The 57,671-nt window shown below is 49.6% G+C and carries 45 protein-coding genes, 1 pseudogene and 1 CRISPR repeat array (2 of these 47 running past the window's edge); of the genes and pseudogenes, 34 read left to right on the forward strand and 12 right to left on the reverse strand.

The features are described 5' to 3' along the window. The 5 genes from JSQ80_RS13625 to JSQ80_RS13645 form a co-directional block, all read left to right on the forward strand. Positions 1-266, forward strand: the 3' end of a protein-coding gene (locus tag JSQ80_RS13625; RefSeq protein ID WP_206095653.1) for an FAD-dependent oxidoreductase. It extends 1,093 nt beyond the left edge of the window; only the last 266 of its 1,359 coding nucleotides appear in the window; the start codon falls outside the window, past its left edge; the stop codon is at positions 264-266. A gap of 46 nt (positions 267-312) precedes the next feature. Then, on the forward strand, positions 313-1,605 hold the full coding sequence (locus JSQ80_RS13630) for a citrate transporter (RefSeq protein WP_336245736.1): 1,293 nt from the start codon (positions 313-315) through the stop codon (positions 1,603-1,605). A 61-nt stretch (positions 1,606-1,666) separates the two neighbouring features. Continuing rightward, positions 1,667-3,814, forward strand: a complete 2,148-nt coding sequence (locus tag JSQ80_RS13635; protein ID WP_206095654.1) for a hydantoinase/oxoprolinase family protein — start codon at positions 1,667-1,669, stop codon at positions 3,812-3,814. Positions 3,815-3,826: 12 nt separating this feature from the next. Beyond that, complete coding sequence (locus JSQ80_RS13640) at positions 3,827-4,516, forward strand: hypothetical protein (RefSeq protein ID WP_206095655.1); 690 nt, start codon at positions 3,827-3,829, stop codon at positions 4,514-4,516. A 94-nt stretch (positions 4,517-4,610) separates the two neighbouring features. Beyond that, a complete protein-coding gene (locus JSQ80_RS13645) occupies positions 4,611-5,471 on the forward strand; it encodes a MurR/RpiR family transcriptional regulator (RefSeq protein ID WP_006676852.1) in 861 nt (286 codons plus the stop codon). 337 nt (positions 5,472-5,808) lie between these two features. Here the strand turns inward: JSQ80_RS13645 and bluB are convergent, their stop codons facing one another. The 5 genes from bluB to JSQ80_RS13670 all read right to left on the reverse strand — a co-directional run bounded on the left by bluB (position 5,809) and on the right by JSQ80_RS13670 (position 10,791). Continuing rightward, the gene (gene bluB, locus JSQ80_RS13650; protein WP_087431828.1) at positions 5,809-6,450 is read right to left on the reverse strand and encodes a 5,6-dimethylbenzimidazole synthase; all 642 of its coding nucleotides are present in this window, start codon (positions 6,448-6,450) and stop codon (positions 5,809-5,811) included. A 689-nt stretch (positions 6,451-7,139) separates the two neighbouring features. Next, complete coding sequence (locus JSQ80_RS13655; RefSeq protein ID WP_206095656.1) at positions 7,140-7,988, reverse strand: barstar family protein; 849 nt, start codon at positions 7,986-7,988, stop codon at positions 7,140-7,142. Positions 7,989-8,015: 27 nt separating this feature from the next. After that, complete coding sequence (locus JSQ80_RS29740) at positions 8,016-8,765, reverse strand: helix-turn-helix domain-containing protein (protein ID WP_206095657.1); 750 nt, start codon at positions 8,763-8,765, stop codon at positions 8,016-8,018. A 341-nt stretch (positions 8,766-9,106) separates the two neighbouring features. Beyond that, entirely contained in the window at positions 9,107-10,189 is a 1,083-nt protein-coding gene (locus JSQ80_RS13665; protein WP_206095658.1) for a hypothetical protein, read from the reverse strand. A gap of 77 nt (positions 10,190-10,266) precedes the next feature. Continuing rightward, positions 10,267-10,791, reverse strand: a complete 525-nt coding sequence (locus JSQ80_RS13670; protein WP_206095659.1) for a hypothetical protein — start codon at positions 10,789-10,791, stop codon at positions 10,267-10,269. A gap of 362 nt (positions 10,792-11,153) precedes the next feature. Between JSQ80_RS13670 and JSQ80_RS13675 the strand changes: the two genes are divergently transcribed. From JSQ80_RS13675 to JSQ80_RS13705, 7 genes are all read left to right on the forward strand, one after another. Then, positions 11,154-12,380 carry an acyl-CoA dehydrogenase family protein gene (locus JSQ80_RS13675; RefSeq protein ID WP_206095660.1) on the forward strand — a complete coding sequence of 409 codons (1,227 nt, stop codon included), beginning with the start codon at positions 11,154-11,156 and terminating at the stop codon, positions 12,378-12,380. A gap of 44 nt (positions 12,381-12,424) precedes the next feature. Beyond that, complete coding sequence (locus JSQ80_RS13680; RefSeq protein WP_206095661.1) at positions 12,425-13,201, forward strand: SDR family oxidoreductase; 777 nt, start codon at positions 12,425-12,427, stop codon at positions 13,199-13,201. 78 nt (positions 13,202-13,279) lie between these two features. Continuing rightward, a complete protein-coding gene (locus tag JSQ80_RS13685; RefSeq protein WP_206095662.1) occupies positions 13,280-14,365 on the forward strand; it encodes a phosphotransferase family protein in 1,086 nt (361 codons plus the stop codon). A 122-nt stretch (positions 14,366-14,487) separates the two neighbouring features. Further along, positions 14,488-15,267, forward strand: a complete 780-nt coding sequence (locus tag JSQ80_RS13690) for an enoyl-CoA hydratase/isomerase family protein (protein WP_087431633.1) — start codon at positions 14,488-14,490, stop codon at positions 15,265-15,267. A 69-nt stretch (positions 15,268-15,336) separates the two neighbouring features. After that, positions 15,337-17,022: a long-chain-fatty-acid--CoA ligase gene (locus JSQ80_RS13695; protein WP_206097596.1), complete on the forward strand. Its 1,686-nt coding sequence runs from the start codon at positions 15,337-15,339 to the stop codon at positions 17,020-17,022. Positions 17,023-17,147: 125 nt separating this feature from the next. Beyond that, a complete protein-coding gene (locus tag JSQ80_RS13700) occupies positions 17,148-17,711 on the forward strand; it encodes a TetR/AcrR family transcriptional regulator (RefSeq protein WP_206097597.1) in 564 nt (187 codons plus the stop codon). A gap of 201 nt (positions 17,712-17,912) precedes the next feature. After that, positions 17,913-18,308 (forward strand): DUF3221 domain-containing protein, encoded by a 396-nt coding sequence (locus JSQ80_RS13705; RefSeq protein ID WP_206095663.1) that lies wholly within the window; start codon positions 17,913-17,915, stop codon positions 18,306-18,308. A gap of 806 nt (positions 18,309-19,114) precedes the next feature. Here the strand turns inward: JSQ80_RS13705 and JSQ80_RS13710 are convergent. From JSQ80_RS13710 to JSQ80_RS13735, 6 genes and pseudogenes are all read right to left on the reverse strand, one after another. Then, on the reverse strand, positions 19,115-19,423 hold the full coding sequence (locus JSQ80_RS13710; RefSeq protein ID WP_206095664.1) for a hypothetical protein: 309 nt from the start codon (positions 19,421-19,423) through the stop codon (positions 19,115-19,117). A gap of 1,200 nt (positions 19,424-20,623) precedes the next feature. Continuing rightward, a pseudogene (locus tag JSQ80_RS13715) lies at positions 20,624-21,985 on the reverse strand (IS1182 family transposase); the annotation flags it as partial. Between the two features lie 332 nt (positions 21,986-22,317). Then, the gene (locus tag JSQ80_RS13720) at positions 22,318-24,378 is read right to left on the reverse strand and encodes a methyl-accepting chemotaxis protein (RefSeq protein WP_206095665.1); all 2,061 of its coding nucleotides are present in this window, start codon (positions 24,376-24,378) and stop codon (positions 22,318-22,320) included. Between the two features lie 257 nt (positions 24,379-24,635). Then, positions 24,636-25,826, reverse strand: a complete 1,191-nt coding sequence (locus JSQ80_RS13725) for a hypothetical protein (RefSeq protein ID WP_240463657.1) — start codon at positions 25,824-25,826, stop codon at positions 24,636-24,638. A 27-nt stretch (positions 25,827-25,853) separates the two neighbouring features. Beyond that, positions 25,854-26,567, reverse strand: a complete 714-nt coding sequence (locus JSQ80_RS13730; RefSeq protein ID WP_240463658.1) for a YiiX/YebB-like N1pC/P60 family cysteine hydrolase — start codon at positions 26,565-26,567, stop codon at positions 25,854-25,856. A 130-nt stretch (positions 26,568-26,697) separates the two neighbouring features. Further along, positions 26,698-27,960 carry an esterase/lipase family protein gene (locus tag JSQ80_RS13735; protein ID WP_206095666.1) on the reverse strand — a complete coding sequence of 421 codons (1,263 nt, stop codon included), beginning with the start codon at positions 27,958-27,960 and terminating at the stop codon, positions 26,698-26,700. A 439-nt stretch (positions 27,961-28,399) separates the two neighbouring features. Beyond that, positions 28,400-28,896: direct repeats of the CRISPR family, unit length 30 nt; unit sequence GTTTTGAAAGTACCTATGAGGAATTGAAAC. 1,090 nt (positions 28,897-29,986) lie between these two features. Between JSQ80_RS13735 and hflX the strand changes: the two genes are divergently transcribed. The 22 genes from hflX (at position 29,987) to JSQ80_RS13840 (ending at position 56,341) form a co-directional block, all read left to right on the forward strand. Then, complete coding sequence (gene hflX / locus JSQ80_RS13740; protein WP_206095667.1) at positions 29,987-31,258, forward strand: GTPase HflX; 1,272 nt, start codon at positions 29,987-29,989, stop codon at positions 31,256-31,258. A 122-nt stretch (positions 31,259-31,380) separates the two neighbouring features. Next, positions 31,381-32,751 (forward strand): MATE family efflux transporter, encoded by a 1,371-nt coding sequence (locus JSQ80_RS13745; RefSeq protein ID WP_206095668.1) that lies wholly within the window; start codon positions 31,381-31,383, stop codon positions 32,749-32,751. 127 nt (positions 32,752-32,878) lie between these two features. Next, positions 32,879-34,207 carry a Spo0E family sporulation regulatory protein-aspartic acid phosphatase gene (locus JSQ80_RS13750; RefSeq protein WP_206095669.1) on the forward strand — a complete coding sequence of 443 codons (1,329 nt, stop codon included), beginning with the start codon at positions 32,879-32,881 and terminating at the stop codon, positions 34,205-34,207. Between the two features lie 81 nt (positions 34,208-34,288). Continuing rightward, on the forward strand, positions 34,289-36,034 hold the full coding sequence (locus JSQ80_RS13755) for a hypothetical protein (protein WP_206095670.1): 1,746 nt from the start codon (positions 34,289-34,291) through the stop codon (positions 36,032-36,034). Positions 36,035-36,077: 43 nt separating this feature from the next. Then, positions 36,078-39,812, forward strand: coding sequence for a wall-associated protein WapA (locus tag JSQ80_RS13760; RefSeq protein ID WP_240463659.1), 3,735 nt, complete (start codon positions 36,078-36,080; stop codon positions 39,810-39,812). A 10-nt stretch (positions 39,813-39,822) separates the two neighbouring features. Beyond that, positions 39,823-40,335, forward strand: a complete 513-nt coding sequence (locus JSQ80_RS29090; RefSeq protein WP_240463660.1) for an RHS repeat-associated core domain-containing protein — start codon at positions 39,823-39,825, stop codon at positions 40,333-40,335. Positions 40,336-41,608: 1,273 nt separating this feature from the next. Next, positions 41,609-43,828, forward strand: a complete 2,220-nt coding sequence (locus tag JSQ80_RS13765; RefSeq protein WP_206095671.1) for a hypothetical protein — start codon at positions 41,609-41,611, stop codon at positions 43,826-43,828. A gap of 51 nt (positions 43,829-43,879) precedes the next feature. Continuing rightward, positions 43,880-45,073 (forward strand): HEAT repeat domain-containing protein, encoded by a 1,194-nt coding sequence (locus JSQ80_RS13770; protein ID WP_087433243.1) that lies wholly within the window; start codon positions 43,880-43,882, stop codon positions 45,071-45,073. 31 nt (positions 45,074-45,104) lie between these two features. After that, the gene (locus JSQ80_RS13775; RefSeq protein ID WP_087433242.1) at positions 45,105-46,493 is read left to right on the forward strand and encodes a glycosyltransferase family 2 protein; all 1,389 of its coding nucleotides are present in this window, start codon (positions 45,105-45,107) and stop codon (positions 46,491-46,493) included. A gap of 58 nt (positions 46,494-46,551) precedes the next feature. Then, positions 46,552-47,355, forward strand: a complete 804-nt coding sequence (locus tag JSQ80_RS13780) for a response regulator (RefSeq protein ID WP_087433241.1) — start codon at positions 46,552-46,554, stop codon at positions 47,353-47,355. A 40-nt stretch (positions 47,356-47,395) separates the two neighbouring features. Next, on the forward strand, positions 47,396-48,754 hold the full coding sequence (locus JSQ80_RS13785; RefSeq protein ID WP_206095672.1) for a nucleotide sugar dehydrogenase: 1,359 nt from the start codon (positions 47,396-47,398) through the stop codon (positions 48,752-48,754). After that, positions 48,747-49,685 carry an SGNH/GDSL hydrolase family protein gene (locus JSQ80_RS13790; protein WP_206095673.1) on the forward strand — a complete coding sequence of 313 codons (939 nt, stop codon included), beginning with the start codon at positions 48,747-48,749 and terminating at the stop codon, positions 49,683-49,685. Before JSQ80_RS13785 ends, JSQ80_RS13790 begins: the two co-directional genes overlap by 8 nt. A gap of 111 nt (positions 49,686-49,796) precedes the next feature. Continuing rightward, positions 49,797-49,982 (forward strand): hypothetical protein, encoded by a 186-nt coding sequence (locus tag JSQ80_RS13795; protein ID WP_206095674.1) that lies wholly within the window; start codon positions 49,797-49,799, stop codon positions 49,980-49,982. A gap of 100 nt (positions 49,983-50,082) precedes the next feature. Further along, positions 50,083-50,406, forward strand: a complete 324-nt coding sequence (locus JSQ80_RS13800; protein ID WP_206095675.1) for a hypothetical protein — start codon at positions 50,083-50,085, stop codon at positions 50,404-50,406. 89 nt (positions 50,407-50,495) lie between these two features. Next, positions 50,496-51,203 carry a B3/B4 domain-containing protein gene (locus tag JSQ80_RS13805; RefSeq protein ID WP_206095676.1) on the forward strand — a complete coding sequence of 236 codons (708 nt, stop codon included), beginning with the start codon at positions 50,496-50,498 and terminating at the stop codon, positions 51,201-51,203. A gap of 97 nt (positions 51,204-51,300) precedes the next feature. Further along, on the forward strand, positions 51,301-52,302 hold the full coding sequence (gene uvsE / locus JSQ80_RS13810) for a UV DNA damage repair endonuclease UvsE (protein WP_206095677.1): 1,002 nt from the start codon (positions 51,301-51,303) through the stop codon (positions 52,300-52,302). A 122-nt stretch (positions 52,303-52,424) separates the two neighbouring features. Then, on the forward strand, positions 52,425-53,195 hold the full coding sequence (fabI, locus tag JSQ80_RS13815; RefSeq protein WP_206095678.1) for an enoyl-ACP reductase FabI: 771 nt from the start codon (positions 52,425-52,427) through the stop codon (positions 53,193-53,195). Between the two features lie 140 nt (positions 53,196-53,335). Further along, the gene (locus tag JSQ80_RS13820; protein WP_206095679.1) at positions 53,336-54,160 is read left to right on the forward strand and encodes a sulfite exporter TauE/SafE family protein; all 825 of its coding nucleotides are present in this window, start codon (positions 53,336-53,338) and stop codon (positions 54,158-54,160) included. A 105-nt stretch (positions 54,161-54,265) separates the two neighbouring features. Next, positions 54,266-55,123 (forward strand): inositol monophosphatase family protein, encoded by an 858-nt coding sequence (locus JSQ80_RS13825; RefSeq protein WP_206097599.1) that lies wholly within the window; start codon positions 54,266-54,268, stop codon positions 55,121-55,123. Positions 55,124-55,243: 120 nt separating this feature from the next. Next, entirely contained in the window at positions 55,244-55,498 is a 255-nt protein-coding gene (locus JSQ80_RS13830) for a hypothetical protein (protein ID WP_206095680.1), read from the forward strand. Between the two features lie 326 nt (positions 55,499-55,824). Beyond that, positions 55,825-55,992, forward strand: a complete 168-nt coding sequence (locus JSQ80_RS13835) for a hypothetical protein (protein WP_176392786.1) — start codon at positions 55,825-55,827, stop codon at positions 55,990-55,992. Between the two features lie 169 nt (positions 55,993-56,161). Next, positions 56,162-56,341 carry a hypothetical protein gene (locus JSQ80_RS13840; RefSeq protein ID WP_087433231.1) on the forward strand — a complete coding sequence of 60 codons (180 nt, stop codon included), beginning with the start codon at positions 56,162-56,164 and terminating at the stop codon, positions 56,339-56,341. Positions 56,342-56,404: 63 nt separating this feature from the next. Here the strand turns inward: JSQ80_RS13840 and JSQ80_RS13845 are convergent, their stop codons facing one another. Continuing rightward, positions 56,405-57,671, reverse strand: partial view of a C39 family peptidase gene (locus JSQ80_RS13845; protein WP_206095681.1) — the 3' portion only. It continues 107 nt past the right edge of the window; the window shows 1,267 of its 1,374 coding nt (coding positions 108-1,374); its start codon lies beyond the right edge, outside the window; the stop codon is at positions 56,405-56,407.

Below are 57,671 nucleotides of genomic sequence, written 5' to 3' on the forward strand. Positions count from 1 at the left end.
AGCTGGAATGGGGAGGCATGTACAGCATTCCTTACTCCTGCATGATCACGGATTCCGTGCAGAACCTGATCGTCATCGGCAGATGCATTTCGGCCACCTTCGAAGCGCAGGCAGCTATGCGGACGACGCCGACGACGGGGGCGATCGGTCATGCCGGCGGCGTAGCCGCTGCGGCAGCCGCCAAGAACGGCATCCGCGTGCAGGATGTGGACATCAAGGAAGTGCAATCCGTACTCAAAGCACAAGGCGCTTATTTAGAAATATAGATGAACCTAAGCATGATAAGAACTTGATTCGAGAGGGGAAATCATCGTGACATCGTTAATGTGGGTTCAAGCCGTCGGCATTTTACTTGTCTTTCTTGTGTTCGTCGGGTTAATGATGACCCGGAAGCTTCCGACCATTCTCGCCCTGCCCTTGATGGCGATTCTGTTCGCCGTCATCGCCGGCGTGCCGTGGATGTCGAACGATCCCGAGGCGACCACGATTGCCAAGACGATTCTGTCATCCGGCTCGATGCGCCTGTCCGGCGCCATCGCAGGCTTGATATTCGGGGCCTGGTTCGGGCAAATCTTGAATAAAGTCGGCATTACCAAGTCGATTATCCGGAAAGCGGCCGAGCTTGCAGGCGACAAGCCGGTGCTGATCTCGGTCTTGTTTTTCGCAACCGCGTCTATTATTTTCTCGGCGGCCGGAGGCCTGGGCATGGTCATCCTGGTCGGCACGATCGTTATTCCGATTATGCTGACGGCGGGCATTTCCCAGTTCGTCGCCTCTATCGTCGTCATTTCCGCCGTCGGCGTCGGCGCGCTGTTCAACGTCTCCAACTGGGCCGTCTATGTCGATGTGCTCGGCCTCTCGGTTCAGACGATTGCGGATTATACGCTGGTCGCCGCGCTGCCGCTCATTCTCGTATCGTTGGCGATGATTATTTTCTATATCCGGCGGGACGGCAAAGGCCGCAAAGCATGGGCGATGCCGACGGCTTCCGGTGGAGAAGGCAAAAAAGTGCCTGCCTTTGCGCTCATTAGCCCGCTTGTGCCGGTCATTCTCGTCTTTGCGTTCAAGCTCGACATCGTGCCGGCGGTGGTCATCGGCGCGTTAGTTACGATACTGCTGACTTGGCCGAAGCGGCCGATTCATGTCCTGTCCAGCGCGTTGGTGGAAGGGATTCAGGACGTCGCTGGCGCGATGGCGCTCATGATTGGCATCGGCATTCTGTTGAATTCCGTCATGGCGCCGCAGGTATCGGCGCTAATAAGCCCGCTGATTGAAACGGTGCTGCCGACCAGCCCGTTGATGTACATTCTGTTCTTCACGCTGCTGTCTCCGCTCGCCATCTACCGCGGGCCGCTGAACGTATGGGGACTGGGCAGCGGCATTGCCGCCCTGTTCGTCTCGGCGGGCATGACCCCGGTCGCGGCGATGCTGGCACTGCGCGTCGTCAGCAACGTGCAGGCCGTTTCCGACCCGACCAACTCGCATAATGTGTGGGTCGCGGATTTTACGAAGAGCGACATTAACGATATTTTGAAAAAGACGCTTCCTTGGATGATGGTCGCGGTGCTGATTTCGATGGTGTTCGGGTCATTCATGGTCTTTTAGATGAAGAGAGAATCAGGGCGGAGACTTGCGGGTGTCCGCCCGTTGCCGCAGGAGGAGAACGATGGAGAGAAGAAAAGTAAGGGTTGGGATTGATGTCGGAGGCACCTTCACGGATGCGGCCGTCATTGACAATGAGACGTATGAGGTTATCGGGAAGATGAAAATTCCGACGACACATCATGACGAAGACGGTGTGGCGAAAGGAATTGTGCAAATATTGAAGCGGATTTTGGAGAGCGAGGGCATTGCTCCGGACGATGTGACCTTTATCGCCCACGGGACGACGCAAGCGACGAACGCCTTGCTGGAAGGGGACGTGGCCAGAGTTGGCATTATCGGCATGGGTTCCGGCCTTGACGGCATGAGCACGCGATCGGAGTCGAATCCCGGGGACATTGAACTGGCGCCGGGCAAATATTTGAAGACGTACCATACGTACCTCGATTCCAAAAATTTGCGGGATGAGGATATCGAAGCGGCGATTGACAAGCTTGCGCGGCAGGGGGCGGAAGTGATCGTCGCTTCCGAGGCATACAGCGTTGACGATCCGGCTAATGAGCTCCGTGTCGTCGAGATAGCGAACCGCAAAGGCATGTACGCAACAGGCGGGCATGAAATTTCCCAGTTATATGGACTCAAGACACGGACAAGAACGGCGGTCGTAAATGCGTCCCTCATTCCGAAAATGATGGAAACGGCGAACATGACGGAGAAATCCGTCAAAAACGCGAATATTCAATCCCCGCTCATGATTATGCGCTGCGACGGCGGCGTCATGAGCATCGACGAGGTGCGCAAGCGTCCGATTTTGACGATGCTGTCGGGTCTAGCCGCCGGTGTTGCCGGCGTGCTGATGTATGAGAAGGTGTCGGACGGCATCTTTTTCGAGGTCGGCGGCACGAGCGTTGATATTTCCGTCATCAAGAACGGGAAGGTCATGATCAAGAATGCCCAGGTCGGCGGCCACCGGACCTATTTGCAGTCCTTGGATGTCCGGACGCTTGGCATTGCCGGCGGAAGCATGATTAAGGTGGCGAACGGGAAAATCATCGATGTCGGTCCGCGAAGCGCCCATATTGCGGGCAAGGAATACGAGGCGTTCGCCCCGACGGAGGAAATCGTCAATCCGAAGGTCAAGTTCGTCAGCCCGCGGGAAGGGGATCCGGCCGAATATATCATTTTCGAGAGCGAGACCGGCAAGGAATTCTCCTACACGCTGGCCGGTGCGGCCAACATTCTCGGCTATATTCCGGAAGGCGATTACGCGCGGGGGAACAAGGAAGCGGCCGTGCGGGCATGGGAAGCCCTTGCCGCTCATGTCGGCCTGAGCGTCGAGGAGGCCGCCAGACAGGTTATGAATATCGCGATCGACAAGACGATGAAGACCGTCAATGAGATGATCGAGGACTATGAACTGGATCGCTCGTTCGTGACGCTGATCGGCGGCGGAGGCAGCGGCGCCGTGCTCGTCCCGGCGATGGGGGAACGGGAGCGGTTCCGCTTCCAGATCGCGAATAACGCGCCTTACGTATCGACCATCGGCGTCGCCCTGGCGATGGTGAAGGAGCAGTTGGAGAGAACCGTCGTGAACCCGACGGAAGAGGACATCAAGCGCATTCGGTCCGACATCGTCGAGCGCATCGTCCAATCCGGCGCCAGTGAGGATACGGTCGAGGTGACGATCGAGATCGACAGCCAGAAAAACATTTTGCGGGCAGTCGCTACCGGCTCGACAGAGCTTCGCTCCAAAGATCTGGGCCAGCAAGCGCTGTCTGTCGAGGAGATGGCCGCCATCGCCGCCAGCTCGGTCGATCAGCCAGCGGACAGCATGAAGCTGGCATCCCAGTGCGGCCGCTGGAGCCTGTTTGTCTGCGAGGAGACGAAGAAAACGTTCTTCGGCCTGATCAAGAAGAAGACGAACTATGTGAGCGTGTTGGATCGGGAAGGCGTGGTCCGGTTCAAGAAGGGGAATGTTCATTTTGCGAAGGTGGCCAAAGCCGAGTTCGGAAACCGGCTGCAAGATTTTTTGGACGACAATACGATCTACTCCGACGCGAACGCGACGATACCGAAGGTATTCGTCTTTTATCGGGAGAAGATGCTCGATTTGACCGGGATGCAGACGAAGGAGCAGCTGATGTCGATTCTCGAGATCGAGACGGAAATGCTGAAAGAGGAAGAAGAATTGATCGTCATTGCCTATCAGTAAGGAGGGGAAGGTATGCCGGACGAGGTCATCCGTCGCTTGACGGAAGGGGAAGGGTCCGATGAATTGCTGGCGTGCGCGGAGCTGGAGCAGGACCCCCTTTTCCACAAAATACCGAAGGACCGAATTGCGTACTATGTGAGCATGTCGCTGGAGCGGGGCAGAGAGACGGCGGCTGCATACAAGGGCAAGGGCAAGTCCATTCGGGAGCTGTGCCAGATGGAAGGCTTGCAGTATGAAGTGACGAACCAGTCCGGCACATTCCACAACGTCAGCTTCCGCGCGCAGATTGATTTCGCCAAGAATCCGCCGGCGATTATCATCTATGCGTCGTCGCTCCGCGATATGCGGCAGGCTTACCGGTCGGTGATGGGGAATGGATGCGAGGAGCAAGGACAGGAGCTTGATCGGCTCATTGACATTCATTTGGCACATGAGTTTTTTCATTATACAGAGTACCGAGCGGGGCAATTCACGAATGAGACGCTGGAGCCGATTGAGGTTTTCAAGCTTGGAAGCTGGTATACGAAGAGATCAAGCATTGTGAAATGCAGTGAAATCGCGGCGCATGCGTTCTGCAAGACGATGCTGGACCTGCCCTGTTTGCCGAATGCGCTCGACTACGCGTTTCTTGTTCAGACGGGGGCGATGGATGCAGGCGAGCTCCGCCGGAGGGCGGAAAATTGGAAAATGATGCTGGCCTGATTTTCTCATTACCTCCCTTGATATGATATAATGGGGTGTGCTAGCGAGGTTACCGGATTCGCATTTTTCCCATTGGCAGTCAGGAGGAGGTACCATGTCTTCACAGGTTCCGGCGGTCATCGCAAAAATTGTATCGCAAACGCAAAAATTAACATACGGCGAAAATCAAATCGCCAATTTTGTTATACACAATCCGGAATTCATCACCCGTAACACCATTACGGCCATTGCGAATGAAATCGGCGTATCCGAGACAAGCATCAACCGTTTTTGCAAAAAGGTGGGCTTCAAAGGCTTCAACGATTTTAAAATCGCGTTCGCCCAGGATGCGTTTTACCGGGATATGCAGGCCAAAAAGAAAGAGAGACGCGAGATTAACGTCATTGATGCGCTGGCTCTCGACTATAACGAGCTGATCGTCAACACCTCGGCGCTCATTACGGAAGATCAGCTTCATCAAGTGGTCGAACTGCTGAAGGGAGCGCGCAGAATCGTCCTCATCGGCTTGTTCGATTCGTTCCTCGCGGCCATGGCCTTGAAGAACCGGCTCGCGATTATCGGCGTTCATGCCGATGCCATCAACGACAGCAGGGAAATGAAGATCGCCGCCTCCCAATGCGGTCCCGAGGATGTCGTCATCGCCTTCTCGCGTTCGGGTTCGACGCGGGAGATTATCGATGCCGTCTCCATCGCGCAGGTCAATCAGGCCAAGACCGTGGCGGTCACCTGCTACGACTCATCGCCGATTACCGAAAATGCGGTGGTCGATATTATTGCGCCGGATAAAATCTCGGTCAATAACAGCGCCTTTATGTCCAACCATATCACGTTTCTGTTTGTCGTTGATCTCATTATGAGCGTTTTCATTTCATCGGATAAGCAGTATTTGAAGAAAAAGCTGGACAGCGAAGGGATATTGGCCAGCGATCAGTCGATAACGAATTATTTTCTGTGATTGCAGGAACAGACGCTCCCGCGCGGCGGGGGCTATTCCTGTGATCATCTGGGGAGCATTATTGGGATTCAGGATCCGAAAGGCAAACTGACGGAGACGTACAGCTACGCGGTTTATAAGTAAGGATGCGTATGAGGGAGAAATCATTCGAGTACTACCTGCTCTCTTTAACGGACAGTAAAAAGTGTTCTTGTTTCATGTTGTTTTTCAATAAATTTAAGACCTTGAGAGCGGCAATCCTTTACCCCCACCCAGTGACGAATGAATCGAGCGGCCCAGACCAAAGCCGATGACAAGTAACAAGCCAAATAACTGTAGCTTGTTACAATCCATTCGCTTATTGTTCTCCCCATTTATTATGAAATATTAGATTTTCAAGAGATTTTCGTTTTTCCCACTTAACTTGTTCTAAAATGGGAGCAGAGGGGTAGTCGTCCGTATATCCAATGGAAATTAAAGCAACAGGGTCAATGTGCGGAGGTATTTGCAAAATATCTCGAACATCATTTTTTTTGTAAAAACTTACCCATCCCATGGCTAAACCTTCTACACACGCCGCTAACCACATATTTTGGATTGCACATGCTGTAGAAAGAATATCCGTCTCCGGAATCGAATTTCGTCCTAGTACATGCGAGCCCCCGCTTGTTGGATCACAGGTGACACAGATCGTTAAGGGCGCCTCTTTAATTCCTTCAATTTTTAAACTTAAAAATTGGGTAGCGCGCTCTTCTTCGTAATGAATCGCCAAAGCTCGTCTTTCTTTTTCTGTCGCCCAAGCTAATCTCTCTTTGACTTCCATAGAATCCACTATAATGAAATTCCATGGCTGCATAAATCCTACAGAGGGTGCATGGTGTGCCGCTTGTAAAATTCGGTCGATAATCTCTTTAGGTACAGGATTCGGAAGAAAATTCCGAATGTCTCTTCTTTTATGAATGACATTATAAACTGCTTCTTTTTCGATCTCATTAAACATGTGATGCGCCTCTTTCATTCTGTATCGTGCCTCCATCATCCATTGTAGCTATCCTTTGATAATGTGGATTTTTTCTTTCTCTACGTTGTTTTGAAATCGGAAACATCTCGAAATGTCTACTCCTCGATCCGTTCACCCTTTAAGGATATCATAGATTCCACATATTCGACAAATTAGATCAATTTTCTACTTATTTTTTATTTTGAGCCGAGCGACGATTCGCCGTTGTGTTCAACTATATCGCCCTTTTGTTGTCGTCCTTGCCGAGTTTGTAACGTGCCTATAGGAATTGAAACTCTGGAAACGCATGGGGAAACGAGCATGCCTATATATGGTTTACTGACTTTGACCCAACCGCAGTCTACTGGCATTATGAATGGTCTGGGGAATGGATTCGCGCCGAGCGAAGCCGATTACGCGAGCTGAGGTGGCCGTGGTGGCAGATCGGATATTGAAGCAGATAATGGGGAAATAAGAGCTTGGGCTGAGCCTGCTCCCTGTTACACGATAAGAGCCGTGGGATCATTCCTACGGTTCTTACATTGAAAAAGAGAAATTATTAGCGCGTGTATTCATATCTCTTGAAAAAGAAACCTTGAGAGGTTTGAAGCCAATCAAGGTTGAAAGAATAGATTCATTGTTAGTATCCTGCATGAAACTAGGAGCAAGCAAAAAGTCGATTTCACATATTATTTTTCAAATATAATATTAATCCCTTCATTTTTTAAGTTTTCAACAAGGGCTTGAAATAACGGCCTGTTCCCTCGTTCTTCAAAAAAAGGCTCATCTCCCGAATATTCATTGCTTCTATATTTGATTTCTTTTTCCCAAGCCTGAACATCCAAACAATGTTCTGCTACTTTGTAATTTGTCCATATTAGAGTAAATGGCGATACTGCCCCATAACCTCCATGTAAACAATCAATTAAGGAATTAAAATCAAAACCCAAATAGCCCCCTGGACCATTAATGGATTCTCCTAAAGCACAAAAAAATGAAGCATAGTCACTAATATGTGCACCATCTAAATAAAATGTCTCCTCTTTTGTTTCTTTGTTATCTATAAATACCTTATTTGGGTTATACTTGGTTACAACTTTTAACCAGGCTCTCCTCCCATTTTCATTAAGTTTTGCCCATTCGTTAATTTTAGATGGAGGGGAGTTTCGCCACAACTCCCAGATTTCAAGTTCTTCATTTGACACAATACTTTCTAATGAACCAATCAAACTAAGATCATATGGCGAGCTAGGAAAGCCCACCTTGTGATAGTATATATTGTCTTCGATTGCAAAAGAGCAATTTGCGAGAATATCCTTATTTTTATAAACCATGCATATATATACCAGTCTGCAAAAAGACTCTTTTCTTCGTACAATATAATCTTTAAACTCATTACAAAAAATAAATTGTTTTAATAAAATTCGATGCTTTGAACTCTCATTTATATAACCTGAACCATCTAGTCCTGCTATATCGTTACAATATCCAATTACTAGTTCACTGTCATCATCTAGAAGTGAGAACTTAAAATCCAATTTACACTCCTCCTCAGTATCTATTATTTAACTCCTCCATCTGGAAACCAAGGAGAGGGGAATACCTTTGGTACGGAAGAGCATCCATTCTGGGTACCCGGCCAAGGTTGGGTAGAGGCAAGGCTTTTGAAGGCAGGAGACCTGCTTCAGAATCCGGAAGGCAAACCGTATCCGATCGACCGGATCGAGATTAAGAACAATCTCATATTCCAACTTCTTCATGGGCAGCTTTTGGCGCTCTACTTCGGATAGCTCCTTTGATGCCTTCTTTCGTACTCGTCCATCTCGCAAAGCATCCTCGCCACCAGCTTCATACTTCTTTACCCACTGGTATACTTGCTGGTAAGAGACTTGATATTGGTTTGCTGTCTTCTGGTACTCGTGGTCATGGGCAAGACAATAAAGGACAATATCCACTCGTTCTTGCCAGGTTGTAGACCGCCCCTTAGCCATAGCTTTCGCTCCCCTTACATAGGTTTTTAAGCTGCTATGACTATTATACTTCTTAATCCAATTACGGAGTTGGGTTCGAGACTTACGGATAATTTGACTTTGTGATAATTCCCCGAATAGATAATTTTTGACCGCTTGAAGCTTGAGCTCTGCAGAATAACTTCTGTTGTGGGTCTGATGTTCCAACCCTTCATATCCGTATAGTTCATAACGATCTCGCCATTCAATCAATGTAGTTGTTCCGATACCGTGCTTTTTGGCGGCGGTCTCTAATCCCATTTCACCATTTTCAATTTCCTGTAACACCGCCAGTTTCTCTTGCACACTCCATTCTCTTGCACACTCCATTCTCTTCTCATGACAAAGCTCCCCTTATAGTAGAAGGTTTTTATTATTTCACCTGTCTACTTTAAGGGGAGCGAGCATATCATAGCCTAACTCTTTGTCTCTTTGTTTGTCATTCTCCATGTTTGCTTCTATTTCGCTCAAGACTTAAGACCCAAAACAAAACTTACAGCAATTATAACGTTCAAGCTGATGGAATAACTAACACGTAACAATGCATATGCTGCTCAACTAATCATTTCATCTGTCGAGAACTCTTTCTCGACAAGCTGAGGCCTTCACTTTTAAGTGAAGGCCTTAAGTGATATTTGGAATCTTAACTATTTGACTGATTTGTAGAATTGAATAATTAAACTAAATGTAGTTGGATAAGGTTGATTCAGTTCATTAATTCTATTCATATCAGCTATCATCTCTCGATTTCTGTTATTCGTAATTAAAACGTAAAACTCTTTGTCAGGCGCATTTATTTCCTCCAAGAGAGATTCTTCGAAATCAATTTCCGTTTTGTACCCTTTAATTACGTCTATATTTTCTATAACCCTTTCTATTTTTCCATCTTGATCGATAAATATTATATCGATTTTTGTGCTAAAAGAAATAGCATCAAGTATCATTCTTTGAGGGGGATTCGTTGCAATAAAGTTAGTACTTTTGTTCCTTATTGTCAGTTCGTTCCTTTTATTATCGTACAGTTTGGGAAAAGGAAAAACAGATATACTAGGGTCATTAAGAAGTTCCTGATTTATATCTAAATTATCATGGACTGCAGCAGCATTTATTTTATCAAATTCGTTGGAATTTAGGATTGCGTATCTTGAGACAGCTAAATAAGATCCGTCATAATGTTTTTCAGAATGAATAGGGATTACTGTTAGTTCTTCATTGCTTTGAATATCCCACATTATTTCTAATGGTATTATGGTTGCAGATTTTTCTTTGTAATTAATGGTTACTGTAGAATACCATTGACTATCTTCAGGTGACTTAATTAGAGCAGTTTTATTGCCTTGAAGGAATATTAACTTTATAGTTCCACCATTCAATTTCGTATCAACAATAAACTCGCCCTTAATGATATTGCTCTGATTAGAATTTATGTAATACGAATAAGAATCATCGCCAGGTAATTTGATTTTCCTTTCCAACTCTTTATCTATTTGGAATTTATGGGCATATGAATACATTGTTGAGTGACTAACCACCTTTTCTGATTTAGATAATAGCGGGTGTTGGTCTTTTAAAACTATTTTTTCTGATTCAGATACAATTTTCCCATTGAATTGTTTCGTGTTCAATGAAGTATCTTTACTCTGATATATAAAATATATAGTTAAAGAGAGTATTACTATCAAGCCTAGGCAGGCTATTTTTATTTTTCGATCTTTTCTAGAGAGTTTCATAATATGCTCCATGATGTAAATTTAATATGGATGGCAGTATGCCATCCATGATATTTATTAATCGGATTAGAGATTTATTAATAAGGTCCTCCACTATACTGAACACTTGCTAGGGTTTTCTCTTCAAATAGAACACCGTCATGTGTTGCAGTGTGGTAGGAGATAGTTTCGTATCTTCCGGGAGAAGCTTGGAACTTACTAACATGAGAAAAAGCTGTACCGTATGCCAAAGACCAGCCTTTCGAACCAGTGTCAACTAATTCAGGTTGTTGGAACACCATGATATACCAGAGAGATGCTGTTGCTGAAGTAACAGTTGTGATCACCCTTCCTTTTGTTGTTCCAGTACCAAGGACGGCACCAACACCGTTTTCAGCTGTACTTTTTCCAACAGCAAGATTTTGAAACTGAGAGTTCGCAGCCGAAGCAAATGAATTGATTGGTATTTCGTCAGTAGACTCAGGCAGTCCTTTTTCATACCGAATTACTGGAGTATAGTTTACAGTTAAATCTTTAGCTACCTGTGTTTCAGCTGGATTAGCCAATGCAGTTCCTGGTAAGGCTAGTGACAATAAGAGAAGTGCAGTAAGTGATTGTTTCAAGAATCTCATTTTCATTAATTTACCTACATTTGAATAATTTTGTTAACAACACTGCGAATGCTACAGGAATATATACCATTTATACAGTTATTAAATGGAAAATACATAAAATAGTAAAAAAGTACAAGACTCGTTAAATCTGTTCAGTTTATCGAAATAAATCCCCTCGTATACGTACGCATCGCATATTCCCAGCAGTTAACCCATGATACATTTCCAGACGGGAAGAGCGTCACGTGACAGAGAAACGGTGCGCGATTTGGAGAAAGGAATCTCTTGAATATTTTGGAAAACTAATCTATAGTGATTATAACGTCAACATACTATCCGGTCGGTATGTTGGTCGAAGGGAGGAAATTTCAATGAACTTTGATTACTCCAAGAAGGTGCAGTCCTTGCAGACATCGTTGCTGGAATTCATGAATGAAGTGGTATATCCGAATGAAAAGACGTACGAAGAGCAGTTGCATCAGGCCGGCAGCAGGTGGACGGTTCCGCCAATTATGGAGCAGATGAAGCAGCAGGCCAAGCAAGCCGGACTCTGGAACTTGTTCTTGCCGGACAGCGAATACGGTGCGGGCCTTACCAATCTAGAATACGCGCCGCTGTGCGAAATTATGGGTAGTTCGCTTATCGCGCCCGAAGTATTCAACTGTTCGGCACCGGATACGGGAAATATGGAGGTCCTCGTTCGGTACGGCACTCGGGAGCAGAAGGATAAATGGCTCGTTCCTTTGCTGGAAGGGGAAATCCGTTCATGCTTCTCCATGACGGAACCGGATGTCGCGTCATCGGATGCGACGAATATCGAAGCGACCATTGAGCGTAACGGCAATGAGTACGTCGTGACCGGACGCAAATGGTGGTCTTCGGGTGCGGGCGATCCACGCTGCAAGGTCGCGATCGTGATGGGGAAGACCGATCCGAGCGCGCCGCTCTACGAGCAGCAGTCGATGATTCTGGTGCCCATGGATGCGCCCGGTGTCCGGGTTGACCGCATGCTTCAAGTGTTCGGATATGATCATGCGCCGCACGGTCATGCGGAGATTGAGTATGACCAAGTGCATGTGCCTGCCGATTCGATCCTGTGGGAAGCAGGCAAGGGATTTGCCATTGCGCAAGGACGATTGGGACCGGGACGCATCCATCATTGCATGCGTCTCATAGGTGCGGCCGAGCGGGCGCTCGAGCAGCTGTGCAAGCGTGTTCGGCAGCGCATGGCATTCGGCAAGCCGCTTGCCAAGCAGGGCGTAATTCAAGATTGGATTGCCGCTTCGCGCATCGATATCGAGCAAGCGCGCCTGCTGACGCTGAAAGCGGCTTATATGATGGACACTGTGGGGAATAAGGCAGCGAAGGCGGAGATTGCCATGATTAAAGTGGTAGCGCCCAATATGGCGTTGCAGGTGCTGGATCGGGCCATTCAGGCGCTGGGCGCCGCCGGTGTCAGCGAAGACTTCCCGCTCGCTGCGCATTGGGCCAATGCGAGAACGCTGCGTCTGGCGGACGGCCCGGACGAAGTGCACAAAGCCGCTATCGCCAAGCTTGAGCTGAGAAAATACGAGGACTTGAAAGCGGTTACGGTCTAAATGAATCTGTATATCAGCGTCGTAGCTGAGAGGGGGGACGGAGGATGAACGCCACACAATTATTTGATTTGACGGGCAGAACCGCGATTGTTACTGGCGGCGGCCGCGGACTCGGGGCACAGATTGCCCAAGGGCTGGCCGAAGCAGGGGCCAATCTTGTCCTGTGCTCGCGGAATGTGGAGACTTGCGAGGAGACCGTAACGCGGATTCAACAGGACACGGGCGTGTCATGCGCGGCTATGGCTTGCGACGTCAGGAATCCTGAAGATGTGCGGAGAGTTGTGGAACAGACGGCAGCAACGTTCGGGCGCATCGACATTCTCGTTAATAATAGCGGCGCCTCATGGGGTGCGCCCGCGGTCGATATGCCGCTGGAAGCCTGGAACAAAGTCATGGACATTAACGTGACCGGCACGTTCTTAATGTCGCAGGCGGTTGGCCGGGTCATGATCGAACAGAACGGCGGCAAGATTATCAACATTGCTTCCATAGCTGGGCTGAGCGGAACCGATCCGAAGTGGCTGGACGCTGTCGGCTACAGCGCGAGCAAGGGAGCTGTCATCGCGTTTACGAGAGATTTGGCGGTCAAGTGGGGCAAGCATAATATTAACATCAATGCGATTGCGCCCGGTTTCTTCCCGACCAAGATGACCCGGGAGATCCTTCATCAGGGAGGCGAACAGATACTCAGCCTCACTCCGCTGGGGCGTCTCGGCTCTGACAGCGATCTTAAAGGCAGCGCCGTATTTCTGGCATCAGACGCTTCCAATTACATGACTGGCGCAGTGCTGACGGTTGATGGAGGCATGTCGGCAATGTAGCTTCGTATTAGAACAACGGCACCATTTCTTCGGCCATGGTTGATAAGCAATCATACGATAAGGGGGCTTGCATGAACGATGTCCAAGCAAGAAGCATTACCGAAGGACACGATTCCCGTTCGCAAGGGCGAAGAACTGAATTTCGCTGCGCTTGAGACGTATTTGCGGGAGCATCTGGACATTCCGCCTGGCGGTTCGATGGCAGTCGAACAGTTCGGGGCGGGTCATTCCAACCTAACCTATCAAATTTGCATGGGAGAGTGGCAGGCGGTTGTGCGTCGTCCTCCTTTCGGCCCAGTTGCGCCCAAAGCGCACGACATGGAGCGCGAATACACCATCCTCGACCGGCTGCATCCATTTTTTTCGCTCGCTCCCCGTCCGTATTTATACTGCGAGGACATCTCGGTTATCGGCAGTCCGTTCTTCGTTATGGAGAGGCGGCACGGAGTCATTTTGGATCAAAGCTTTCCGCCGCATGTGAAATATACGCCCGAGTTGGGGAGAAAAATTTCCGAGGCGATGGTGGCAACACTCGTGCAGCTGCACGAGGTGCCTTACCAAGAGACGAACCTGACAGCGATTAGCCAACCGGACGGTTTTATGCGGCGGCAAGTCCATGGCTGGGTGGAACGGTATGAGCGCGCCAAGACAGAGGAGATTCCGGAAGCGGAGCAGCTTAAAAAGTGGCTGATCGACTCGCTGCCGGCTTCGCAGTCTCCGACCGTCATTCACTATGATTACAAGCTGAACAATGTGATGTTTTCCGGCAGCAATATGAGCGAAATGACCGGCGTGTTCGACTGGGAGATGGCGACGGTTGGCGATCCGATGGCCGATGTCGGCGCTGCGCTCAGTTATTGGTTCGAGCAAGACGATCCGCCGGAGCTGCTGCGCGGATTGGGGCATCTTCCGTTGACGATTCAGCCGGGATTTATGTCGCGGGACGAATTTCTGGAAGCTTATGCGGCACGAAGCGGACGTGATGTGTCCGACGTTCATTACTATTTGACGTTTGCCTATTTCAAGCTGGCCGTTATCTGTCAGCAAATTTATTACCGTTGGAAAAAGGGGCAGACGAAGGATGGGCGGTTTGCCCGCTTCAATGAAACCGTGCAAGCGCTGGTTGCGCATGCTTTGCGGCAGACTGAACGGCGGGAACGGTAGGCAAACGCGTTGTCCAACATAGATGGGCAGGATGCAAACGATGAATGCATATTCCTAACGGCTCTTCTGAGATACGAGGTTTGCTTGCGAAAAAAATGAAAACGAAGGAGGTTTGAACGAATATGGGTAACGAACATTTGCTGGCACATAAGGATGGGCATGTCCTGTCACTGAAATTAAACCGTCCGGAGGCGCTGAATGCGTTCAGTCCGCCGATGATTCTGGGATTAATCGAGGCGTTGGAAGAGGCGAGAGCGGACGCGGACATTCGGGTCATCTGCATTTCGGGTGCGGGACGTTCCTTCAGTGCGGGCGGAGACGTGAAGACGATGGGCGATGCGACCCCCGAGACCGTATACGATCATATCGGAATGCTTAATAAGTTAATCCAATTCATCAAGGAAATTGAGAAGCCTGTCATTGCGGTTGTGCATGGATTTGCGGCTGGTGCGGGTTTTAACTTGGCATTGGCGTGCGATTTGATTTTGGCGGCGAATGGCAGCAAATTTACGATGAGCTTTGCTCAAGTGGGACTGATTTCCGATGGCGGAGGACTCTTCTTCTTGCCGCATTTGATCGGAATACACCGGGCCAAAGAGCTGTTATTCAGCGCAGAGCCGATTGAGGCGGAATATGCGCACCGCATCGGCATCGTCAATCGGCTGTATCCGCTTGAAGAATTGGAGGCAGGCGCCATGCAGTACGCCTCTCGCTTGGCAAAGGGGCCTAGCAAGGCATACGGAATGATCAAAAAAATTGCCGATCAGTCATTAACGTCCAGCTTGGCTCATATTCTTGAGCGGGAGCGGACTGCACAGGCGATGATGGTTACGACCGAAGACCACCGGGAAGGGGTGCAGGCGTTTACAGAAAAGCGGCAACCGTCATTTAAAGGCCGCTAGCAGAACGGCTCTATCTGTTGGCAGTTCCAGAGATTTCGAGATTCGTATGAATGAGGAGGCGAATTTTTGGTGATACGTTCCTATTTTGCGTATTGGCCTGCGCGCATGCCTGCTACACTTTCGGTTCCGGACACGACGCTGAGCGACAATTTGGAAGTTACCGCCCGACGCTACCCAGATAAGACAGCCATCATTTATTATGATAATTTTTTCTCCTATCGAACTTTACTGGAAGAGGTAAACCGCATGGCCGCTTATTTGCTCCATCTGGGTGTTCAAAAAGGCGATCGTGTGCTGTTGTATATGCAGAATAGCCCTCAATTCATTATCTCCTATTACGCGATTTTGCGGTCTGGCGGCATCGTCGTGCCGATCAATCCGATGAATCTGGCGGAAGAGCTCTCCTTTTTTATCGAAGACGGCAGCGTGAGAGTCGGCCTGGTCAGTCAGGAGCTGTATCCGCGTATCGAATCGCTGCTTGCGTCCAGCTGTCTGGAACGCATTATTCTCGCCACTTATTCCGATTACTGCAAGAACGTTGGCGCAGAAGTGCCGGACATCGTCAAGGCCCCGCAGCTTGAAGCGGTATCCTCGCAAGTCATCCCATGGACAGAAGCTATGGAGGCCGCAATCGAACCGCGGCCTTTCCCGGATACGGAGGCGCGTGATCTGGCGGTTCTGCCTTACACTTCCGGCACGACAGGCAAACCGAAGGGCTGCATGCATACGCACAAGTCGGTGCAGGCCAATGTGATATCAACCGCATTCTGGGGCGCGCTGACGCCTGAATCGAAGGGGTTGGCGACGCTTCCATTATTCCATGTCAGCGGAATGATTCACAGCATGCATGTGCCTATTTATATCGGTGCCACCATGGTAATTATGACGCGGTGGGAACGCAATACGGCAGCGCTGCTGATTGAACGCTATGGTTGTACGCATTGGACTGGAATCAGCACGATGATCATTGATTTTCTTGCCAATCCACGCTTGCATCAGTACGACATCAGCTCGCTTACGGTCATTAACGGAGGTGGAGCGGGGCTGCCGGAAGCCGTCGGCGAGAAGCTGCACCAAGCAACCGGCATTCGGTTTGTGGAAGGATACGGCCTGTCGGAAACAATGGCGCAAACGCACTGCAATCCGATCGACAGGCCGAAGCTGCAATGTCTCGGCATCCCTGCTTTTGACGTGGACTCCCGCATCATTGATCCTGTGACGCTTGAGGAGAAAGGACCTCATGAAGTAGGGGAAATTATTATCAACGGCCCGCAATTATTTCAAGGGTATTGGAATAATCCGGAGGACACGAAGAGCGCTTTCATTGAAGTGGACGGCAAACCGTTTATCCGTACCGGGGATATCGGGCGGTATGACGAAGAAGGATATTTCTTCATCGTCGATCGCGTAAAGCGCATGATTAACGCTTCCGGCTTCAAGGTATGGCCAACGGAGGTGGAATCGATTCTTTACAAGCACCCGGCCATTCAAGAGGCTTGTGTCATCGGCGTGCCGGATGAGCGAAAGGGAGAGGAAATCAAAGCCTTCGTCGTCCTGTATGAAGACAAGCGCGGTACGGTGGAAGCGGGCGATATTATAAGCTGGGCGCAGCAGCATATGGCAGCCTACAAATATCCCCGCATCGTTGAGTTCGTTGCTTCGCTTCCGATAACCGGCAGCGGCAAAATTTTATGGCGCAAATTGCAGGATGAAGCGTGGGATAAAGCGAAAAAAGAAGGCGCTAATTCCATGTAAAGAGGACGTTGCTGGCAAGTGAGGCTTCTCAGTTCCATTTGTTACCTTTACATGTCTCCATTCTTCAAGATAACATAGAAACAGTTCATTCGACATGAGGAGGAGAATCACGCTTGGAGCCGTCCATGAAAGATAGAATCATCAAGCACAGCATCGCGCTTTTTGAAAAGAAAGGATTCAGTGAAACGTCGATTCAAGACATTGTCGATACGCTGGGCGTGACAAAAGGAACCTTCTACTATTACTTCACCAGCAAAGAACAACTGCTGACGCAAATTCATCTGCAGTACATTGACCATATCCTTGAGCAGCAGCGCCGCATTATCGAGCAGCCGGACAAATCATGGAGAGAGAAGCTGTCTGATGTCATCTGCATGTTGATTCAACAAATTGGAGTCCGGGGAGGAAGCGCACGAATCTTTTTCCGTGAGCTGCTTCATATTACAGGCGGCGACCTGAGCGAAATGAAGGGAAAGCGGGACCAGTTCCGGTTCAACTTTCAATTGATTATCGAGCAGGGAATGGAGAGCGGAGAGTTCCGCAATGATTTGCCGGCAGATATGATGACGTTCGGTGTTCTTGGCGCTTGCAATTGGTGTTATACATGGTTCAAACCGGATGGCCCAGTGAGCGATACCGAGATTGCGTCCATCTATACCGAGATGTTTCTCAATGGGTTGAATAAATAGCCAGTCCCTTTCCTTTTGGGAAGGGGTTATCCTTTTCGGCGTTGACACCCATCTGTTTAAGAGTGCTTAGGAGCTTATTCCTAAGTGCTCTTTTTATTATTTTGTGACAAATTTATGAAGTATATGGAAAAATAAAGGACTTATTGCTTGTAGAATAGAAATAAGGAAATGTAACCAAAAATTACAAGGAGGTTCATCACTATGATCACAAAAAAGAAAGTAGTAGCTGCAGCAACCATTCTTACTTTAGGTTTAGGATTTACAGTAGGATTCACACCGGCTTATGCGCATGCAGACGAATCTTCATCGAAGAGCACTTCTATCTCATCTGTTGAGAAACAGGAACAATCACCCTTCACAGGTTATATCATGTTAATCGGCGACAAGTATATGACTGTTGCAGATACTCCCACAAAAGAAGAAGCAGTGCAAGGAGATTGGAGAGAGCTGGTCGATCAAGGCAAAATATTAGTTGTCCCTATTCCAGAAAATGGAACATATGGAGTGGGAGAAAGATTGAATGTCTATTTCAAAGCGATGACTAAGTCACTTCCACCAATTGCGATTTCACCTACTATTGAAAAAATTGTAGAGTAATCTAGGTTTTAATTAAGTTATTTCAATGAAAAGAAGATGGAGAGACCACAGAGGCGTAAGCCGCCAATGTGGTCTCTTTTTGGGGTCAGTCAAGAACTTTGTTTAAACACTCCCAGTGAAAACTTGTGGATTAAGTAGGGCAAATGGGGACGTATTTCCTTCTTGCTTGAAAAATATACGATGAGATTGAAAATTGGAGGCAGTTCACTTCCAAACCCATATGGTTCTGCATGGTATCTTACTCACGGCAGGCCATTAACGCTAATCAAGCTCAGGACTATCTTGCTCCATATCGGCACCATTTCCTACGCAGTACCATTGATTTGTTCCGCTCCCTTTCATCATTGGCAAGGGATAATTAGGTTCAAAGGCAAAACGTGAACGGCCCCCTGCTACGATCGTGAAGGAGGCCGTTTTGTTCTTTTGATTATTTTATTGGTTGGGACCATTCAACAAACTTATTGGCATCTTCAAAGCTTCCATCGTATGGTCCATAACTATCACCAGAAGGCCATCCTGTACCTTCTGCTTCCATGTACCTCTATTAACAAACGGAGTAATCCAATAAATTATTGAAACATAACCAGATCCTATTTTTGGACCTTCATAAACTGTATCAATAGTTCGAGTAATATCACTTGTTAAAGAGCTTTCTACGGCAGCAGAGAGGCCTTTTGCAGATGCAGAACCAGAAACTTTAAAGTTTGAGCTGAGTTTAAAAGTATCAGTGACTTTTTTAGTTGAACCTGCTGCAACGGAGGTGATTTGTCTAGCTTGTAAAGGAGTTTCTCTTTGGGTGACATTTTTTACAACATTCCATTCCAGTCGACTGAAACATCATACCAAGCAGATGGGGTGAAAGTTTCTCTTTTTTCAGTAGGAGCATGGTAAACATTTTCAATTCTAATTTCCTCAGATGTAGCTTGCTTCGCAATTGCTTGAAGTTCTTTTTGAGTGAGTTTCCCGTCTGCTTTATGGGATATTGTAAATTTCTTTCCATAAGCATTTAAAACGTTAGATTGAGATATAGTAGACTGAGCTAGTGCCAAAGAAGCGGATGAAACAGTAAGTAAGACGGCGAAGCATAGAGATGTTATTATTCTTCTTTTCTTCATGATTATACCTCTTATTTATAATATTGTATTTCCTTGTCAATATATCAAACAAAAGTAGATTTTATAAGAAAAATATCCCTTTAATTGATTTTATATGAAAACGGGCTTAAGATAATGATAGGATTGCCAGTATAGGAAGTACTTAATATAATAACCATATTGAAGAAAGAAAAAGGGCATTTCTAGTGAACGAATCGTTAGTATTAAACTCACTGGAAGCCCCTTTTTAGAATTAACCCATGTTGTATTAGATCCCATCGAAAAACGGCTTGCGGTATGCTTGCCGGAAGTCGGGAGGTGATTTTAGGTGATTCTTAGGCTAGGTATTATTTCATTTGCTTTTAGCGGTTTTTTCTACACTTGGGAGAGGGTTTCGGCGTTTTTTTCAACTTATATGATGTGGATTGGATATGAGGGGGGGAGGGATTTAACTGTTTCATACCCAGCTTTCTTCGACAATTTTTTTGTTCCCTTCTTTTTTTTATTAGGAATTGTTTTATGCATTTGTGAGGTAGTTTTTTCAATCAAGAAAAAGAAAAAGTGACATTCCTTAACGAGCAAAAGCAGAGGGATGCAGGTTTCCTGAGATTCTGCGTAAGGAGAACTAGGGTGATAATGTGTCTAGTGGAATATTTCTTTGTGAATAAGAAAAACGAGTTAGAGTTGTGCTCAATTCCGAAAATAAATGGAAATAGACCGCCTATCCAGTAAGGGAGCGGTCTATCTCGGCTCGACTTTGCAGCCGACCGTTTTTATCGCGGTTATTATGCGGAGCCGTGCTAGCAGCACGGTCCCTTGTTCATTTTTGTAGAATTAGAGCTGCCAAGTACTTCTCTCTACTCTCCCTCTCGTTCAGAAAGGGCATTCCTCCCTCAACTCGTTCAATTCAGTCGACCTTAAGAACGTGCAACTGATTCGAAACCGTGCTTTTTGATTTGGACAAGGGTGGAATGGACCATAGCAACTGCATTTGTGCAGTTGTTTTTGCGAAATGCCGCCCTTTATGGCGTTTGAAATGCAAATGTGCAGTTCAAAATGAGGCGGCTACCCGTATTCGTGCGATTTCGCGAAAATGAACTGCGCTTTTCAGACTGTTGAAAAATCGGTTTAAGCGGCAGAATTTAGAGCTAAAGGTTTCGATAAGTTCCTTAATTTGGTTAAAACAACAGGTGGAGTCTTTTGCTTCTGCCCACCTCCGACCTTTTGGGCCAGGTACCTGGCAATCTTTTTTACATTCTGGGCTATTGCGGTCATGAAAGCTTGTTCCTGCGTTTTAGCTCTCCCGCGGAACTTGCAGCGACGATATCCATGAAGCTCTTTTGCATCTGCAAAGCTTCGTTCTATCGTTTGAGGACGCAACTTATAGGCCGCCTCTCCGGAATGGGTTTTCCGGTACTGAGCGACCTTCTCTTTACTCTCTTCCCATATATGTCGTTCGATCTTACGTTGGTGGTTGGCCGATTTCGTACACTGATTGAGCAGGGGGCAGTTTGCACACTCCTGGGCATTTGACGTGTATTCCCGATACCCTTGTCGATTGGTAGTCGTATACATTAGCATTTTTCCTGCAGGACACAGGTAGCCATTTTCTTCCGCATGGTAGATAAACTGTTTCTTCGGAAAAATGTCAGGGGGCGTTGGAGCATTGCGTTCCGCGATAGCCGCAGCGATCTCTAGCTTTAGCGTCTGATCGCATATGTAAGGCGTCATGTACCCCGAATCCAGCGCGACGGCTTCCAGCGTCGATTGAAATGCAAAGGTTTGGATTTGTCGCTTGAGGCGTTCCACGTAGACGGCAGCGTCATTAACATGGCCAGGTGTCACATGGACATCGGTGATAATGTTATATTTATGGTCGACGGTGCGATGGTCGAGATAACAGAATGCCTCCGGTTTACCGCTTCGTTTCATCAGTCCGCACTCGGGATCGGTTTGACTTACTTTACGTGGTTTTTCCTCCCCGGAAGGCTTCCGGGGAGGAAGGGGCTTTTTTCCGTGGCTCTCTCGATCCTCGTTGATGGCCTTCTCTAATTCTTTTAGATAGTCATGAGGGGTCTCTTCGAGAACCTGCATCGTGTAGCGATTATTGTTAGCGTTGGCTCGAATATGAGTCGAATCGGTCACCAAGAGACGACCATCCACCATCTTATGGTTGATCGCCAGATGTACCATTTCATCAAAAATCTCTTGAAAGAGATTCGTATCTTTAAACCGATTATTCCGGTTCCAACTGATCGTCGAGTGATCGGGGACGCGATCGGAGAAACGCAGGCCAAGGAACCAGCGATAAGCAGCATTCGGAATGATTTCTTGCTCCAATTGACGTTCAGAGCGTATGCCGTACAAATATCCGATGAGCATCATTTTAAATAATACAACGGGGTCTAAGGCCGGTCGTCCCTTGGTTTCGCTATAGTAAGGCCGAACTTTTTCCCTGATAAAAGAGAAATCCACATATTTATCGATAAGGCGTAGCAGATGATCTTGAGGTACCAATAAATCCATGCAAATAAGTTCCATTTCATTATGAGCTTTGTTTTCGGACTGCTTGCTATTCAACAAGATCACCACACGCCTCTCATCCAAATTAATTACTGATATTGTATCATACTAATGCGTTAGTGCACCGAAAAACACGGCTTTTTTCAACAGTCTGGCTTTTTCAGTCCAGCGTGACGAAAGACGCAAAAAGGGAATTTTCAAATGTATATTTGCAGTTGAAGACGCTCCCCTTCGCTATTTCATCAACCGTTCGACCATACCATAGAGCGCATCTGGACAATGCTGGCATCGTGGTTACTGACCGAAGGGGAGAGTGATTGGAAACTAAAAATTATACCTTGGTGTAGCGGATGCTCTATAATTCACGAATCCTATCAAGGAGTATCCCGTTATCATTCGGTTTTGAATTTCGAAGCTGCTTCGCTCAGCTCTTTGGTCAGATTGTCAATTTTCTCGATCATGTCAGAAAGCTGCTGGACCATGGCCGATTGCACCTGAATGGTCGCTGTCACTTCCTGCACGGAAGCCGACACCTCTTCGCCCGAAGCCGATAAGCTCTGAGCGAACTCCATGACATCGTTCTTATCCTGCTCCATATCGGCCATTTCTTGCGCCAAGCCGTTGATTTGCTCCGTGATATCCATGACGTTCTCCAAAATAACTTGGAAGGATTGCTGCGTCTGGCCGACATAATCATCCTGCTTGGCGGAGACTTCTTGCAGCTCCTGCACACTATGGTTGGTTTCATCGACCAGATGCAAGTTCTGCTCGATGATGGCATTAATGTCGTTGGATTGCTTAGCGCTCAGTTCCGCCAGCTTGCGAATTTCTGTAGCGACCACGGCGAACCCCTTGCCGTGCTCTCCGGCGCGCGCGGCTTCGATCGAAGCGTTCAACGCCAGCAAATTCGTTTGGCTCGCAATCTTCGCGATGGCTTCCGTAATCATGCCGATCTGTTTGGAGCTTGCTTCGAGCTTCTGCGTCATGGCAGAGATTTTGCCCACCTCTGCTTCATTTTTGTCGTTGATCTGGATAAGGTTCTCGACCACTTGATTCCCGGCATGGAACACTTCGATAATCTGTTCGGATCTTTCCTTCACAGACATGGACGTCCCGTTTATGTAAACGATCTTCTCGCCAAGCCCGTTGAACTTGTTGACGATATGCTCCGTATCTTGGGCTTGCGATTCCATCGCTTTTGCAATTTCCATCGTTGTGAGGGACGTCTCGTGGATGGATTGCGTGGTTTGCTTGGAAGCGGAATCCAGTTCGTTCGTGCTGGTATTCAAGTGCCGTATCGAGTTGTTCATGTTGGCAATAAGGTGTTTGTTCTGTTCGACCATCACCGTAAAGCTGTCCGCCAGGTCTTTGAATTCACTCTCATATTTTCCGGCGGCCACAACCGTCAGGTCACCTGCAGCCAATCTCTTGAACAGCCCGGTCAATCTGATAATCGGATTGGTAATCGAGCGGGAGATCAACAGACCTGCTCCCAAGAAAAGCAGCAATGCCACCACGGTAATAATGCTAATGTTCAGCAGCAATTTATTGAGCGGACGCTTGATGTTTTCGTAGCTGTCTTGCACGACTACAACCCAATCGGCACCGGGAATCTTCGTGTAGCGAATATAGTTGTCTGGATCGTCGATATCGCCGCGCAATATTTCCTCTGTTGGCGCGCTGCCCAGCACTCCGGCAAATTTGGCGGCTTCTACTTTTTGCCCCTCCATTTTCTTATCTGCATAATGGTAAATGACCGTTCCGTTCCGGCTCGTAATAAAGATCCTTCCTTGGTCGGCTTCGCCTGCCTGTTGCAACTGGTTCACAAAAAATGAGGTGCTGACGGTGGCAATATAGACGCCCTTCACACCGCCATCCTCTGCTTGAATGGGTTGAGCGAATACAACGACCTGATTGCCCGTGCTCTTGGAAATAATCGCATCGCTTATGAATGCTTTCCCGCCCATGGCCGCTGTGAAATATTCGCGGTCTGTACGGCTTTGCTGAATGGCGTCTTTATTCGAGCTTGCAATGACGAGGCCGTTGGCATCGATAATTTGAAACGCCTCGACTCCATGGCTGCCCTGGCTGCTTTTTGCCAACAGCTCATTGGCTTTTACAAAGAGAGGATTGTTATTCGAGAAAAAATCAGCCTCAGGCAACTCATTCTTCGCGCGCAGCTGCAGCAAATCGACAAACGTGCGATGAATCGAGCCCAGATAAATCGATTGCTCTTCGAGCCGCACTGCTGACCATAGGCCTTCTCCAATGCGATCGGCATTGAGCTGCATGCTGTTCTTGCTTTCCTTCAAGAGCAAATCGGAACTGAACCAAAATAATAGAGAGCTGGTTCCAACTAACATAATTACGGCTAAAGCGCCGATGAGCATCGGCAGCTTGATTTGCAGCGACATGTTGGCAAAGCGAATGTTCCATCCTTTTCGTGTTGGCATGTTTGTCAACTCCTGCTGTGATTAGTATGCATCCTAGGTGTACCCCTTAGCGTATGTTTCGGGTGATCTCCTCCTTTATTTTCTCGGTTGGGTATTGCAGGTGAAAGGCTGACGAATGGCACAATTACGGGGGCGTATGTCTATTAAACATAAATTAGTGCCTGTTGATCTATCGGTAAATTAAGCTAATATCATGAAGCTGCGGCTCCGCAAAAAAAGCTGCCCCAAGGTCTTAGACCCCGAGGCAGCCTTTCCGCTTACAGATCACCCAACATTTGAAAATCGTACAGGTAAACTTCAGGCGAGATGACATCCTTCACCTTCGGAATGAGCAGTTCCGAGACAAGCGTACCGTCTGCTAGGCGATATTTTTCCACTTGGTGCGCACGATTGCCTTCGTCGAAACGGTACAGGTAGAAATACGGTCCCCGCACATAGCCCATCTCATCGTTCAAGTAGGTTTTCCGCTCGAAGCGGTATAGGGAATACGGGGTTCCCGCCGTGTTGGTCGGAAGCGAGAAAGGGAAGATCGTCCCGTACCCGTCCACGTAATACAACGTATTCTGTTGGATGCCGATGCTGTTCGCGCTGAGCGAGAAGAAGGTATTGTCAGGCTCGTTGCCGTACGTATGCAGCGGGTATGTGTTCGTTTTGCGGGTATGTTTGTCGATTTCCATGACTTGAAGCTCGATGCGGTTATCATCGGCACGGGTGGAGTAGACGACGTACAGCTTATCTTGGTAAGAGATCATGTCGCTCTGCACAATCAGCGAGCCGGTGTACATGTCCCGCACGGGATATTTGGATTGAATCAGCCGGCCGTTCTCCGGCTTCAACACGACCAAGTTCAAGCCTTGAAGAGTTTCGTGGTTGGAAGTCAAGGTGTACACGGCATGCTCGTCGCTGCCCTGCGCTTCGACGAATTCCCCGATATCCTCGCAGTGATGAAGGTTTTCGTCCCCCCAGCGGAAGGTGGAGACGTAGGCGGAATCCGGACCGATCCCTTTGTTGAACAGGGCATAATATTGCTTGCCTCCGGCCAGATAGCCCGCGGTCTGCCGATATCCGGCGCTGACGGTGCAGGGAGAAGCATGAGTTGCTGCTTGAAGCGAGTTATTCTGAACGTGCACTTCGTTCTTCCGCTGCACGACAAGGCTGTTGGCGGCGGGAAGCTTGACGGGAGCGCTCCACTCCAGGCCTTCCCCCTTAACACTGCGAACGGTTCCCGCCTTGCCGATATATAGCAGGTACGAGCTTCCCTTGTTGTAATACTCCTTCGATAAGGAAGTGGAATAATAGACAAGGGCCACGGCCTCATCGAGCCGGATGTCGGATGGGTCTTGGTTGGTGGGAGAAGTGGCGCTGCATGAGAGCAGAAGGTGCATGATGCCGAGCTTGAGGAGGAGTAGACATGACCTTTTTACGGCATACGGCAACGATGTTCGCATTTTGAATTTCATCCTGAGACGGCAGGATTAGTAGCTTTTTAAAGTAATGAACATAGAGGAATCCCGGATATCGAGCGGATAGACGCCAAGCCCGCCGTCCATATCAATGTCGATGTTGGCCTTTTCTTTGTAGGCGCACCAGACGAGCTTGGAGCAGTTCTTGTCTCCCGAGCACGAAGTCAACCGGTTCGCGGCGAAATTATACGAATAGCTGTCGCCCAGGCGGCTGTTCGCCCAATCGGCGGCTTGCGATCTGGCAGTCGTGCTGGCGTATTCTTTCTTGAGCGTAATGATTTTGGAGCCTGGATCGACGCGTTTGTCGATCAGCTTGACTTTGCGGACACCGGTGCTGGGTACGGACTCAACGATGTAGTCGGGGGTATAGTAGATGCCGACGTGGCCGTGTGGAATGCCGATGGTGGCGGCAGTTTCGAAGAAGACGTCGCCTTTGCTGCTGGAAGCGAGCGGATATATGCCCGAACCTTTGTCGGCGGAGCGGACAGACATTTGCGGCTCCGGCATCTTCAAGCGCAGCTCTTCGTACATTTGACGGGCGATGGCATCGCTGGATTGCTTTGTGACGTTGGAAGCGTATTCAATATCGGATGCAAGCTGCTCTTTCGTGACATTCGGATACAATTCCAGGATCCGGTCCAGGATGTCGTCTTGGCCGAGGGCGCTGATTGGGGAAGGCAACACCAGCACGAACAGGATAAGGGCAAACACAAACTTTTTCATCATTATTCCTCCTTAGACATTAAAATAGGCTTACACGGCCATTATACAGCCGGCGCGGAAAAATATTCAATAAATTTACACATTTTTAACACATATTGCTGTTTCTGAAGAAAGAAGCGCCGAGAGTAAGAGATCAAGGCTCTTGGAGCCATTGCCCGATCAGATTGGCTGAAGCCGCTGTCCAACCGAGCTCCATATGATTGTGCCGCACCGTTGCATTCCCAGCCACATTGCCGATGCCTTGAACGGAGGCTGCGCTTTGGAGGAAGACGACGCCATCGCTTGGACCCGTGTGCTCATGATGAATGACGGAAATGGCGTTTTCATTGCCCGACAGCAGATACGTCTCGATTGTCGCCGGAATGCCCGCAGCCAAGATCGTATTGACGAGCGACCCTTGACGTATCGCCGCATCGATGCCGTCTCCGCCCGTAACAAATCCTTGGCCGCCATAGTAGGTTGTATACCAATCCTGCTCGTCAAGGGGAAGCGGGTATACATCCGCCCATTTCGCCAGCATTTGCCTCTGTCCCGGGAAAAAGTCGCCATGCTCCGTGGCGTAGATGGATAGCTCGGGGTAATGCCGCCACAATCCGTAGCACATCATCTGCGTATGCGGGGAGGGGGCATTCGTCTTTCCGCCGCATGCGGGAAAAATGCCGAAGTTGAAGGTCCAGCCGTGGCGGAAAATGAAATCCATGCCTTTGTTCGGATTGGCGATCAGGATTAGCTTGCGAATATTGTCGGCATATAAGGTGCCGCCGGCTTTGGTGACGGAGGACGCGTACATTCGGGAGGCGAACGCGCCTTTGCTCCAGCCGATGACGTCGACCTTGCTTGCGCCTGTGACGTCCTTGATGACGCTGATCGCATCGTGGATCAGTTCGGCGGCATAATAGTTGTCCCCGTGCTTATGGCCGAAATTGATCGCAAATACTTTGTAGCCTTTCCCAGCTAAAAATTGCATCAGCCCGGTGTTCGGGCACACAGCGGCGCCGCAGGCGTGGGAACCGGCCTCGTTCGGATTGGCCCAGGCCCGATCGGCGTTGTCATTGGCACCATGGACAAGAAGAACTGGCGTCGGCACCGGATTCGTATCGAACTGTGGAGCGTAGTAGAGCAAGAAACGGCTGGAATGCGGCTGCTTCACTCCGCCGAAAAACGTCAGCCGCTGGCCGTTCTGATCGCCCCGGCCGTCTGCGGGGTAGTCTTCGGCGGCGAAGAGCGTGCTGTTGTCCTTCCAGCGCTCCACCTTGCTCCAGCCATTGCTGACGTTCGCAAACGTCTGCTCCAGTACGAGCTTTGCCCCGCTTCCCTGAACGGAAGAGAGCGGAGCCAGCAGCGCGCAGACGAACAGCACAGCGGCTGCAATGGCAGGCAAACATCGTGCATGCATCAACATCCTCCTTTGCTTGGCGGCTGTCTGCACCTCCCGGTCGGCGTACAGCCGCTTTGTTGTAAGAAGCGCCGCATGTCGGCACCAATCCGATTATACAAGTAAGCGGTTGCAAATGAGTTGCACGTGAAGAAGGCGATGTGGAAGTATTGGAGTGTTTCAATGACTACGGACATTAAAACCTACTCAAAGAGAGCATTTGAGCGGAAGTAACGTATCAAACATGTGCACAAGATTATTGATCTAAAATCTGTCGTCGACCCCCAATAGCGTAAAAAGTGCCGGGGATCGACGACACTTTGTTTTTCAAAGGAAATTGGAGTATCACCGAGTTACAACGAGATTTAGGGGAGAAGTTGAGACATCTTCTTTTCTGTGAAAACATGGGGAGGAGAATAAGTTTGATTTGTCGAAAGCTTTAGGGACAAGGTTTTTTGGGGTTTTGAAAGTACCTATGAGGAATTGAAACGCTGAACAAAAATTATCTCGAAAAGGTTCTGGCTGATGTTTTGAAAGTACCTATGAGGAATTGAAACTTTGTGAAAGTCTTTTCGATGCCTTCTACGAGACTTGTCGTTTTGAAAGTACCTATGAGGAATTGAAACTATTATTCCTCTTCTATTTCAAAAAGATCTTCGACGTTTTGAAAGTACCTATGAGGAATTGAAACACAACCGAACACTATACGGCAATACACTGGCTTGCAGTTTTGAAAGTACCTATGAGGAATTGAAACTCGTACGGGGAATTTGATTTCCCCAGCGGGGAGAAGGTTTTGAAAGTACCTATGAGGAATTGAAACTCTTCCTCGGCGGATTAATCCGCTCCTTATGCTCGTTGGTTTTGAAAGTACCTATGAGGAATTGAAACATATGTTCGTCTGTCGCCCCGACGCTCGGGTGGATAGTTTTGAAAGTACCTATGAGGAATTGAAACCTGCTTGCTCTTTTTGACTTTTTAAAGGCGACAGGTGAGCTTTTATCCACTTAGCATTTCTGCTAAATAAGCTATATTGCTTCTTCTGTGCTGATAGTCCAGTCTTCGTTGGATTCTGTCCAATGAAATAGCAAGGTTATAGCTTGGCAGAGAGGTTCCATTGGAATTCGTCCAGTGGATTTGGACTAATTAAGGGGAAATCACGACAGAACTGTGAAATCCGCTGTAAGAAATACAGTCAAAGTGCGGTTTGGACGTGAAGTCTGTACATTTCACTGTACGATTTCCAGTGGAATATGCATGTTACTTTACAAGAGTGCTGCAACATGCGAGCGGCGTTCCCTATTTATCCGGCATTCCCACAGTTAAAATGGCTACTTGCTCTGGCGGTTCCGCTGTGCTAAGATAATGGTAACTTTTACAGAACGGAGGGGTTCCCCATGATTGATAAGGCAGCCTTCTTCCTTTTCGGAAGAATCCGATTGAACCTTTTTGACACTAACTGAATAGTGCTCAATGACTCTGCCTGTGTGCAGAGTAATCGGGATTGGTCTGCCTATTTTTAGGGAACCCTATAACCTGCATCACAGAAGAGGGAGGACGAATTCGCCCTCTTTTTGTGTGCCCTTAAAACATAGTACCTGCCAAGGATGAAGCGCGTACCGTCAGTATCTTGATCGAACGCTCCGCCTGCTGCCTGTTTCCTCAACGTCTTGTTATCCATACGCGAGGACTGCGGCAGAGCGGATGTTCATGGATCTATCGACGGCAACCAAGCTGCTGTTTGGGTGATTGCCACTTCGCCGCTCGTTGTGCCCTTTTTGCAAAGGGACTGACGCCAGCGGGCGCAGTGTGTGTTGTCACCTGAGTTGCGTAATTGATCTGCGCGTATTAGCGACTTTTTTCCCGTTTGCTCGAAGCACAGGCGATACGTCTGTGTTTTTTTTGCGTTTATTCGCATGTGACGGTCAAGATCGATCAGAAGGTTTGAAAACACATTTCTGGAACAACCTCTTTATGCGCGCAAACTCGCGAACAGAAGGGGCATACTGGAACATTATCTACAAGTAAAGTAACGGAGGAATCACATATGGAACAACTTACCGTACAACCGCAAAAGGCGATCATCGCCGGCGTTAATTTGAATCACCAGCCGGATTTCGAATATTCCATGGAGGAGCTTGCGAACCTGGCTGCTGCTTGTGATGTAGAGGTCGCAGGCATCGTGACGCAGAATCTGAGCAGGGTCAACACGTCGCATTACATCGGCACCGGCAAGCTTCAAGATGTAAGAGCATTGATGGAGCTGCATCAGGCAAATATGGTCATCTTCAACGATGAGCTGTCTCCTTCCCAGATCCGCAATCTGGAGAGCGAGCTCGATTGCAAGGTTATCGACCGGACGATACTCATTTTGGATATTTTCGGCGAGCGGGCGCGCACGAGAGAGGCGCAACTGCAGGTCGAGGTGGCGGAGCTGCAGTACATGCTGCCGCGCTTGGTCGGCTTGCGTGAATCGCTCGGCCGTCAGAGCGGCGGCGTCGGCACGAAGAACAGAGGGGCGGGGGAGAAGAAGCTGGAGCTCGACCGCCGCAGAATCGAGGAGAAAATCAACGCCTTGAACAAGGAACTGGAGGTGCTCGTCGCCCACCGTCAGACACAGCGCAAGAAGCGCAAGAAGACCGAGGTTCCGGTTGTATCGCTCGTCGGTTATACGAATGCGGGCAAATCTACCGTCATGAACGCGTTGGTGGAGCTGTACACAGAGACGAAGGACAAATTCGTCTTCGAGAAAGATATGCTGTTCGCCACGCTGGAGACGTCCGTGCGCAATATCGAGCTGGAGGACAACAAGACGTTCCTGTTGACGGATACGGTCGGCTTCGTCAGCAAGCTGCCGCATCATCTCGTGAAGGCGTTCCGTTCGACGCTGGAAGAGGTGAAGGATTCGGAGCTGCTCGTCCATGTCGTTGACTTCTCCAATCCGGAATACGAGCAGCACATCCGCATTACGAACGAGACGCTGAAAGCAATTGGCGTGGAGGACATTCCGATGATCTACGCCTACAACAAAATCGATCGGAAGGAAGGCGATATCCCGCAGTCGCAGGACGACATCGTATATACGGCGGCCAAGCAGAAGCAGGGCATCGATGAGCTTATCGGGGCGATTCGGGAGCGGATTTTCAAAGATTATGTAACATGCGAGATGCTCATTCCTTACGATCAAGGCCAGCTTGTCTCTTACTTAAACGAGCATGCGACGATTCTCGCGACCGAGTATGAGGAGCATGGAACGAAGCTGACGCTCGAATGCAGACAGAGCGACTACTCCAAATACGAGCAGTACGTCTGCAATTAAACAGTTAACAACTTAGAACAGCCTAATTTTACGGTGAAAAATATTGGTAGCTAGTCCATGAAATATTTGGTACGATATATTCCGCTTACAAGAATTGATGCTGCAGACAGGTGGAACTTCAAGTGAAGAATTGGAAAAGTATTTTGCTGTTGGCGATCCCGTCCTTGCTGTCCTTTGCCACGCAGACGGTAATCGGGACGATCAATCTGATTATGGTGGGGCATTTGGGCGCTATCATCATTGCGATTGTGGGCGTCGTTAACATTATCATTTATAATACGTTCGCCTTATTTTCCGGCATCGGACATACCGTTAACTATATGGTTGCCCAGAACTATGGCGCGAATGAGATGAAAAGAGGGATTCGGCGCACCTACATCGCTCTTTATATTAGCATGGCGGTCGGAGGATTGCTGTTCTTGACAGGTTTGTTTTTCTCCGGCAACATTCTGTATTTGACCAGCGGGTCGAAGGAAATTGCCGAGATGGGGACTTATTACCTGCAATTGCGGATCTTTGCGCAGTCGTTCGGCATTGTCTCGTTCTCGCTGCATGGCTTTTTGCGGGGAATCGGCGATACGAGAACCTCGATGATTCTGTCGATTGTCAGCAACGTTACGATTGTGGCGTTGGTGTACGTGCTGACGTTCGGCCATTTTGGATTCCCGGAGCTGGGACTGAACGGAGCGGGCTATGCGATATTAATCGGCGAGATCGTCGGCTTTATTTTGGCGCTGTATGTGTTTTTTGTAAGGAAGCATAAGCAGTACAACACGCGGGCCAGAGTGAAGGTGCGGCTGACCGAATTGAAGGAGCTCGTAAGCGAAAGCTTCAAGCTCGGGATGCAGGAATTTTCGATGAGCGTGTCCATGTTTATTTTCACAATGTTCGTCGCACGGCTTGGGACGACGGCACTGGCTGCCAACGAAATAGCCCTTAACGTGATGGCATTCGGGTTCATGCCGGCGTTTGCTTTCGGATCGACCGCGACGATTATGGTCGGGCAGGAGATAGGACGCGGCGAGCCGCTGCGAGGCAGGCGGGTAGGGACGGATGTTGCCGTCATGGGCTCCATATTCATTCTGCTGCTTGGCGCGGCGGAGTTCATCTTTGCAGAACCGATTGCGAAGCTCTACAACAATACCGACCCGGAAGTATTCCATCTGGCGGCGGTGCTGATTATGACTTCGGCATTCCTGCAGCTGTTCGATGCGCTATATAACTTTTATGCGGGCGCTTTGAGGGGCATTGGGGATACGACCTTCCTTATGCGCGCTTCGCTCGTCACCAGTTGGCTCATTTTCGTGCCGCTTGCGTACGTGTTTATTTATGTATTCGACTGGGGCAGCATCGGAGCATGGATGTCGCTATACCTATATTTGATGGTGCTTGGCATTTCGTTGATGGTGCGTTTTTATCGTACGGATTGGGGCAACATCATCATCAAGCAGACGGTGGAGGGACGGAAGCAGGAGAACTCCTTGAGTGTATAAAGGACGAAAACAACGCGTTGATTTTTATGCGCGTTGTTTTTTTATGTGCGGCATAAACGATTTACAGAACAAACATGAAATGGTAAAGTGTAGGTGGTTTGTGATTCCATTTTAAGGATGTGATGGTGTGGGTTCCGTCAGTACTGTGATTTCAACATTGGGGGAACTGATTCAACGCTATCGGAATGAGCGCTCAATGACGCAGACACAATTGGCCGATTTCTCAAGGATTAGTAGAGGAAGCATTTCCAAAATCGAGAACGGTAACATGAAACGGCTTAATTACAAAACGATACAACCCATCATTTTTGTGTTGCAAATCCCCCTGCATGAAGTGCTCGATCATTTTATGTTAACTGATCCCCGTTCAGAGACATTGTTCGAATTGCTGCTGGATTCCATTGCCTATCAGGATAGTTCATTGACGGCAAAAATAGCGTCACTGTTTTTGACTTCTCGAGATGAAGAGAGCGGCGTTTTACTGAAAAAGTTATTTCACATGACCCAACAACTATCTGGTACAGACGAACTTCAACTCACATTATTTAATACTGTCATTACCTATGCCAGAATCCACGGCAAGCAATCATACGTTGCACAAGGCATGCTTCATAAGTATTTAGTGCAACGAAATGATTTTAGCAAGCTGGAAGAAACATATGAATCCGGTAAATTTGTCTTGCAATATGTCGAGTTTTTATCTAGCGAAGAGCGAGTCACTTTATATTACAAGCTTGGTGTGCATGCGTATCATTTGAGAAGGTTCAACGAGTGTATAGAACTGCTGCAAAAATATCTCAAAGAAGATAATACCGACAGCAGTTTAAAGGCTTACTCCACTTTGGCGATATGTTCCTCCTATTTTCATCAAAAGCAGTATGACCTAGCTGAGAAGTATTTGAAAGCATTCAGCTTGTTCAACTTTCCTTTTGTCAAAGAGAATGTGGACTTCATGACAGCCAAACTTAATGAAAGAAAGGGGAAGATCGAATTAGCGATTGAGCAATTGAAACAATGTTTGGATTCATCTACCCACAAGATTAACATCGTGAACTCACTCCTTACTTATTATCTCTCAAACAATGATCTGCATGCTGCGCATCAATTATTTCAACGTGAACAAGAGTTTATGGAAGTAGATTTATCCAATCCTATTATTAAAAATGGAAATGCGCATTACTATATCAAGAAAGGGAAATATTTCAACAAAATAGGAAAACAAAATGAGGCGGTTGATTCCTTCATAAAGAGTGTGACTATGTTCGAGGAACTTAGCGAGGCGGATGAAACATTAATCAGAAAAATCGAGAATACTAGACTGTTAATGATAAAAGCAGTCCAGGAAGGAAAGAATTTCACAGATGATGATGTGGTCCAAATAAGCCAACAACTTGATACTTATTTAGTTGAAATCCAGAAGAAAGGGCTTATTAAAAGAGTGATGTGGACAAGTTAGCTAGGGGCTTAAAGGGCAGAAATAAAAATGAAAGCGTTGTCTACTATGCTGGAGATTTATTTCTTTTATAAGGAGGAAACTATGAGATCCATATTCAAGCGTTGGTTGAAGGTGGCCCTCATTGCCTGCTTCATCCTAGGCACGAACCATTCCATTTATGCGGCAGAGGTGCGCTACGATTACAATCAGAACGGCCAGTTGTACAGAACGGAAAGTGGCGAGGAGATGTACAATCTGAATTACGATTCCAACGGGAACATGGTAGGGAAAAGAAAAGGGGACACCCAGCTTCAAGACTCGACCATTACCAATGTGCAAAATGCTGTGTTTGCGCATGGAGATCAGCAGCTAGGCACGCACTGGCTGAAAGTAACGGAAGGAACGGCTAACGCGCATTATGCAAGAATGCAGGCAGGCTCGCACTACTTTCAACAAATAACGGCTTCGAACATGAGCCGCGATGCGATCGCGGGTGTAAAACAAGAGATTCCAATCTCCGTTCTCCCCCATCAAGGCTTGCAAATGAAGGCCGCCGTGGAGGCAAAAAACTTGACTAACGCAACAATCCAACTGCTGGCCTCCTATCGTACGGATAAAGGCTACACGAAGCCCGAAATCGTGCAGTCTTATTCATCTAACACGAATGGATTCATAACCTTGTCGGGCAGGGGGCCGATAGTTCCGGAACATGCAACGCAAGCAATGATCTATATCGTGATTCGTGCCGGGGGGGATCAGGCCGCCGGGGAATTGAACATAAGAGGCGTCTACGCTATGGTCGGCCATAACGACAATGATCTGATAAACGGCGATTTTCAAACTGTTGGCACGGGGGAAGAGCCGGTATTGTGGGAGCGCGCCATGGACCGGGTCCGGCAGGCGCACATTCAGTTGCAGCGCGACAACCGCAATCAATATGTGAAAGTGTCGGGTTCGGGCATCGGTAAAGACGGGTTTCTTGGAGTGACCCAAAAATTCGAGACCAGAAGCGTCTCCTACCATGTCAGCGCCGCCGTGAAGATCGAACAGCTCAACGGTGCGGCAGCTGAAATTGCCGTCGACTTTTACAAGAAAGACGGGACATGGATCGAAAGACAGGTGGTGCGGCAGCATCCTCATCTGACGGCAGGCAAATTCATTACCGTATCCGATACGATAAGCGCGCCCTTGAAAGCGGATTATGCCGCGCTAATGGTTGGAATCAAAGCGCTGAGTAATGAAGCCGCGGGAACCATTTATGTGGACAATGTGCAATTTCGGTTAGGCACATACCAGGGGATATTATCCAACTTTAAGTTTGATTACAGAAGTGAGGATGATCCAACGGTAAACGGTTGGGAGATCATCGCGCCTGATTCGAAGAAAGTTCAAGCGGATCTGAAATATATGGATGGCAAAACGCTTCATCTCATCACTGCAAAAGACCTGAGCGGATGGGAGGCGGCTGGAATTAGCCAAGAACTATCTGTAAATAACATCACGAAATATTATTTAAGGGTTGGCGCAAGTGTGCGTCAGCTTAAAGGAGCAATATTCATGGTCACAGTCAAATTTTATGACCGCAATGGCGCGCCAATTCAATTTATAAGCTTCAAGGATCCGACATATTATTCCGTCACCGGGAATGAATTCGTAACGAAAAGCACAACTAGTTATGCGGTGCCTAAGGATGCGGCAACGGCCCGTGTGAACGCGGTCATACGTTCTGAATCCCAGATCGGGGAAGGCAAAGTGTTAATCAACTTCATTCACTTCATGCCATCAGGTCCGCCTCCGGACGGTCCGATTAGCGTGCCAACACCGCCTAAGCCGCCCGCAACCAGCTAAATCAAATAAACGACTCAAGAACACGTTTTTAGGAGGATAGAGCATGAAAAAATGGATAGCTGTTATTCTTGTATTCCTATTGACGATAACTGGAATGCCTGTTGCATCTGCACAACAGTTGTTCTCTTCTGCAGGGCCTCCCTTGCATTCGCCTTCCGTCACTTCTAATGTATATGGGGCTCGAGCAACCTTCGCAGATTTTAATCCAGAAGAGCTGATTACCGTCACGTCCCTTACCGACACATTCGGCGTGACCCGGGATTGGGTGCAGGAGGAGCTGCTCGCCGGTTATCAGCTTCATCAAATCTATCAAGGCCTGCAAGCTCAGCGGCAGGACAAGGACTATGAAGAGTTCATGAACCACACTTATCCGAAGCCGTCTCCCGATCCGCTGGTGGCTCACAAGGAACGAATGAAAAGCGTGGCCGAGGCCGTATATCAAACCAGCGTAACGGAGCAAGTATACGGAAAGAGGGAACGGACGGTTACAGATCAGGTGTACGGATTGCAGATGCGCTCCAGCAGCCAGCCCTATGATGAAATCGCGCTGCGCAACCGGCCGATTCGGATGGATCAAGCTCCGTATTCCGTCGGTTCTGTGAACGATCATATTTCAACCGTAGATGGATCGCTGCGCGTGGAAGAAACGGATCTGGTCATGCCGGGCCCGAATGGCTTGGACTTTGCGCTGCGGAGAATTTATGACAGCTCTTTGGGGAAAGACGATATTTATTTCATCCCGTCCCGGAACAGCAATAGCACCCGGGAAACAAAAGAAGAGCAAATATTCCATCTCGGCAAGGGCTGGATCTGGGATATTTCGTATATCAAGCGGGTGAACGGTTACGGCTATATCTATATTTCCGGTCTTGGCACCTACAGCCTCTCGGAAAATGACCGTCTGCTCGGGTATCCCTTCCGTGATTTGGACTTTGGCGCAACCGACAAAACCACACAGGCCGGGAGCAGGGCCTCCTATGAACTTATTAATAACAAGACGGGAATCCGGCAATATTTCAGCCATACCGGCAAACTGATGCAAATCGAAGACAAGGACGGCAACTGGATTCAATTTTTATATAAATACGAACCGGATGTTGGAGAAGTGCTGTCTGTTATCGCCAGCTCGACCAAAGATCGCCGCCACACGAACGCTATGTTTATTTCTTATAACAGCGACAATACGATTTCCATCGAAACCGGGGATCGAAAGGTCATCTATAAGAAAAAGAGAGTCAGCGAAATAAAGGGGGATCGAATCCGCGAGCAGGACATCTTGACGGAAGTGATCGACCCGCTGGGCCGCTCGACCAAATATGATTATGGCGTTTGGAAATGGCTGAAGTTTAATTTGCACGAGGGGTATAGCCCATTTCCGGAGCATTCCAATGAGCGCAACATCTTCTGGGGACATAACGATGCTGTCGTGCTGGGGATGATTGAGCACCCAACCAAAACCATTACGGAATTTGGTTTCGACAATGTGATTTACCGCAAGATCGGAGAGTATGCGGAAGAGCAGAACGTGCGGTATAAATCGCGGCGCAACTATTATAGTTCAACCAACCATACCCGGATGAATGAATTAAGTCTCAATTATAACAATGGGGATGTCGGGCAGCATTTTGACCGGGACTTCACGTTCTCTGTGGATGTGAACGACGGATTAAAGACCACTACGTATACCTACTGGAAACAGTATATCGATTACTTCTCCCCTTCGGTGTTATATAACACGAAAACGGTCATTCAGGATCGAAAGACCAACAACAGTCAGGTATTCCGCTACAGTCATGATACCGCCCGAAAAAATCCAAATCCGACCCGTATCGAGGAGACGCATTATCAAGGGAGTTACTCGTCCACTCCTCGCATTACGGAGCGAACGTATGACCGTAATGACTGGGGGCTTATCGCTTCGGAGACGAATCCGCTTGGAGCCACAAGCCGTTATGAGTACACCATCGTGTCGCCGAAAAAGCGATTCGGCATGATTAGCAGTGTCGTGCCGGCGGATCGGGATAGGAACGTGCATTCCGAGTATGACTACGATGAGAATCGTGGAGGGCTGAAGCAAGTTATCTCCAAGAGTGACAAGGGCGCAATCGTGCAGCAGCTCCATTATGAGTACGACAGTGCGGGCAACCCCATTCAGATTCGTATAAAGGGCGATGCAGGCGACACGGTTGTGCACCAAGAGTTTCCGTCTCTGTTTTTGAGCAAGCAAACAGTCCATGTGACGAACGTGGAAGGTCAGGCTGAATCGGTTGCCACCCAGATGGATTATATCCCCGCGATGGGTCTCCCGTCGAAATATACGGACGGCAATGGACACAGCACTTCCTATACGTATGACAAGCTCGGGAGAATAACCGCCGAAATCAATCCGGATGGGACCCAAACGACGATCGTCTATGACGATCATGCAAATAAAATGTTCATCACCGATCCGAACGGGCTGCAAATCGAGAAGCACTTCGATCCGTTGGGTAATCTGATAGCAGAAACCAACGGGCGCGGAATTGCTGCGCATGCGTATGATGAGCATGGCCGGATGATTCGAAAAGGGGCGTTTAACGGTACTTGGATCGAATATGAGTATGATGCTTGGGACCGCGTCATCCAGGAAAACTTCATTCACGGCGTGAATCGCATCGTCTATGACGATGCCGCCCATACGAAGACGACGATCGACGGGGCGAACACCGGCATTCGTGAAACGTATGACGTCATGGACCGGTTGATTAAGAAGGAAGAAATCAAGCCATCCGGTCAGGCGGTGGTATTGGCCCGTTACGAATACGATTATGCGGGGAACGTCAAGGTTGCGTATGACGGGAACAACAACGCAACGAAGTATGAGTATGATGTGTTGGGGCATCTTATCGCCGCAACGGATGCCGGAGGGAAAACGACGCGTTATCAGTATAATCTGGCAGGCGATATGGTCGAAGTAAAATATGCGGACGGCAATACGGTTCAGAAACGGTATGACGACATTGGCCGTTTGCTGGAGCAAACGGACCCGATGAAGCAAAGCAAGCGTTTCTATTATGACGGCAACGGCAACGTGGTGAAAAGCATTGATCGGAAAGGTCAAGCTCAACAATTCGGCTATAATAACCGGAATCTGTTGGTCAGCAGCCTTGCTGCGGGTGAAACCATTTCGTATACGTATGATGCGGCAGGCAAACGAACGGCGATGACCGATCAGACGGGGACGACGAGCTACGTGTACCATTCGTCGGGCGAATTGGCAACTATCACGTACCCGGATAGGACCGTTTTGTCATTCGATTATGATGCACGCGGGATACGAAAGGAACAATCCATTGCTGCAGGACCGTACCGCTTAACGGCCCAGACGGAACTGAATGCAATCCTGTCTATTCCGAGGGATATCAAAGTGCTGGATGGAGCAGGGGGACAGCTCGGCCAATTTACTTACACGTACGATGGCTCGTATAACCGCGTATCCCAATTGCAGTCCTCGATAGGCCTGAATGAATCGTTTGCGTACGACGGATTGAACTTGACTGGCATTCAGCAGAAGCAAGGTGAGGCCCCATTCGCCCAGTATGCGTATACCTATGACAACAACCGCAACATAACGGGCAAGACGGATAACGGCCCTTCGTTCCAGTTCACGTACGACCCGTTGAACCGGATCAAGACGTCGAACCAGTTCAATGAAAGGTACACGTATGATGTCAGAGATAACCTAAGCACGTTGTCGAGCGATAAGATGCCGGATATCCAAGGCGCAAGTTATACCTAGCCGGAACCGCTTGACGCAAGTCACGACAGAAAAAGGAAAAACGGTCTCCTACCGCTACAACGGGGACGGGCTTATGGTCGAACGCAGCGAGAATGGCGTCACCACCCGCTACTATTACGATGACCGGGCGCTCATCGTGGCGGAAGGCACCGTGAACCCGGACGGAACCGTTACCATAGCGGCTGCTTACGTGCACGACGCGAGTGGCAAGCTGCTGGCCCGTCAAGTGCCGGGACAGAGCGGGCTCCAATATTACTTCACGAACGGCCACGGGGACGTCACGGAAATCCGCGACGCTCAGGGGAATTTGCTCAATCGCTACACGTACGACATCTGGGGCAATCCGCTGACGGAAGAAGAGCAGGTGCCGAATATGTTCCGCTACTCGGGCGAGTATTGGGACAAGACGACGAACCTGCAATACCTGCGGGCCAGATGGTATGATCCGAGTATCGGGCGGTTTATAACGGAGGATCCGTTTGAAGGGGAACTGACGAATCCGCACAGTCTGAACCCATATTGAAACGATAGAAGTAGGGGACACTTGTTGCTCCATACCCATAGCGCTACGCGCCTGAACAGAGGTCTATCAAGCTTTTATAATGGGACAGGACTACGGTAATGCAATCGTTCGACCATACTATCGCTTTAGGCGTCATCATGTGTGGAAGTTACCGATCGGGTACTGCCGGACTTGAGAGGAGTGGTTTGGTCCTACAGTACAAAAAGCGGGGGAACAATTGCCCGTCCTACATCAATTTTCCCATCTGCACCACGTCATCCCGGCTCAAAGCAAGTAACCAGTGCTGGACGTTGCAGCTGGAACCAAAACGGGAAAACATCCCGAGAGCACTACGGCTCCAACTGCAATAGTACATTTGTTTTGCCCATCAATTCCCCATTTATGGTGCCGGACTGCAAAAGTACAACTCATTTTCGTGGAATCACACAAGAAATGGTAATACAATCGCTTCGAACTGCACAATTGCATTTCAACAGCCGAAAAAGCCGGATTTTCGCCCAAATAACTGCATAAATGCAGTTCGCCCCCTCCTTTTTTACCTGCCCCTACCACTTAGGGGAAAGAGAAAATACCTCCTCCTCTACTAGGGAAAGTGGGCCCAAATGAGTCCAATGGACACACCTGTTCCGCAAAAGGCACGGGGAACTCAGCAGACTTTAGCATCAGCCATAACGCCTGCATACGTCTATCAGTCACACACAGATTTTAAGATGGGGCCGATTCCCTGATTGTAAGCGCAACCAAAATAGAGCAAGAATAAACGCATAACTATAAGGCGAAACGCTGCTGCCCGGACATAAATCGACACCTAAAAATCTTGTGAACAAAAATAGTAAAAATATCCTATTCTGAAATTTACTAATGTATTTATATGTCGAATGCACAATCATGACCAAAGACCTGATATTCTAGGTATTTTTGGTAAATTGGTTACAATACCGCAACTTTTTTGCGACTTCATGCGTCTAACTACAACAAGTAAGCGAATAGAGAAAAATCCTCTGCAGTCCTCCTCTTATCAAGCTGGTTTGCCGAAAGTGAGCCGCTTGATTGCGGGCAAACACTCACGCCCACATACAATTTCATCGACGGGAACGGGGTCCCAAATTCAAATCACGACTATATAACCATGTTATTCCATCCAATTTAGTGGTTATTATTGGTGTGTATGGTGGTGGCAATTATTCTAGGAGGTGTACTCACTAGCGCCTTTAACTATTTAGCGCAATAACTTATAGATTTCACAGAGAAAGGGTGGAATGGGAAAACATACATGAGCCGCAAGAGGAAATGGAACATTGTCGCTGTATCGTTTGTGCTCTTAATCGCCGTCATTGCGGGAGGACTTTATCTACTGCAGGATTTTCTCTATCCGAAGCCTATCGCTCTTGCTGACGAGAGCGGCGTAAAGGTTAAATTCAAGACCGAGGGCGATCGATTCATGGCGTACGAGAAGGACGGGTTCAAGCCAATCTTCGTGAAAGGCGTCAATCTGGGAGCTACCGTTCCGGGGTATTTTCCTGGCGAATTCCCGATTCAAGAGGACGACTATTTGCGATGGTTCGAGCAGATTCACGATATGGGCGCCAACGTCATTCGCGTCTATACCGTGCATAAGCCTGTCTTTTACGAGGCGCTTGTTAAGTTTAACCGGGACAAGGGAGACCGTCCGCTCTATTTCATCCAGGGGATCTGGTCCCCGGAAGAGCAGCTTATAGAATCCCAGGACGCTTATGTGCCCGAGATCCAGCAGCAGTTCAAGCAGGAGATCGAGAAGGCGGTTCGCGCCGTCTATGGCGATCTGCAGCTGCCGGAATCGACGGGTGTGGCAAGCGGGACCTATAAAGCCAATGCCGGAGACTACTTGATGGCGTGGCATCTTGGCACGGAGTGGGACCCGGTGATGGTGGACAACACGAACAAGAAGCATCAGTCGCTCAAGCCGTATGCAGGCACTTATTTCAACGCCACGGCGCAGGCATCTCCATTCGAGAGCTGGCTGGCCGATATGATTGACCATGCCGCCTCCGTCGAGAGCCGTTACGGATGGCAGCATCCGATGACGTTCACGAATTGGGTGACGACCGACATTCTGGAGCATCCGGGCGAACCTTTGTACCAGGAAGACTTGGCGAGCGTGGATGCAAGGCACATTGAACCTGTGAAGTGGAATGCCGGTTACTTTGCCGCCTATCATGTGTATCCGTATTACCCGGACTTTTTCCACTTGGACAAGTCACTGCGGACGCTGAAGGATGAGCAAGGCGAATTCAACACCTACAAAGCCTATTTGCGCCAGCTTAAAGCCCAGTTCAAGGATATGCCTGTCATGATTACGGAATATGGCGTCCCATCCTCGATAGGAGTATCGCATTTGGGAACGGGCGGCCGCAATCAAGGGGGACATGACGAACGGGAGCAAGGGCGCATCGATGCTTCGCTGACGCAGGACATTTACGACGAGCAGTTCGCCGGGGCCATCTTGTTCATGTGGCAGGACGAATGGTTCAAGAAGACATGGAACACGATGGATTATGAAATTCCGGACGATCGCCGCCCGTATTGGTTGAACGTATTGACCAATGAAAAGATGTTCGGCCTGCTCGGGATGTATCCGAGCAAGGAGGAGACCCTCGTTATAGACGGGGATGCAACCGATTGGGACCAATTGCAGGATAAAGTGCAGATTAAGACGGAGCTGCCGGGAATCCGGGAGATGTGGGCCACGCACGACGAAGGGTATGTATACCTGTCGTTGCGGCTGGACAAACCGTTCGATTCGAAGCAGCAGAAGCTGTATATCGGTTCCAGCACGCTGACCGGAGGCAACCGCGGCATGCCGGAGCTGCCGGGAATCGCTTTGGACGAAGGACTCGAGACGCTTATCGTGCTCGGCACAGATGAGGAGAGCGAAGTTCGCATCGCTTCCGACTACGATTTCCATAACCGTCTGTATGGTCAATCGGGTTATTGGATGATCGAACCGAAGCCGGAGGAGTTGAAGTCGAATTCGGGAAGGTTCAATCCGTGGAGATTAGCCGTCAGCTTGAAGATGGAGCCGCCGGATACGAGATCCGCGCATCCATTCCAAGATGTGACGGTCGGTAAATTGATGCGTGGGACGAACAATCCGAAGGATCCGAATTACAATTCTCTTGCTGTCTGGCAGTACAAAGGCGATTTTGTGGAAATGCGCATCCCATGGATGCTGCTCGGATTTGCGGATCCGAGCACGAAGCAGGTCATCAGCTATAGTCCGCTTCAGAACAAACGGACATTCAAGACGGAGACGACCGAAGGCATCCGCTTTTTGCCTTGGGTGTCGGAACGCAGCGCATCACAAGCAAATAATGCCAAAGCAAAGGCGTCTAAGCCATACGCACTACACAATATCCCAGTTTACCAATGGAATAAATGGGATAAAGTTGGGTATACAGAACGATTGAAACAAAGCTATGACGAGATGAAACAGCTCTTTCACCGTCTTAACTAACTTAGCGGCCAATGGCGCGCGACTTTAACCGATAAAGGAGGCAAACGTCAAATGTTTTCCAATTTGGACCTTGCCGTAGCTTTCATTTACGTGTGTCTTGGTTTAATCGGATTCGGAGTGCTGATTTTGCTCACGATGAAAGCACGCAGCATTATGTTGGAGCGGAAACGGGCGGCATTGCTGGAGAAGCATCAACCTTATTTCGTGTACTTGCAGCGGCATATCGTTGATCCAGGCCCGTTCCAACCGCCGAAGGGACCGCTCAGCCCATTAGAAACACGAGTCATTCAGGATAAATTGATGGAGTGGATTGAAAAGTTCCGGGGAGCGCAGCGGCAGAAGCTGACCGCTCTGTGCGAGGACATAGGCCTCGTGCAGCTGGATAGGAAACAACTTGGCAGCATGTTCTATGCGAAGCAAATGAAGGCGGCTTATCGTCTGGGAGGCATGAGATCCGCGCAGGCGGTCGAGCCCTTGATTGAGCTGATGAAGCAGGAGAAAGACGGTCCGCTTCTGCATGTGCTGGCCCGTTCCGTTGCCAAGTGCGCGGAGCATCTGGACCAGTTATACGTCATGCTGCAGCAACTGACCCGTCACCGGAAAGGCAACTATTTGAATGCGGCCGAGGTGCTGGAGGAGACTTCCCTTGATGTGACGCCGCTGCTCATTCAATGTCTGGAGGACCGGGACCGCAATCTGGTGAAGACCGCATTGCTCGCTTTACGCGGGCAGACAGGCGTCTCTTTAACGCCTGCCCTGCTCCGGCTGGCTGACAGTGACGACCAAGAAATACGTTCCCTTGCAGTTAAAATACTTGTTCGTGCCGGCAATGTCCTCCCGGAGGAAACCATCAGCCAATGGTTGACCGATCCGGAAGGGGAAGTCCGTGCGGCTGTTGCAGAGTCGCTTGGACAATTGGGCCACGAAGGCAGCATACCGGCGCTGAAGCAAGCATTAACTGATTCCGAATGGTGGGTGCGGTATCACAGCGCGAAAAGCTTAGCCATGATGGGAGATGCGGGATTCCGGGCGCTGTGTGAGGCAGCGCTGGAACGAGATGATCCCTTCAAATCCGACATGGCCAAGGACCGTATTCACGAGGAGCTTCTGCGTGAGCATTTCTTCGCCAACCGGCGCAAGCATATACAGGGCGCTCATACGAAACAGTCGCTGTACGAGCAATATTTCGGCAAAGCGTCATCCGTATCACACATTCGCGGCATAGGAGGCGATTATTCTGCTTAGAGATTTACTTCTCAACTACGGCTATTTCGCGATGTATTATGTCATCATCGTCAACACTATATATTTCGGCATTATGCTCTTTTCATTGAAGAGCGTCTTCTCCATTGTGCGGAGAAAACGTTACGCGTTAAGCGGAAGCTTGGTGGGATCGGAGCACGTTCCGCCCGTATCCCTGCTCGTTCCGTCCTATAACGAAGAGCTGACTATTATTGAAAATGTCAGATCGTTGATGACGCTCAACTATCCGACGTATGAAGTCATCGTCATTAATGACGGATCGACGGATGAAACGATGAAGGTGCTTATCGACGAGTTCGAGTTGTACCGCATGGACAACTTGGCGGTTCGGTATTCGGTAAATTGCACCAAGATCAAGGCGATCTATCACAATCCGGAATATCCGCATTTGTATGTCATCGACAAGCTGAACGGCGGGAAGGCGGACTCGCTCAATGCGGGCATCAATTTCTCGCATTATCCGCTCGTCTCGTCGATAGATGCGGATTCCTTGCTGGAGAAAGATTCGCTTATTCAAATGGCAACGATGTATATGTCCAATCCCGAAGAATACGTCGCCATCGGCGGCAACGTGCGTATCGCGAACGGCTGCACGATTGAGAACGGCACGGTGAAGGAAGTCCGCCTGCCGAAGAAGTGGTGGCCGATGTTCCAGACGTGCGAATATTTGAAGGCGTTCCTCGGCGGACGCATCGGGTGGAGCGCGATCAACGGACTCATTATTGTGTCCGGCGCGTTCGGCCTGTTCCGCAAAGACTACATTGTTAAAGTTGGCGGTTACCGCGGCGGTTATCCGGGTGAAGACATGAATATCATCATCAAGCTGCACCGCTACATGTTGGAAAATAAATTGCCGTACCGCATTGCCTTCTGTCCGGAAGCTGTCTGCTGGACGCAGGCGCCGGACACCTATCATATCTTGTCCAATCAGCGCAAGCGCTGGGGACGGGGAAATTTGAAAAACATGATCGAGAATTATGATATGTCGTTCCGTCCGAAGTACAAAGTATTCGGCATGCTTTCGCTCCCGTATACGATTATTTTCGAAGCGCTCAATCCGTACTTTAAAATTACGGGTCTACTATCTTTGATTGGTTACGCATTGTATGACATGACAAGCTGGAACATCGTCGGTGTGTTCCTGACCATCAACTTCCTGTCAGGGCTTCTGTTGGCTATTGGCTCGATATTGATTGAGGAGATCGCCTTTAAGCGCTATCCGAGAATTAGCGACATGTTCCGTATGCTGGCCTTCAGCGTGCTCATGTTCTTCGGCTATCACCAGCTCGGGAGCTTATGGCGGATTCAGGGTCATATCCAATACTTTCAGAAGAACAACTCTTGGGGCGCAATGACCCGTCAAAGCTGGAAGGAAAAGAGCGAGCAAGTGAAATCGGCCTGATAGTCAGGCCGATGTTCAACATTAACGTAACGATGAGGAAAGGTGGTATTAACCGTTTATGCTGACTACTATTGAACAGCAATCCGAATTCGTTCCGTCTTTCAAACAGACGGTGCACCATCTCTGTTCGAACGACCCCGAGCATCAATTAGGAATCATCTTCATTCATGCCGGGACGATGGGCCGAGCGTGGGAAGGAGAAATAAGCGCTTGGCTGAAAGCGGAGCGCACACTTTCATTCGAGCTGATGGTCGATGATTCGCATCACCTGATTGCGGTTCTGCTGCGGCGGGCGGCTCTTGATGAAACGCATTATTATGCGCTCCAGTTAAAGATGCTGCTTGAACAGAAGTTCGCCGGCCAGCCGATCGTATGCGCGGTTGCCGCCGTTGCCGATGCCGCGGAGATTGAGGAGCTGATCGAAGGCCGCTTGGCCGAATTGACGGTCGGGGGCGCCTATTCCGATATCCGGGTGCTGCATGATGAGCTGCGGCCGATGGATGCCAGACGGATTCTGGTGGTCGACCACGACGAGAGCGTACGCGAATTTCTGAACATATGGCTTACGATGCAGGGGTACGAAGTGCATGAAGCGGAAGATGCCTATTCCGCTTTGGACCGCATCCATTCCGAGCCGTTTGATCTCATATTAACCGAGTTGAATTTATATGGAATTAATGGTTTGCCGTTTATTTCTCACATTCAGAAGATGAATCTGAACCCTGCTCCGAAAATCGTCATTCTGTCCGAACAGCGGGTGGAGCAGACAATAGACTACTGCTATCAGCAAGGCGTTAGCGACTACATTACGAAGCCGTTCTCGCCCGTTGAATTAGATGAAAGACTCAGTCGTTGCTTCTAGACATAAAAAATAGAAAGTATGGAAGGTGGAACCTGTGAACATGTATGCTGCTAATTTGAAACATGCCATCGAACACAAAACGTCTGTCGTCGGAGTGATTGGTCTCGGTTATGTCGGTCTGCCGCTTGCTGTCGAGATGTGCAAACAAGGATTTCAGGTAGTCGGGATCGATTTGGACCCTGCCAAAATTGAGAAGATTCATGCAGGTCACTCTTATATTAAAGATGTGAGCGATGAAACCTTGATGGAGTGCATGAACACAGGAAGATTGTTTGCTACGAGCGATTACAGCCATATTCAATTGCTGAACGCGGTCAGCATCTGCGTCCCTACTCCGCTGAGCGAGAATCAGGATCCGGACACTTCATATATTACGCGGGTTGTTGAACAGTTGAAGCGTTATATGAAAAAAGGGCTGATGATTACGCTGGAAAGCACGACGTATCCGGGAACGACGGAGGAGCTCATCCAAAGGGAAATCGAAGCGCTCGGGTATCGTGCGGGTGAAGATTTCTTCCTGTGCTTCTCGCCGGAACGTGTCGATCCGTCCAACGAAAAGTATAATACGTTCAATACGCCGAAAGTGATAGGCGGCGCGACGCCGGCATGCTTGGAGCTTGGGACCGCTCTGTACGGACACATCGTGGAATCCGTCGTTCCGGTATCTTCCACGAAGGTGGCGGAAATGTCGAAGCTGCTTGAGAACACGTTCCGCAGCGTGAACATCGCATTCATCAATGAAATGGCGATGATGTGCGATCGGATGTGCATCGACATTTGGGAGGTCATCGATGCGGCTGCGACGAAGCCATTCGGCTTCATGCCGTTCTATCCAGGTCCGGGAATCGGCGGACACTGCATCCCGCTTGATCCGATGTACTTGTCCTGGAAAGCGAAGGGCTTCCGCTTCTACAGCAAGTTTATTGATATCGCCCAAGCGACCAATGCCAATATGCCGTACCATGTGATGGAGAAGACGTCCCGGATTCTGAATGATGGCTCGAAATCGCTTAAAAATTCGAAAATATTAATTCTCGGCATGGCCTATAAACCGAATATTGATGATTTGCGGGAATCCCCGGGTCTTGAAATCTATGAGTTGTTCAAGGCGAGCGGCGCTCAAGTCGATTATTACGATCCGCATGCAATTCACTTTAGAAATAAGACAGGCAAGACGGTGTGCACAATCGACTACGACCTAGCGGCCTTCAAAACGTATGACTGCATGGTGCTGATTACGAATCATCAATCGTTTGATTATGAAGAACTCGCTGATTTGAACATCCCGATTTTGGATACCCGCAACGCCTTCAAAGGTATTAAACGGCCGCACATTTACAAGTTGGGCTATACGGTGCAGCCAAGCCTCAATGAATGGGAAGAGGCTGTTCTTGTCTAATAAAGACAAGGTGTCCGCGCGTCCGAGCGCGCGGGTTATGAAGCGTTACATCCTGTCTAGACATAAGCAATGGGTGACACTCATTCTGTTGCTGTGTTACTTTGCCGTGACGCCGCTCTTGTTTCATTCCGCGGGAACGAAGCAGACGAAGGCGACATGGCTGTGGGACACCGAGTGGATGCGTGACAACCCGGATGAGGTCGTCTCGTTCAGCCAAGACAATGAGGTCGATTTAATATTCGTGCAGATTAGCACTGACGTGAAGGAGGTGGAATACCGTCAATTTATTCGAAAAGCGCGCGAGGCTGGCATTGATGTTCACGCTCTAAACGGGAGTCCGGAGTGGGCGCGGGCCGATAAGCAGGAAGAGGGCGCGGAATTCATCCGTTGGGTTGCCAGCTTCAATGAACAAGCCGGGCCGGAAGAGCGGTTTACAGGCATCCATCTCGATGTGGAGCCGTATCTGCTGCGAGGCTGGAAGCGGGATCAAAGCCGGATTGTGCGCGAATGGTCGCACAATATGACCCGCTGGCTAAGCGAGGCCCGTGCAGCAGGCTTGTACATTGCGGCAGACGTTCCTTTCTGGCTCCATCGCATTGAAACGTCAGAAGGAGGGGGCAGCCTCGGCGAATGGATGCTGGAGCGCTTCGATTCGCTTGCCATTATGGCCTACCGGGATCATTCGGATTCCATTTACGATTTGGCAATCGATATGCTCGCACAAGCAGAAAAGGCGAACAAGAAGATTCTGATCGGCGTTGAGCTCGGCAAGACGGATGAAGGCGACTTCGTCACCTTTCATGGCAAGTCCGTGAACTATTTTGAAGAACATTTGCAGGAGGTAGGGCGGCAAAGTGTCGACCATCCGTCTTACGGAGGGGTTGCCGTGCATCACCTGCGAGCTTGGTATGAAAAAGTAAATCCTGAATGAAACGGAACGGAGCGGCTCAGCCGCTCCGTTTTGTTGTTTCGTTCGTTTTTGGGATGAGAGGAAATCGCTGTTGATTAGAGGGCAACAAGATGTTGCGGAGAGAGTGAGGAGATGGCACTGAACATAGAGCTGAACATACCGCTGGACTTGCGGGATCTGCTTGGACGGAGCGTGCTTTGTTCCCTGGCTGCAACGTATATCCCATTTTCACTGGCGAATATCGCGGATATTGACAGCTACCAGATCGGTTATCGAATAGATGGGCTTAACGACTGGCACGCTTCCTGCTCTTCCTGATGCGGAGGGAGAGTAAATATAGGCAACAATCGACATAGTTGCCACACCTCTTATCTTCGTGGTTCAATATAAAATAGAACGAAGCAAAGGAGCGAGTCACATGGGATTTCAGACAGAATTCAATTCCGTTTGCAAGTTTAAGACCGAACAGGAGCTGTATGAGCTGCTCGAATACGGCCGCGGCAAGATGAAGAAGCAGGGCTTTCGCGTGTTCCCTGCAGGCCAGAAGGTAATGGCGTATACGCCGGACAATACGGCGGTCGCGATTGTCAAAATCGTGGCCTCCATTGCCGAGATTAACTTCCAAGGCGAAGAAGTGACCGAAGTGGAGATGGAGCTGGTCCGCAAGCTGAATGAAGAAGAATCCCGGGTACAGACCGCGCTTGCGCACGAGATGTTCTTCGGAGATCCGAACCGGAAATAAATGATCGTCACGGAAGCACCGGAAGCCAGATGGGCGGAAGGGGCTTCTTTTGCATTCATTTACATTAAGCCTCAGGAGGGTGTAAACACATGAAATTTACCGTATCTGAACAAGTATTCGAGGCATTGCCAAATGTATGCTTTGGCATCGTTGTTGCTAAAGGAATTGACAATACGAAGGTCTACCCTGAAATCGAGCAGCGTCTGCAGCAGAGTATCGCTCAAGTGGAAGCGAAGTTCCAAGAGGTCCTCGCCAAACAATCGGAAGAGATTGCGCCGTACCGCGATGCGTTCCAGGCGCTTGGCTTCAATCCGAACAAGTTCATGAGTTCAATTGAAGCAATGGCCTCGCGCATTGAGAAGAAGAAAGGCTTTCCGAGCATTAACCCGGCAGTCGATCTGGGCAATGCCATCTCCTTGAAATATCTCGTTCCGATGGGAGCGCATGATATGGAGCAGGCCGAAGAGGACATTTGCGTGCGTTTTGCCAAGGCGGATGATACGTTCGTGCCGTTCGGTCTTGGACAAGCGGATGCGGAATCGCCAGATGAAGGGGAACTGGTCTATGCCGTGGGCGATCAGATTAAGACCCGCCGTTGGATCTGGCGGCAAAGCGAGCTAGGCAAGATTACTTCAGACAGCCGCCACATCTTCTTTCCGATTGACGGGTTCATGGGCCGTAATGACGCTCAGGTTGCCGGCGCAAGAGAAGAGCTGGCAGAGTGGCTGCAAGCGCAATTTGGCTGTGCGGTTCTAAACGGATGGGTAGACCGCAATAATCGGGAAATGGAGCTGTAGGCGCACTCGGCGAACGTAGGTCAGGCTAAGCACTCCTTATAATGGTTACGCTAGGAAGAAATGGCGCGCTGGCGCTAACAAAGGAGCCTGATGGAACATGCTTGTGCGCTTCGGTTATGTGGCGATGTCGATGACGGTGCAGAATGCGTCCCCGTCCCGTACGATGACGTATGCGAATTTCAGCAAATTGGACGACCGGGAGGCCGGCCTGCGGCGCTTGGAGCGGCTGGCGGAGGCAAACCTGCATAACACGCTGCGCCTGTTGAAGCATAACCGCGCACATGACATTGAGGTGTATCGGTTTTCCTCGAAGCTCATTCCGTTGTCTACGCATGAAGCCTTGAACGATTGGGATCCATTTCCTGCGCTTGCCGAGGCATTTGCAGAAGTCGGGACCTACGTCAATAAGCATGGAATGAGGGTGTCGTTTCATCCGGATCATTTCACCGTGCTCAGCACGCCGCGTGAGGAAGTGTTGCGGAAGTCTGTCACCGATCTGGAATATCACCTTCGGATGCTGGAAGCGATGGGGCTTGATGCGCGGGCGAAAAACAACATTCACATCGGCGGCGCATACGGCGATAAGCAGGCAGCGGGCGAGCGCTTCGTGGCGAACTTCCGGATGCTGCCGGAAGCGATAGCGCGGCGCATGACGCTCGAAAATGACGACAAGACGTTCAATGCGCCGGAGACGCTGGCGATTTGCGAGGAGCTCGGCGTTCCTATGGTGCTCGATATTCATCATCAATGGGTGAACAATGACGGCGAGAATATGGCGGAGCTATGGCCGCGCATCGCGCAGACGTGGGAGACAAATTATGGACAGGCGGATGCCCCGAAGCAAGATCCGCTTCCGCCGAAGATTCACGTGTCCAGCCCGAAGAGCGAGAAGGATATACGCGGGCATGCGGATGACGTGGAAGTTGAGCCGCTGCTCGCATTTTTGCGGACTGCCGCGAGGCATACGGAACGGCTGGATGTCATGCTGGAGGCGAAGCGGAAGGACGAGGCGCTGCTAAAGCTGATGCAGGATCTGGCTGCTTATGCGGATGAAGGAGTCACACTGGTAAATCAGGCGAGCGTCCGTATCGCTCCTTAATAGACTTGATACTTGAAAATCAAGCGAAAATACGATACGTTGGACAAAGAACGTTTACCGCATTCTTTTCATTCTGCAAAGAAAAGGAAGATTGTGTGTGGCGAGAGGAGGATAACAATACGATGACTCAATTGCTTCAGGGTAAAAATATCGTCGTCATGGGCGTCGCGAACGACCGCAGCATCGCGTGGGCGATTGCGCAATCGCTAGCCGCTCAGGGCGCGAGATTGGCATTTACATACGAGAGCGAACGCGTGGAAGGACGGGTGCGCAAGCTGGCGGAAACCATTCCGAATTCGGTCATTCTTCCGTGCAACGTTACGGTGGATGCGGAGATTGATGGCTTGGCCGCACGGCTGCGCGAAGAATTCGGCACGCTGCACGGCTTGGTGCACAGCATCGCTTTCGCCAAGACGGAAGAATTGGAAGGCATGTACGCTGACACGTCCCGCGAAGGATTTGCTTTGGCGCATGATATTAGCGCATATTCCTTGGTCGCTGTGGCGCAGCGCCTGTACCCGCTGATGACCGAGGGGGGAAGCATCATGACGATGACTTACCTCGGCGCGGAACGCGCGATGAAGAACTACAACGTCATGGGTGTCGCGAAAGCGGCGCTGGAAGCTTCGGTCCGCTATTTGGCAGCCGATTTGGGACAGCACAATATCCGCGTCAACGCGATTTCGGCAGGCCCTATCCGCACGTTAGCTGCGAAGGGCATCAGCGATTTCAACTCCATTCTGAGACAGGTGGAGGAGAAAGCGCCGCTGCGCCGCACGACGGAGACGGCGGAAGTAGGGGACACAGCGATGTTCCTGATGAGCCCGTTATCCCGCGGGATTACGGGAGAAGTCATTTATGTAGACAGCGGATACCATATTATCGGCGTTTAAGCAGACGCGCATAATATGCGAGACGTTGTGTAAGCGTCCGCCTTGTCATGCGCATTTCTTCGATTAGAATGAATGCTGCGTGGCAAGGCTTTTTTTCTATCTGCGCGCATCTTCTATATTGTGAAAGTAGGAACGAAAACATGATAGGCACGATCCTGCTCCTCGCGCTGATTGGTCTTGTTGCCGCTGCCTTCGGCAGCCTTGTTGGACTGGGCGGCGGCATTATCATCGTGCCGGGACTTATCTTTCTCGGCCCGCATCTGCTCGGGAGTCCCGTCTCCTCGCAGACAGCGGTCGGCACTTCACTCGCGGTTCTCATCTTTACGGCATGTTCTTCGACCTTGGCTTATATGAAAATGAAACGCGTCGATTGGCGAAGCGGCGCAATCTATTTCATCACGAGCGGACCGGCTTCCATGCTTGGCGCGGCTTCGACCGGGTATTTCAATGACATCGCATTTAATCTGGCATTCGGATTCTTTATGCTCGCCATGGCCATCCTCATGATAATAAAAGAGCGGCTGAAGCCGCTTGGCATCTCATGGCGCGAGACACGCGCCATTATGGACGCCTCGGGCCAAGTGCAGGAGTACGGTTACAGCTTGGAGCCTATGCTAGTTATCGGCTTTGCGGTCGGATTCATTTCCGGGCTGTTCGGCATCGGCGGAGGTTCGTTGTTTGTTCCTTTAATGGTGCTGCTGTTCCGTTATCCGGCCCATATCGCTTCGGCTACGTCCATGTTCGTTATTTTTCTGTCATCTATCTTGGGCACAAGCGTGCATGCTTGGAACGGTTGCGTGGATTGGACGCTCGTCGCAATACTCGCGCCGAGCGCTTGGCTTGGCGGACGAATCGGGGCGGCGATCGCCAACCGCATGACGGGTCGCGGGCTTCTGCTGCTGCTGCGCATTACGATGTTCGTATTGGCGGTGCGTATGATCGTGAGCGGACTGCTGGCCAAATGATGGTTTTTGCGCCTACAAGGATATTTGATCGAAACTTCACTATGGAAATGACGTATAGTTAAGGGAGAATAGTTCCCATTTTTTACAGAAAGTAGCGTGAATGCCTTGAGTACTTCGGACAAGACTCCTTATGTTGTCACAAGTAAGAGCTACACCGCAGTAGCGGTCAATTGTGCTGCTAAGACGGGTGAATGGATTAAGAGCAGACTGGGTCAACACAAGTCACTCCATATAAAATCTTCTCTGCATGACTTGGTTACGGAAGTAGACAAGGGTGCAGAGCAAATGATACGCAGATTGATTTTGACGCATTTTCCGCAGCACGCCATTCTTGGGGAAGAAGGCGTGGAGCCGGGAAGTGAAGCTTCCAAGCTGGCGCTGGAACAAGCCCAAGAAGAAGAATATTTGTGGGTCGTCGATCCGCTGGACGGGACGACGAACTTCGTGCACGGCTTTCCGTTCTACTCCGTATCGATCGCCTTGGCGCATCGGGGCGAAGTGATCGTCGGCATTGTATACGATCCGATGCGGGACGAACTGTTCGTTGCGGAGAAGGGGAAGGGCGCTTACGTCCACGGGAACCGCATGCATGCAGCTTCGGAGAGCAAGCTGTCCGAGAGCTTGCTGGCAAGCGGGTTCCCAACGGAGCGCGAACGGGCGCTGCCTGGCAATTTGGCGGGGATCAACGCTTTGGCTCCGCAGGTGCGCAATATCCGCACCGCAGGTTCGGCCGCACTGCATATGGCATACGTGGCGGCAGGAAGACTGACGGGCTTCTGGGAGCTGAATCTGAACGCTTGGGATTTGGCGGCAGGCAGCTTGCTTATTTCCGAATCCGGCGGCCGGATTACGGATACGTTCGGCAAGCCGTATCACTTGGGCGTGCGCGATGTGGTTGCTTCCAACGGGCTTATTCATGACGCTTTGATCGGGGCGCTGAAGGATGGCAATGCCCAAGGATAGAGGCATTTGCCTTCACGCGTATTATGGCGCTGTCATATAGCGGCTTTGAGGACATTTCGAGCATGAATGCTCTTGGTCAAGCCCATACTAACGCCAGAGCGTATGAAGGAGGAGGATTCCATGCCTGAACGGGAAGAACGAAAGCGTCTGGAGAGTGAATTGAGCGGCATTCTGACTGAAGGGGAAATGGAGACGGAGGATCAGAATGAAGCGGTGAGGCGGCGCCTTCCGCCCCGAACCGAAATTCGTGTCCAGACGTCCATCGATCCGATTGTGGAAGAAACGCGCGCGTACCGCAAGATGGCCAAGGAAGTGGATGACCGTTATGATGGTTATTTATCGCGGGTGAACGATAAGAAGAAGACAGAAGAATAGCTGTCAATGACGGAGATAAGCATATGAGCCGGCCCTTAAGGGCCGGCTTTTTTCATCAGATAAGAAGCAAGGCAAGCGCCATCGAAGTGCTCTTTTGGTCACTCCGGGTCTGGGTTGCAAACGCAAAATATGGACGCCGGGACAAGCGTTGATGATGATGGAAGTTCAGTTCGAAGCGGGTGCCGTTTAAGCGGCAACCTATTTTAGAAATATATGTATCCTTCGCTGCGTAAATAGAATAGAGATGATGGAAACGTTCCGAACAACTTATCCAATAAGCTGCTCGGGGTGTTTTGGCGTATTTTGGAAGCGGAGGGGGCGAGAGTATGTTATACTTCTTAATATGGCTTATCAGTTGGATTATGCTGTTCTGGATCTGGGGCGAAGCGTCGGATCGAAGGGGAAAGCACATCGGCTGTTTATGGGCGCTGGTCGTGTTCTCCCTTGGTCCGCTAGGAGTCATTTTATATCTCATTGTGCGCAACTGGGATTGAGTTAACCATATGGTTTCTATGAGCCTTCGCGTCTATCTGCATATTCTCGGTTTCACTTGGACGAACAGAGGATGAACCGCGCCATTCCTTGATGGCCTGCGTCCATTGAAAGTGGATAAGTCTTTTTTATGCCGCTGCGGCGGACAAAGAGAATGGGGAGGTGGATGTTATGGTAAAGCTTGTTCCTTTTGTGCTTGGGTTGTTGATCATGTTGGGCGTCATCATGTATGCGCTGTGGGTGTTTAGCCGCCGGGGTTCATTCCAGTACGACGAACAACACGTCTGGATGCGGGATGTGGATGAGGATAAGCCTGCATCCAAGCAAACCCATGAGAAGACAGGGTTGTGACAATCGAATAGGAAAAATAATCGAGGCGATCGCAATGGGTAAACCTATGCGATCGCCTCTTATTTATTTCGATGCAGTTGCTCTCTGTTCCGGCAAATACGTAATGGCCTGGCTGCCCATTTGTTCCCATCCCCGCTGGAAAGCTTTGCGCTCCACGCGGTCGCGGCGTCCGAGCGGGTCGTTCACATAGACATATTTCTGGTCATAACCCGTTACGACGAGCGAGTGCTCGTAATAGGTAACTCGAATCGGTCCATCCGCCGTCTGCCAAGTGACCCAATGGTGCTCCGGCACGGCGTCGTACATGGTCGTATGGATGACCCATACCGGGGTTCCCTGACCGACGACCCATAATAAGTGATCGAATGCAGTTCCCGTCATATCGACGATTCGTCCCGGCAAATATTTCTCCGCGAGCTCGGCGATCGGTTCGTGGTAGACCCCGAGTCCCGGATTGGACAAGGAGCGCATGTCTCCGACGAACCCATTGTGCGGGTTGCCAAAATAGATTTTGCCGTCAGCCCGTTTGTAAGGCGTCGGATCCTTGCGTATCTTATCCGCAAGCTCATTCTTGTCCACGTCCACCTGCGCGCTCCGCAGCAGCATGGCAAGCGCGGTTACCTCGCAGCCGCGCGGCAGATCCGGAAGCTGCAAAATGAGCGGGGCTCCATTCAAGCGGATTGACTTCGGCGCAGGGCGCTCCGGATCCCACATGACATGCTCGCCGCGATAGGTCACTCTGCGTCCGGGCGCCTGCTTGGCGTAGGCGACAGCATCCTCCCAGCGGCGGAATAGCGTCTGGACCGCATTGCCCATCTTAACGGCGTAGGGTCCGAACGAATCATAGGCCAGATACGGAGACAGTTCTTCTTGCCAGTCCTGCCACTGCTCGGCGTCGGGCGCCGACTTGCTCTTCGACAAGGCAATTACTCCGTCTTGGGTGTAGATGCTTCGCCCGAGCGCTTCCGTTACCGGGCGCAGCGGCACATAGGTCATTCCGTCCTTCACCAGCGGCGCAGCCTTGAGCGGCGCCGTAGCCGGCGTGGATGCCGTGGCAATCGTAACTTCGCCGGCATGAAAGGAATAGGTGACTGTGGATTTATCCTTGGCGAAGGAGATCGTCCCTCGCTTTTTGTCATAAGAAAGCTCGGCCTCAAGCTTATTCGCCAGAAATCGTGCCGGAACGAACGTTTCGCCCCGCTCTTTGTACGGCGCGGCGCCGGGACGTTCATCATCGATCGGCACGAGATAGCGGCCGACACGGGCCGTGTTGCTGTACAGCATCAACACAATGTCGTCGGATGGCATGTCGAACATGAAGGACAATGCT

It is taken from the genome of Paenibacillus apiarius, from assembly GCF_017052585.1.
GTDB lineage: Bacteria > Bacillota > Bacilli > Paenibacillales > Paenibacillaceae > Paenibacillus_B > Paenibacillus_B apiarius.

Bases quoted from the DNA above. Each gene is read 5' to 3' on its own strand.
- JSQ80_RS13635 (WP_206095654.1), top strand. From the start codon at position 1,667: ATGGAGAGAAGAAAAGTAAGGGTTGGGATTGATGTCGGAGGCACCTTC.
- JSQ80_RS13640 (WP_206095655.1), top strand. From the start codon at position 3,827: ATGCCGGACGAGGTCATCCGTCGCTTGACGGAAGGGGAAGGGTCCGAT.
- JSQ80_RS13645 (WP_006676852.1), top strand. From the start codon at position 4,611: ATGTCTTCACAGGTTCCGGCGGTCATCGCAAAAATTGTATCGCAAACG.
- bluB (WP_087431828.1), bottom strand. From the start codon at position 6,450: ATGTTTAATGAGATCGAAAAAGAAGCAGTTTATAATGTCATTCATAAA.
- JSQ80_RS13665 (WP_206095658.1), bottom strand. From the start codon at position 10,189: ATGAAACTCTCTAGAAAAGATCGAAAAATAAAAATAGCCTGCCTAGGC.
- JSQ80_RS13675 (WP_206095660.1), top strand. From the start codon at position 11,154: ATGAACTTTGATTACTCCAAGAAGGTGCAGTCCTTGCAGACATCGTTG.
- JSQ80_RS13680 (WP_206095661.1), top strand. From the start codon at position 12,425: ATGAACGCCACACAATTATTTGATTTGACGGGCAGAACCGCGATTGTT.
- JSQ80_RS13685 (WP_206095662.1), top strand. From the start codon at position 13,280: ATGTCCAAGCAAGAAGCATTACCGAAGGACACGATTCCCGTTCGCAAG.
- JSQ80_RS13690 (WP_087431633.1), top strand. From the start codon at position 14,488: ATGGGTAACGAACATTTGCTGGCACATAAGGATGGGCATGTCCTGTCA.
- JSQ80_RS13700 (WP_206097597.1), top strand. From the start codon at position 17,148: ATGAAAGATAGAATCATCAAGCACAGCATCGCGCTTTTTGAAAAGAAA.
- JSQ80_RS13705 (WP_206095663.1), top strand. From the start codon at position 17,913: ATGATCACAAAAAAGAAAGTAGTAGCTGCAGCAACCATTCTTACTTTA.
- JSQ80_RS13710 (WP_206095664.1), bottom strand. From the start codon at position 19,423: ATGAAGAAAAGAAGAATAATAACATCTCTATGCTTCGCCGTCTTACTT.
- JSQ80_RS13720 (WP_206095665.1), bottom strand. From the start codon at position 24,378: ATGCCAACACGAAAAGGATGGAACATTCGCTTTGCCAACATGTCGCTG.
- JSQ80_RS13725 (WP_240463657.1), bottom strand. From the start codon at position 25,826: ATGCGAACATCGTTGCCGTATGCCGTAAAAAGGTCATGTCTACTCCTC.
- JSQ80_RS13730 (WP_240463658.1), bottom strand. From the start codon at position 26,567: ATGATGAAAAAGTTTGTGTTTGCCCTTATCCTGTTCGTGCTGGTGTTG.
- JSQ80_RS13735 (WP_206095666.1), bottom strand. From the start codon at position 27,960: ATGCATGCACGATGTTTGCCTGCCATTGCAGCCGCTGTGCTGTTCGTC.
- hflX (WP_206095667.1), top strand. From the start codon at position 29,987: ATGGAACAACTTACCGTACAACCGCAAAAGGCGATCATCGCCGGCGTT.
- JSQ80_RS13755 (WP_206095670.1), top strand. From the start codon at position 34,289: ATGAGATCCATATTCAAGCGTTGGTTGAAGGTGGCCCTCATTGCCTGC.
- JSQ80_RS13760 (WP_240463659.1), top strand. From the start codon at position 36,078: ATGAAAAAATGGATAGCTGTTATTCTTGTATTCCTATTGACGATAACT.
- JSQ80_RS13765 (WP_206095671.1), top strand. From the start codon at position 41,609: ATGAGCCGCAAGAGGAAATGGAACATTGTCGCTGTATCGTTTGTGCTC.
- JSQ80_RS13770 (WP_087433243.1), top strand. From the start codon at position 43,880: ATGTTTTCCAATTTGGACCTTGCCGTAGCTTTCATTTACGTGTGTCTT.
- JSQ80_RS13775 (WP_087433242.1), top strand. From the start codon at position 45,105: ATGTATTATGTCATCATCGTCAACACTATATATTTCGGCATTATGCTC.
- JSQ80_RS13780 (WP_087433241.1), top strand. From the start codon at position 46,552: ATGCTGACTACTATTGAACAGCAATCCGAATTCGTTCCGTCTTTCAAA.
- JSQ80_RS13785 (WP_206095672.1), top strand. From the start codon at position 47,396: ATGTATGCTGCTAATTTGAAACATGCCATCGAACACAAAACGTCTGTC.
- JSQ80_RS13795 (WP_206095674.1), top strand. From the start codon at position 49,797: ATGGCACTGAACATAGAGCTGAACATACCGCTGGACTTGCGGGATCTG.
- JSQ80_RS13800 (WP_206095675.1), top strand. From the start codon at position 50,083: ATGGGATTTCAGACAGAATTCAATTCCGTTTGCAAGTTTAAGACCGAA.
- JSQ80_RS13805 (WP_206095676.1), top strand. From the start codon at position 50,496: ATGAAATTTACCGTATCTGAACAAGTATTCGAGGCATTGCCAAATGTA.
- uvsE (WP_206095677.1), top strand. From the start codon at position 51,301: ATGCTTGTGCGCTTCGGTTATGTGGCGATGTCGATGACGGTGCAGAAT.
- fabI (WP_206095678.1), top strand. From the start codon at position 52,425: ATGACTCAATTGCTTCAGGGTAAAAATATCGTCGTCATGGGCGTCGCG.
- JSQ80_RS13820 (WP_206095679.1), top strand. From the start codon at position 53,336: ATGATAGGCACGATCCTGCTCCTCGCGCTGATTGGTCTTGTTGCCGCT.
- JSQ80_RS13830 (WP_206095680.1), top strand. From the start codon at position 55,244: ATGCCTGAACGGGAAGAACGAAAGCGTCTGGAGAGTGAATTGAGCGGC.
- JSQ80_RS13835 (WP_176392786.1), top strand. From the start codon at position 55,825: ATGTTATACTTCTTAATATGGCTTATCAGTTGGATTATGCTGTTCTGG.
- JSQ80_RS13840 (WP_087433231.1), top strand. From the start codon at position 56,162: ATGGTAAAGCTTGTTCCTTTTGTGCTTGGGTTGTTGATCATGTTGGGC.